The organism is Pseudooceanicola endophyticus, assembly GCF_018760365.1.
Classification (GTDB): domain Bacteria; phylum Pseudomonadota; class Alphaproteobacteria; order Rhodobacterales; family Rhodobacteraceae; genus Pseudooceanicola; species Pseudooceanicola endophyticus.
On sequence record NZ_JAHIAB010000002.1, the window covers coordinates 341,855 to 397,142 of the forward strand.

The window sequence follows — 55,288 nt, forward strand, 5'->3', positions numbered from 1 at the left end:
AAGCGGTTGAGCGTGATGGGCTGACCGGGTGCGGGGATTGGCGCCGGGCAGGCCCGGCGCCAGCCTCCGGCGGGCATATTTTCCGGAAAGATGAAGGGGATGGCGTGCCGGGGACGCGGTTCCGCCTGCCGGCGGCCGTATTTGGCGGAAAGATGAAGCGGCGGGGCGTCAGTGCCCGGAGGCCTTCGAGACCAGCTGGATCAGCAGGATGCCGGCGCCGATCAGGATCATGCCGAGGATCGCGGGCAGGTCGAGCTTCTGGCCGAAGACCAGGTAGCCGATCAGCGCGATGAAGACGATGCCCATGCCCGACCAGAGCGCGTAGACCACACCCACCGGCATGTGGCGCAAAGTCAGCGACAGCAGCCAGAAGGCCGCCGCATAGGCGGCGATCACGATCAGCGAGGGCACCAGCCGGGAGAACTGCTGGCTGGCCTGAAGGGCGGTGGTGCCGATGGTCTCGGCGGCGACGGCAAGGATCAGGGTCAGCCAGGCGGGCATGGGGGGCCTTTCAGGTCGCGACGTACCAGTCGCGGCGGTGGTTGATGGCGATGACGATATTGACCACCACGGCGCCGAGCAATGACCAGATGAAGCGATCGAAGGGCAGAAGGAAGGCCGCGACGAGGAACAGGCAGCCGTCGAAGACCAGCTGCGTCCAGCCGGCGCGGAACCCGGTGCGCTCCTGCAGGTAGAGCGCCAGGATGCCGATGCCGCCCAGCGAGGCGCCGTGACGGAACAGCGCCAGAAGCCCCGCTCCGGTGACGCAGCCGAAGAGGATCGCACCGGCCCAGGGGGTGAGGGTCGCAAAGGCGATCTGGCCGGGCAGGACCTTGGAGAGGAGCGAGAGCAGGGCGACCGCGATGAAGGTCTTCAGCACGAAGCGCAGGCCCATGCGGCGGTAGCCCAGCCAGTAGAAGGGCAGGTTCACCACGAAGAAGATCGGCCCGAAGCTCCAGCCGGTGAGGTAGGAGAGGATCACGGCAAGGCCTGCGGTCTGGCCGGTGACCAGGCCCAGATGGGTCAGGATGGTGATGCCGAAGGCCGCCATGGCGCTGCCGAAGAGCAGGCCCTGGGCATCGGCGACGGGGCCGTGGCCGGTGGCGGTCGGTTTCGGATCCTGCGGTGCGGCGGCGGGCTGGGTCATCTGGGTCCTCTCTGGGCGGCGGACCTGCCTCTAGGCGGGCGGGGCGGGGGCGTCAACAAGGCGCGGGGCGTCAATTGGCGCGGGCGGTCCGGCCGGGTCTTGCCACCGGGTGCGGGCGGTCAATCGGCGATGTAGCGGTCGCGGCGGTGGTTGAAGGCGATCACCCCGTTCAGGATCACCGCGCCGAAGAGCGAGAAGGCCACGGTTCGGGTGTCGAAGAGGAAGAAGGCCACGGTGAACAGGATCGCGTCGACGATGAGCTGCACGTAGCCGGCGCGAAAGCCCGTGCGGTCCTGGATCATCAGCGCGATCACCCCGAGCCCGCCGAGCGAGCCCTTGTGGCGGAAGATCCCCAGCAACCCGTAGCCGGTCAGCACGCCGAAGATCGCGGTGCCCAGGATCGGATCGAGGTGATCGAAGCTCATGCCGCGGGGGATGTAATCCACCGCGACCGAGACGACGGTGACGCAGAAGAAGGATTTCAGCGTGAATTCCGAGCCGAGGCGCTTCCAGGCGAGGGCGTAGAAGGGCAGGTTCACCAGGAAGAAGACCAGCCCGAAGCTCCAGCCCGAGAGATAGGCGATGATCAGCGCGAGGCCGGCGGTCTGGCCGGTGATGAAGCCCAGCGAGGAGATGAAGACCAGCCCGGTGGCAGAGGTCAGCAGCGCGATGGCGAGGCCCTGGATGTCCTCGAGCGGGGTGTGGTGCTGGCGGTATTCGGTGGGCAGGGGGATCGGGGCGGGCATGGGACCTCGCGGGACATTGGGAGGAATTATTGGGTCAGTAATGCTTCCATAAATATAGGGCGCAGGGGGCGGCGGGACCAGCGGGAATTCTGTCGCGGGCGGGGCGGCGGTGCGACGCGGTGCAGGGGCTGCCCGGTGGATGGGCAGGTGGGGGGCGGGGGATGCGCCTTCGGCGGGCATATTGGGGGAAAGATGAAAGGCGGCGCGGGGGACGCGGTTCCGCCTCCGGCGGCCGTATTGGGGGAAAGATGAACGGGGGATGCGCAAAGGGCCGCCCCGGATGGGACGGCCCTGGAGTGCCGGAAGGCGCCGGATCAGAGTTTCAGGGCCCTGTTCAGGTTCTGGTCGATCTTTTCCAGGAAGCCCATGGTGGTCAGCCAGCCCTGGTCGGGGCCGACCAGCAGCGCCAGGTCCTTGGTCATGTAGCCCGATTCCACCGTGTCCACGACGACCTTCTCCAGCGTGGTGGCGAAGGTCATCAGCGCGTCGTTGCCATCGAGCAGCGCGCGGTGCTTCAGGCCGCCGGTCCAGGCGTAGATCGAGGCGATCGAGTTGGTGGAGGTCTGCTTGCCCTCCTGGTGCTGGCGGAAGTGACGGGTCACGGTGCCATGGGCCGCCTCGGCCTCGACGATCTTGCCATCGGGGGTCATCAGCTGCGAGGTCATCAGACCCAGCGAGCCGTAGCCCTGGGCCACGGTGTCGGATTGCACGTCGCCGTCGTAGTTCTTGCAGGCCCAGACGTAGCCGCCGGACCATTTCAGCGCCGAGGCCACCATGTCGTCGATCAGGCGGTGTTCGTACCAGATCCCCGCCTTCTTGAACTCTTCCGCGAACTCTTCCTCGTAAACCTTTGCAAACAGGTCCTTGAAGCGACCGTCATAGGCCTTGAGGATGGTGTTCTTGGTGGACAGGAACACCGGCCATTTCAGCGACAGCCCGTAGTTGAACGAGGCCCGCGCGAAGTCGATGATCGACTGGTCGAGATTGTACATTCCCATGTAGACGCCGGCGGAGGGCGCGTCGTAGACCTCGCGCTCGATCTCGGTGCCGTCCTCGCCGACGAATTTCATCGTCAGCTTGCCCTTGGAGGGGAAGTGGAAATCGGTGGCCTTGTACTGATCGCCGAAGGCGTGACGGCCGACCACGATGGGCTTGGTCCAGCCGGGGACAAGACGGGGCACGTTCTTGCAGATGATCGGCTTGCGGAACACCACGCCGCCCAGGATGTTGCGGATCGTGCCGTTCGGGGACTTCCACATCTTCTTGAGGCCGAATTCCTCGACCCGGGCCTCGTCGGGGGTGATGGTGGCGCATTTCACCCCGACACCGACTTCCTTGATCTTGTTGGCCGCGTCGATGGTGATCTGGTCTTCGGTGCGATCACGCTCCTCGATGCCGAGGTCGTAGTAGAGCAGGTCGAGCTCAAGGTAGGGTTCGATCAGCTTCTTCTTGATGAACGACCAGATGATGCGGGTCATCTCGTCGCCGTCGATATCGACGATGGGGTTGTCTACCTTGATCCTGGACATGGGTGGCTCCTCGGGGGAATCGTAATGCGATGGGATTACTGTGCCTCCTTAGACTAACGATTGCTGAACGTCCACGGTCGTATACATTTGTATACGAGATTTTTGCCCCGGGCCGGTGCCTGAAAAGTCAAAACCCCGCGACCGGGATCGCGGGGTTTGTTATCGCTCACACCGGAGGCGCGTTCACTGGTCCTTGTGGCGCTCCAGGTGGTTGACCCGCAGCATCACCAGCAGCGCGAGGCCCGAGAGCACGAAGGAGGACAGCAGCTGCGGCAGGATCGTGCCGTTGAAGGTCTGGGCCACCAGGGTCGACAGGATCGCGCTGCTGATCGTCGAGACCGCGCCGATCACCGAGGCCGCGAGGCCTGCGATATGGCCCACCGGCTCCATCGCAAGGGCGTTGAGATTGCCCATCGTCATGCCGATCTGGTAGTAGACCGCCGCCTGCCAGACCAGGTAGGCGACGAAATAGGGCAGGCCGCGCGGTCCGAAGAGGTGGAACAGCAGCATCGCGGCGCTGAGCACCAGGAAGCAGGAGAGCACGAAGGTGATGATCTTGCGCATCCCGTAGCGCCCGACCAGCGTGGCGTTCACCAGCGACGACGTGCCGGCCAGCATGCCCAGAGCAAAGAACCAGTAGGGGAATTGCGTGGAACGGTCGAAGACCTGGGTGAAGGCCGGCTCGATCAGCGAGATGGTGATGAACATCGTCGACATGATCAGCACCTGAACCACCAGCGTCAGGCGCACCATCTGGATCCCCAGCATCTCGCGGGCGGCATGGACGATGGAGATCACGCGGAAGGGGCGGCGACGCTCTTTCGGCAGCGGTTCCTCGATGCGCAGGGTGAACCAGCTGCTGCCGATCAGCACGAAGATCATGAAGGCGATGAAGATGCCGTGCCAGCTGCTGAAACCGACGATCCAGGCGCCGACCAGCGGGGCGATGGCGGGGAAGATGGTGAAGACCATCATCACGAAGGACACCAGGCGCGCCATGTCGCGGCCCGAATGCAGGTCGCGGATGATGGCGATGGCGATGATCCGCGGTGCGGCGGCGCCCAGGCCCTGCAGCATCCGCGCGGCGACCAGCAGGTCCAGCGTCGGCGCGCGCCAGGCCAGAACGGTGCCCAGCAGGTAGATCGCCACGCCCAGCAGGATGATGGTCTTGCGCCCGAAACTGTCGGACAGCGGCCCGGTAAAGAAGGTGCCCAGCCCCATGCCGATCATGAACATCGACAGCACCAGCTGGATGTCGTTGGCATCCTCAAGCTGGAGATCCCGCGCCATGTCGGGAAGCGCGGGCAGCATGGAGTCGATCGAGAAGGCGACCGAGGCCATCATCATGGCCATGATCGCCACAAATTCGACCGGATGAATGCGTTGCGCCATGGAAAATCCCTTTTGAAGAGTTCACATGCCGCTAGCAGCTTTTTGATTCCCCGGCCAGATGCAGAACCGCCCGGGACTCGCGGAGCCGGTTGTGCGGCATTGCACTGCCGGGGCGCGGGCCCGTGCCGGATAGCGGATCAGTCCTCGGGCTGATCCTGCGTCGCCAGCTTGCCCGAGATCTCGTCGATGACCTTGAGCCAGAGATCGACCGGCTGGGCGCCGGGGACGGCGTGCTGCTGGGCGACGATGAAGGTCGGCACCGAGGTGATGCCCATCTGGCGCGAATGCGCGTCGCGGTCGCGGATCGCCTGTTCGTCGGCATCCGATTGCAGCAGGCGGCGCACGATGGCGGCGTCCATCTCGGCGCTGTCGGCGATGTCGCAGAGCACGTCCTGCTGGCCGATGTCGCGCCCCTCGACGAAATTGGCCCTGAACAGCGCATCGACCACCGGGCCCTGCACCTGTTCGAGGCCGGCCCAGTGGATCAGCCGGTGCGCATCCAGCGTGTTGGGGGCGCGGCGCACGGCGTCCAGATCGGCCTCGATCCCGAGGCTGTCGAACTGGGCGCGCAGATTGGCCTGGGCCTCTTCCGCACCTTCCTCGCCGAAGCGCGACAGCAGGAAGTCGCGCTGGTCCATGCCTTCGCGCGGCATCTCGGGGTTCAGCTGGAACGGATGCCATTCGATGTGGAAGGGATGCGCCGGACGCTCTGCAAGCGCCCGGTCGAGGAGCGTCTTGCCGATGTAGCACCAGGGGCAGATCGGATCGGAGAGGATGTCGAGCTTGATGGCCATGCGCCCTTGCTAGGGCGCGCGCGCGGCGCTTGCAAGCGGCTGTCGCATCGCGGTATCTTCTGCCGCATGCAAGAGACCAATCCGCGCAACCTGATCCGTATCGCCCGCGAGAGCGGCCGCCAGGAAGGCGGCGAGCCGCTGGACCTGGGCGAGCGCGTGCGCGAACTGCGCCGGGCCCGCGACTGGACGCTGGAATTCGCCGCCCACAAGGCGGGACTGGCGCGTTCGACCCTGTCGAAGATCGAGAACGGGCAGATGTCGCCCACCTACGACGCGCTGAAGAAGCTGGCGACGGGGCTGGGCATTCCGGTGCCGCAGCTGTTCACCGCGCCGAAGACCGGACAGGTCATGGGGCGGATGGTCTCGACCCGCGAGGGCGAGGGGCAGGCCCATGCCACCGCCACCTACGAGCACGAGCTGCTGGCCAGCGGGTTGACGCGCAAGCAGATGCTGCCCTACCGGGCGCGCATCCGGGCCCGCAAGCTGGAGGAATTCGACGGCTGGGTGCGCCATGACGGCGAGGAATTCCTTTACGTGCTGACCGGGGTGGTGCGGCTTTACACCGAATTCTACGAGCCGCTGGAGATGCGGCGCGGCGACAGCGCCTATTACGATGCCTCGATGGGGCACAACGTGGTCTCGGTCAGCGAGGATGATGCGACGATCCTCTGGGTGACCTCGCTGGGCTGAGCCTGGCGGGCGTGTCGACAGCCGTATTTTTGGAAAGATGAATGTGAAACGGCCCGCGCGATGGCGGGCCGTTTTGCATATTTATGGAAAGATGAAGGGCTACGGCGCCGACGGGGCCTGCCACCAGACGTCGGGCAGGAAGTAGACGCCGTCGCCGTAGAGCGGGATATGGGCGGGGTATTTCAGATCCGCCTTGTGGGCGATGCGGCCCTTGTCGAAGAGGAAGACCGGGATCACGTAGCGTCCTGCCGTCAGCACGCGGTCAAGGGCGCGGGTGGCGGCGGTGAAATCCTCCAGGCTGCGCGAGGAGAGCATGGCGTCGATCATCGCATCCGCGGCGGGGCTCTTGAGGCCCATGAGGTTGCGGGAGCCGGGCAGGTCGGCGCTTTGGCTGCCCCAGTAGAGGCGTTGCTCATTGCCGGGCGAGAGCGAGAGTTCGCGGCGGAAATCGGTCATGTCGAAGTCGAAATCCTGGGTGCGCATTGCGTATTGCGCATCGTCCACCAGGGTGATCGTGGTGGTGATGCCCAGACGTTTCAGCGCGTCCTGGTAGATGTCGATGATCGACTGGTCCTGGCGGTCGCCCTGGCGCAGCAGGATGTCGAAGCTGAGGGGGCGGCCTTCGCCGTTGCGGCGCACGCCGTCAGACCCCACGACCCAACCGGCCTGTTCCAGCTCCTGCGCGGCGCGGCGCAGGTTGGCGCGGTTGCGCGCGCTGCCGTCGCCCTCGGGCAGGGTGTAGCCGTCGAGGGCGCCGGGGGGCAGGCTGTCGGCGAAGGGGGCGAGCAGGTCCTTGACGCGGCCGGTCGCGGGGCCCGGTCGCATCCCCAGGGTGGAATGCGAGAAATAGGAGGTGATGCGGGGCTGGCGGCCACCGGTGATCGTGCCGTTGATATATTCGAAGTTGAAGGCCAGCATCATCGCGTCGCGCACGCGGATGTCGTTGAAAGGCGCGCGGCGGGTGTTCATCACGAATCCGGTCATGCCCGAGGGACGTTCGGTGGGGATCTCGGACTTGACGATGCGGCCATCCTGAACGGCGGGAAAATCGTAGTCGCGCTGCCATTTCTCGGCGTTGAATTCGCGCAGGAAGGACAGCTCTCCGGCCTTGAAGGCTTCGAAGAGGACGCCCTGATCGCCGTAGAACTCGATCCGGATGGTGTCGAAATTATCGGTGCCGCGGCGCACGGGCAGGTCCTTGCCCCAGTAGTCGGGATTGCGCTTCAGCACGACATTGCGCCCGGCGGTGTAGCTGGAGATCACGTAGGGCGCAGAGCCGATCGGAATGTCGTCAAGGCCGGCATTGGCGAAATCCTTGCCCTGCCATTGCGCCTTTTTCAGGATCGGCGTCAGCCCGGCGATCAGCGCCAGTTCGCGGTTGTCGCCCTTGAAGGTGATGCGGACCTTGCCGGGGCCGGTCTGCTCGATCTTGTCGATCTGGGACCACAGGCCGGCATAGCGGGCGTTCCCCTCGGTGCCGAGTTCGCGGTAACTCCAGATCACATCCTCGACAGTGACGGGTGATCCGTCGGAGAATTTCGCCTTCGGGTTCAGCGTGTATTCGACCCAATGCCGGTCCGGGTCGGTTTCCACCGAGGAGGCGAGCAGGCCGTAGAGGCTGAAGGGTTCGTCGTAATTGCGGATCATCAGGCTTTCATGGGTCAGAAAGCGCAGCTGCCAGGGCGGGGTTCCCTTCTGGACGAAGGGGTTGAGCGAATCGAAGGTGCCGGTGTCGCCGGTGACGAGCGTGCCACCCTGGGGGGCATCGGGATTGGCATAGGGCAGGGCGGTGAAGTCCGGCGGCAGGGCGGGCTTGCCGTACATGGCAATGCCGTAAGAGGGCTCTGCCAGCGCCGGGCCGGCCAGAATCAAGAGCCCGGAAAAGCTTGAAAGCAATGCGGCTTTCGCCGTTTTTCTGACACGTCTGAGAATGGTCATTCCGCCTGAGGCCCTGCTCTGCCTTGTTTTGTTGCCGGGCAGGCTAACTGCGGATTTACATGTTTTCAAACTTTTAGCTTCCATGACGGCGCGGGATTGCTTATAACATGGGTACTGCTCGATAGGTTTCTTGCCTGTATGAAACCTGCCTCAACGACTTAACGCCGGCCTTGTGCCGGCGTTTTTTTCTGCGTGATCAATGAATTCGGAGCGCCGCCCGGACGGGCGTGCGGGCGACTCGGGGCCGCGGTGCAATGGCGTTCGGCCTGTTCACGAAGGGCGTTCTGACGCGGCATACCGGCCATTGTCCCCCTCGCTTTTTGCCGCTGCGGCATTATCTTCGGCTGCGAACGGCCCGGACGTGCCGGGCCTGCGAAGCGAGGAGATTTGCCATGAGCCTGAGCGGGAAGACAGCCATCGTGACGGGGTCCAACTCCGGGATCGGTCTGGGGGTGGCGCGCGCCCTGGCAGGCGCCGGCGCGGATGTGGTGCTGAACTCATTCACCGACGACGAGAAGGACCACAAGCTGGCCGCCGACATGGCCGCGGAATTCGGCGTCACCGTGCGCTACATCCAGGCCGACATGTCCAAGGGCGACCAGTGCCGTGCCCTGATCGAGAAGGCCGGGGCCTGCGATATCCTGGTCAACAATGCCGGCATCCAGCACGTCGCCCCGATCGATGAGTTCCCGGTCGAGAAATGGGATGCGATCATCGCGATCAACCTTTGCTCGGCCTTCCACACCACCGCTGCCGCGCTGCCGAAGATGCGCGCCGCCGGCTGGGGGCGGATCATCAACATCGCCTCGGCGCATGGTCTGCGCGCCTCGCCCTTCAAATCGGCCTATATCAGCGCCAAGCACGGCATCGTCGGCATGACCAAGACCGTGGGTCTTGAGACCGCGAAGGAACCGATCACCGCCAATGCGATCTGCCCGGGCTACGTGCTGACGCCGCTGGTCGAGGCGCAGATCCCCGACACCGCCAAGGAATACAATATGTCCGAGGACGAGGTGGTCGAACAGGTGATCCTGGCCAAGCAGCCTTCGAAGGATTTCGTCACGGTCGAGCAGCTGGGCGGCATAGCCGTCTTCCTGTGCTCGGACGCGGCGGCGCAGGTCACCGGCACGACGATCTCTGCCGATGGCGGCTGGACCGCGCAATGAGCGGGCCCGAGAAATCGCCGGCCGCCCTGGCCCGGATCGACCTGTCGGAGGCCGAAGTCTCCGACAGCTCCCTCTCGGGGGCGCGGTTCAGCGGCATCGACGGGCGCGGGCTGCAGATCCGCGATGCCGACCTGACCGGGGCAGAGCTGACGAACCTGTCGCTGGTCGATGCGATCATCAGCCACGCCGACCTGTCGGGGCTGGTGATCCGCGAGGCCGGCATGGAGGGGATGACCATCGACGGCATCCTGGTGAGCGACCTGCTGCGCAAGTGGCACGAGGGCTGAGCCGCCCGGGAGGCAAGCGATGGTGAGACGGATCAACCTGGCCCTGCAGGGCGGGGGGGCGCATGGCGCCTATACCTGGGGCGTGCTGGACCGGCTGCTTGAGGAGGAGGACCTGGAGATCGCGGCGATCTCGGGCACCTCGGCGGGGGCGATGAACGGTGCCGCTCTGAAGGCGGGCTGGGTGCGCGGTGGCCGGGAAGGGGCCCGCGCGGCCCTGGATGATTTCTGGGCCGACATGGGCGGGATGCGCGACACCGGCCTGCTGGGCTGGGTGATGTCGGGCATTCCGGCCCCGGCGCTGCACCAGATCGGCCTGGCGGCGGAATATTCTCTGGTGGGGCCCGCGCTCGACATGCTGTCGCTTGTGTCGACGCCCTATGCCTCGGGGCCGTTCTACACCAATCCGCTGCGCGCCATCGTCGAGAAGCTGAACTTCGACGAGGTCTGCCATGCCCAGGGCCCGGCGCTTTACGTCAACGCCACAAAGGTGCGCAACGGCAAGATCCGCGTCTTCGAAGGGGCCGAGGTGACGCCAGACGCGCTGCTGGCCTCGGCCTGTTTGCCGACGGTGTTCCGCGCGGTGGAGTTCTTTGACGCTCAGACCGACCGGGTCGAGGCGTTCTGGGATGGCGGCTATTCCGGCAACCCGGCGCTGTTCCCGCTGTTCAGGCCCGACTACCCGGACGATATCGTCATCGTGGCGCTGAACCCGCTGGAACGCGACGAGGTGCCGATGCTGCCCGACCGGATCCAGAACCGGATGAACGAGATCAGCTTCAACACCTCGCTGCTGCGCGAGCTGCGCGCCATCGAATACGTCAAGCGGCTGATCGCGGCGGGGGTCGTTTCCTCGAACGAGAAGAAGGATGTGCTGATCCACCTGATCGCCGATGACGAGGTCATGCTGGACCTGTCGAGCGCCACCAAGATGTTTCCCTACTGCGGGTTGCTGGAGGGGCTGAAACAGGCCGGGCGCGCCTCCGCCGAGGCCTTCCTGTCGGCCCATGGGGACGATCTGGGCAAGCGCTCCAGCGTGGACATGGCGGCGATGTTCGGCTGAGCCTCAGCGCCCGATGGTGCCCTTGCCGGGCTTCGTCGGGTCCTTCGGGTTCGGATAGACCAGCCCGGCCGAGATCACCAGCTTGGCGGCATCCTCGATCGACATGTCGAGATAGGTCACGTCCTCTTCCGGCAGGTACAGCAGGAAGCCCGAGGTCGGGTTGGGCGTGGTCGGCACGAAGATCGACATCAGCTTCGAGCCGGTCTCGGCGCGCATCGCCAGCTCTCCCTTGGCTTCGGTCGAGACAAAGCCGATGGCCCAGATGCCCTTGCGGGGATACTGGATCAGGCAGGCGCGCTCGAAGCTGCGCTCGGACTGGGCAAAGACCGTTTCGGCGATCTGCTTGGCGCCGGAATAGACGGTGCGCACGATCGGCATCCGGTCCACCAGGCTTTCGCCGTAGCGGATCAGCGAGCGCCCGATCAGCCCCTTCGCGACCCAGCCGATGATCACCGTGAAGACGAGGAAGAAGATGATGCCGACACCGCGCAGGTTGATGCCGATGTAATGTTCCGGCTGGAAGCGTTCGGGCACCAGCGGCAGCACCACGCTGTCGATCCAGCCAAGGATCGACCACAGCACCCAGATCGTCAGCGCGACCGGCAGGATCACCACGATCCCGGTCAGGAACGAGGAGCGCACCCGGGCAAGGACGCCGGGGCGGGAATGGGATGGGGCGTCGTGCTGGGGTTCGGACATGTGCGAGAGAGCCAGAAAAAAAGGAGCGTATGCTCTGGAAGTTAAGAGCTGACCCTCGGCGCGGCAATGGGCCGGGCGCGGATTGTGCCCCCGGCGCGGCCTGACCTTGCGCCGGGGCGGGGGTTACAGGGGGTTCTGCCCCGAGACGTAGCGGGCGGCGGCGTTCAGCGCCCGTTGCAGGGCATCCTCGCGTCCGGCGCCTTCGGCTTCGGCGACGATATGGGCGGCCATGAAGGTGTCGCCGGCGCCGGTGACACGGGTCACCATGACCTTGGGCGGCGTCAGGGTGATCGGTCCGTCCTGGGTCGCATCGCAGGCCGACTTGCCGCCATCGGTCACCAGCGCCCGGCGCGCGCCCTTGGCCAGCAGCCCCAGGGCGGCGCTTTCGGCATCGGGGAAATCGGTGGCGCAGAGCAGCCCGGCCTCTTCGAGGTTCACGTAGAGCAGGGCGCCCGGATGGCGCAGGAAGGGCCGCAGGCGCAGCGCCTTGCCCGGCGAGGCCGGCGCGACCCGCAGGTCGGCATGGGCGAAAGCGGGAGACGAGGCGATCTCTTCCAGCAGGTGCAGCGTCAGGTTGCCGTCCAGCGCCACGCGGCCCTCGAAGGGCTGGCCCGGGGTGCCCAGCGGCCCCTCGGTCAGCGGCCGCAGGATCTTGGCGCCGGCGGCCTCAAGGGAATGGGCGTCGGCAATGGCCGCGATCAGGCCGTTGGCGCCCTCGACCGCCATGTAACGGTCGGTCGGCAGGTCCTCGGAGCGATAGACATGGCTGCACTCCATCCCGAGATCGGCGCAGGCCGAGATCAGCTCGTTGCCCTCGGGGTCGCGGCCGACGGCGGTCAGCAGCACCGGCTTCATGCCGAAACCCGCGAGGGTCATCGCGATGTTCATCGCCACGCCGCCGGGCAGGCGGGTGATGCGGCCCGGCACGTCGGCGCCGCGCTCCATGTGATTGGGCGAGCGTCCGATGATGTCCCACAGGACGGCGCCGATGCAGAGGATGGTGGAATCTTGGCTCATGCGCCATCTGTGCCGGGGGGCGGGGAAAAGGCAAGAGGGGCCTTTGCGTCTTTTCCGGCAGCGGGGTTGCCAAGTCGGCGGACCGGGTGTAAAGGGGCGCCACTTAATCCCGCAGGCGGGGTCGGGCCCATGGGGGAGACATCCCCATGCGTCCACCGGTTGACCATCAGGTTCACACCCCCGCCAAGGCGCAAACCGGAAAGGTAAAGACCATGGCTCTTCCCGAGTTCTCCATGCGTCAGCTGCTTGAAGCTGGCGTGCACTTCGGCCACCAGACGCAGCGCTGGAACCCCCGCATGGGCGAGTTCATCTACGGCGCCCGCAACGGCATCCACATCCTCGACCTGACCCAGACCGTCCCGATGCTGGACGCGGCTCTGAACGTCGTGCGCGAGACCGTTGCCAAGGGCGGTCGCGTGCTGTTCGTCGGCACCAAGCGTCAGGCGTCCGCTCCGGTCGCCGAAGCTGCTGAAAAGTGCGCTCAGTACTACATGAACCACCGCTGGCTCGGCGGCACGCTGACCAACTGGAAAACCGTTTCCCAGTCGATCAACCGTCTGAAGGAAATCGACGAGCGTCTCGAAGGCGGCGCCGAAGGCCTCACCAAGAAAGAGCGCCTGGGCATGGAACGCGAGCAGGGCAAACTGCAGGCGTCCCTCGGCGGCATCCGCGAAATGGGCGGCATCCCGGACCTTCTCTTCGTCATCGACGTCAAGAAAGAGGCCCTGGCCATCCTGGAGGCCAAGAAGCTGGGCATCCCGGTCGTCGCCGTCGTCGACACCAACTGCTCGCCCGAAGGCGTGGACTACATCATCCCGGGCAACGATGACGCCGCACGCGCCATCTCCCTCTACTGCGACCTGGTCTCGCGCGCAGCGCTCGACGGCATGACCGCACAGCTCGGCGCCGCAGGCGTCGACGTCGGCGAACTGGTCGAAGGCTACGAGGAAGAGCTCGCAGCTGCCGAGGCAGAGCAGGCGTAAGCCGTCCGTTCGTTACAGAAGTGTCACCGGCCGCGTGTTAGGCGCGGCCGGAACCCTATTCAGACGTAAGGAGATCCCCCATGGCGATCACTGCTGCACAGGTTAAAGAACTGCGCGAGATGACCGGCGCAGGCATGATGGATGCCAAGAAGGCCCTGACCGAGACCGATGGCGACATGGAAGCCGCCGTTGACTGGCTGCGCACCAAGGGCCTGGCGAAAGCCGCCAAGAAGGCCGGCCGCACCGCCGCCGAGGGCCTCGTCGCCCTGGCCGTGGACGGTGGCAAGGGTGTTGCCGTCGAGGTGAACTCGGAAACCGACTTCGTCGCCAAGAACAAAGACTTCCAGGACATGGTCTCGACCATCGTGACCGCCGCCCTGGGCGCGTCCGATCTGGAATCGCTGAAAGCGGCTGACGTGGGCGGCAAGACCGTCGACGCGCTGATCACCGACAAGGTTGCCACCATCGGTGAGCACATGACGCTGCGCCGCATGGCCGCCCTCGAAGGCGACCAGGTCGTGTCCTACGTGCACAACGCCGCTGCCCCGAACATGGGCAACATCGGTGTTCTGGTCGCCCTGAAAGGTTCGAACGAAGAGTTCGGCCGTCAGGTCGCCATGCACATCGCCGCTGCCAACCCCGCGTCCCTCGGCGAAGCCGATCTGGACCCGGCGCTGGTCGAGCGCGAGCGTTCGGTCCTGACCGAGCAGGCGCGTGAGTCCGGCAAGCCCGAGAACATCATCGAGAACATGATCAAGGGCCGCATGAAGAAGTTCCTCGGCGAAGTGACGCTGCTGGGCCAGGCCTTCGTGATCAACCCCGACCTGACGGTCGAGGCTGCCGCCAAGGAAGCCGGTGTCGAGGTCGTCGGTTTCGTCCGTCTCGAAGTCGGCGAAGGCATCGAGAAGAAGGAAGAGGATTTCGCCGCAGAAGTGGCCAAGGCCGCTCAGGTCTGATCCCCTTTCCAGGATTGAAGAAGGGTCGGAGGTTTCCTCCGGCCCTTTTTTCATGCGCGGGGTCCGGCGGGCGGGACGCATGGAGGCGGTGCCGGGGGGACGTCCGGCACCGCAAAGTCGTTCAGGGGGAGGTTTGGGGATGACGCCCCCGGACTGACGCCGGCGGGAAGATGATGAATTGGTCTTCCTGCCGGTCTTCCGGTTTCCCGGACCCGGTCGGAGAGCCTCGTAATCCTGAGGGTCCGGCCGGCTGTTCCCTGGCCCAAGGCCATCACTCACGGAACGGGGCAAGTATGGCGCCGCGGCGCAGAATTAAAAAGTAAGGGAAACCTTACCAAATCGTTAATGCCGGGTGTGGAGGCGGGTCAGGCGTCGACGATGAACATCTGGTTCAGGAAGGCGGCCTTCAGCACCGCCTGGGCGGTGGTCTCGACGTTCAGCGTACCGCGGGCAAGGCGCAGGTGCTTTTCGACGGTGGCGGTGGTCAGCCCCATCAGGACGGCGATGTCCTGCACGGTCTTGCCATCACCGACCCATTGCAGGGCCTCGCGCTGGCGCCGTGTCAGGCCGCGGGTCAGGCCCGGATAGGGCAGGGTCTGGATCTTCAGATGGGTGATGTTGTTCATAAGGGTGATGTCGCGGCCATGCTCGGCCCACATGGCATCGATGGCCTCCTGGGTCAGCCCCGGGGCGGCGGTCAGCGCGATCGCACCCTTGGTGCGCGGCGACGGCGACTTGAAGGAGATCGAGTAGCCGGCAGTAACCTCCATGGAGCGGTTGAACTCGATCACCTTGCGCTCGCTTTCGGTCAGCGTGCCGGTGGCCAGCATCTGGCCGATGATGTTCCAGGACGACACGCCTTCGTTCTGCAGGGCCCACCGCACCATCGGGGCGTGGAAATACAGCCCCTTGCCCAGGAAGGTATCCCGGTAGGCGGCGGTGTGGTTAGTCAGGATAACGAAATCCTGCGGATCCCCCAGCGAGGTCGCGGTGCGGTAGCGGGTGAAGCCGTAGAGCAGGCGGTCGAAACCGAACCCGGCCATCGCCTCGCAATGACAGGCCCAGAGATCCTCGATGGTCTGGGCATTGGTCAGCTGTTCGAGCACCTCGCGACGGTCCATGATTTCGGTCTCCCCTTGCGGTGACACGGCCCCTGCGCACCGCGTCTACAGTTGCGGATCCGGGCAGGGGGCTTGATCTTGCGAAAACGGCTAGGTCGGTTGTGGCAGGAAGTCGAGGTCGCACGCCGTCGCAGCCGACCTTCGGTGCGGCAGGTGCGACCCCCGCGTCACATTTGGACACCAAGTATGCCAGATGAGCGCGGAAGGCGCTGGTAAATGCCGGAAGAGAGGGCAGTTTTCGGCAACTCGGCAACTCGGCAACTCGGCAACTCGGCAACTCGGCAACTCGGCAACTCGGCAACTCGGCAACTCGGCAACTCGGCTATGTGGTCTTTCCGATTTGCCCTGTCCCCTGTCTTGGGCGACGCCCGCTCCGAAAGCCTGACCTCACCACAGATCCGGCGTGCCGGCATCATCTTCCTCTGCGGGCGGGTCAAGCCCCGGAGGCGGTTCGCCCAGGAGAACGGCGATACTGTCGCCCATGTCGACGCTGGCCTCCAGGCGGCTTCGGCTGATTTTGCTGTCCGGTTTCCAGGTGAAGCTCGGCCCGAATTCCGCCAGCATCCGTTCCATGTCGCGCAGGGACTGGCGCATGTAGTCGATCCGCTGAAACGAAAGGAAGGCATCCTCCGTCAGTGGCTTGCAGGAACAAAGGCTAGCGGAGAGCGCGTCTTCAAGCCCCGCTGTCAGCCCCCGAAGGCTCGACAACTGCCCGGCCAGGACCTCGGCCATGTCGGCGGCCGCGATGTCCAGCGCATCCGATGGCGTCGGGTCGGGGGAGGAAGGCTGGGAGGGCACCCGCATCACAAACGCCCGACCACCGCCTCGATGCAGGCCCGCAGGTCATTCGGCTCGAAGGGTTTCTTGAGGAAGTTGTTCATGCCGAGCGCGCGCCCCTTGTCGATGATCGCCTTGTCGGCCTTGCCGGTGATCAGGATGAAACCGACCCCCTTGGTCTTGGCTCCGGTGCGCAGGGCGTGCAGCAGCTGAAGCCCGTCCATACCGGGCATGTTGAAGTCCGAGATCACCAGATGAACGGGTTTTGTCTCCATCTCCTTCAGGGCCGAGGGCCCGTCCGAGGCGCTGGCGACATTGCGGATCCCGAAGGCGTCAAGCGCCTGAGTAATCAATCCGCGGCTGGTGGACATGTCGTCCACGACCATGATTCTGATCTGATCTCTCAGGGCCATACGTCAATCCTTCCGGGCGGTGGGGGGCACGGAACCGGCCACACGATAGGCCGTCATTCCAGTCGGTTCGAAGAGGGGCAGGGCAGCATCCGAAATGCGTTCGGAATGCCCGAGGAAAATCCAGCCGTCGCCGGTCAGGCGCTGGCGGAAACGCGGCCAGAGCGTGGCCTGGGTGTCGGAATCGAAATAGATCACGACGTTGCGGCAGAAGATGGCGTCGAACTGCCCCTTCATCGGCCAGTCGCGCAGCAGGTTCAGTTCCCGAAAGCGCACCAGCTTGCGCACAGCCGGGCCAACCCGGTACTGATCGCCGCCGGCCGGCTCCATGTAGGTCTTGCGCATCGCTTCGGGAATGCCGGTCACCTGCTGGCCGCTGTAGGTCGCGGCTTCGGCCTTTTCCAGGATGGCCGGGTCGATGTCTGTCCCCAGGATCAACAGGTCCTTGCTGGCCAGTTCCGGCGCCGCGCTCAGCAGGCACATACCGATCGAGTAGGGCTCCTGGCCGCTGGAACAGCCTGCAGACCAGATCCGGATCTTCTGCCCGGCTCGGGTCTTGCGCAGCAACTCCGGCACCACCTTGTCGCGCAGAATGTCGAAATGATGCGATTCCCGAAAGAAATGAGACACGTTGGTGGTCAGAGCCGAGATCATCTGCCGCCGTTCCTCCAGCCCCTCCGGGGAGGAGACCAGGCGACAATAGCTGGGGTAGTCGGGCTGCCCGCTGGCGATCAGCCGTTTTCTGAGCCGTGACTGCACCATGGTCATCTTGCCCACGGGCAGGACGAGGCCGGCCTCGGCCTTGGCCAGGGCCGACAGCGTGGCAAAGGACTTGTCGTCCATCACCATCGCCGAGGTGTCTTGCGAGGGAGGGCTCATGCGGCCTCGTCGCTGCGGCTGGGCACGACGGCGGCCAGGTCAAGGACGCGGATCATCCGGTCGTCGATCACCGTCAGTGCGCGGACAACGGACAGTTGCGGGTCCGAGGATATGTCCGGCGGAATCTGCAGATCGTCCTCGGTGATCGCCACGATGTCGGACACAGCATCGACCAGAAGGCCGGTCAGGGTTCCGTTCATCTTGACCACGATGATGACGTTTCGATCATTCGTCTCCTGCGAGGGCAGGTTCAGCCGGCGGGCCAGGTCCATCACGGGCAGCACCGTGCCGCGCAGGTTGATCACCCCGCGCATGTAGTCGGGAGCATGGGGCATCGGCGTCGTCCGGGTCCAACCGCGGATTTCGCGGACCGACATGATGTCCAGAGAATATTCCTGGTCGGCCACGCGAAATGTCAGCAGCTCCAGGTCACTGGTCTGGCCATGTTCACTCATTTGCTGTCATCCTTTCAGAGAACATGAAATCCGAGCCGCGGATATGGCCCATGCCGGCAATGATGTCCGCCGGGTCGAGGATCAGGGCGATCTGCCCATCCCCGAGGATTGTTGCCGCGGCGATGCCGGGCGCGCGGTAGAAACTGTCGTCGAGGCCCTTGATCACCACCTGTCGCTGGTCCTGGATGCCGTCGATCACCAGGGCGGCGCGGCTGCCGTCCTCGAGCGAGATCAGCAGGACGATGCTGCCCTCGCCGGTCTTTCGGCTGCTGCGATAGCCCAGCATGACGCCAAGGTCATATAGGGGCACGAAACCGCCCCGGACCCGAACCACATAGGCGCCTGGACGCAGCATCTGAACGTCGTCGGGGCCGAGGGAGAGCGTTTCCACCACCACGTTCAGTGGCAGGACCAGGGTTTCGCCGGCGACATTCACAACCATCCCGTCCAGGACGGCGAGCGTCAGAGGAAGGCTGATCGAGAAGGTGGTCCCCTTTCCGGGCTCGGAATTGATCGAGATCCGCCCGCCGAGGGACTGGATCGCGGTCTTCACCACATCCATGCCGACGCCCCGACCGGACAGGTTCGAGACCTTGCTTGCCGTGGAGAACCCGGGCAGGAACAGCAGGTTGTCGATCTCGCTGTCGCTCAGCTGCACATCCGGAGAGATCAGGCCCTTGTTGACCGCGATCTCCTGCACACGGGGACGGTTGATGCCCGCCCCGTCGTCGGCCACCTCGATGATGACGCGCCCGGAGCGGTGCGCGGCGGTGAGGGTCACTGTGCCGGCCTTGGATTTGCCGGCAGCCAGCCGCTTTTCGGCGGTCTCCAGGCCATGGTCGACGGCGTTGCGGATCATGTGGGTCAGAGGATCGGAGAGCCGCTCGATCACCGTCTTGTCGACCTCGGTCGCCTCGCCCTCGGTGACGAGGCGCACGTCCTTCTCGACCGCGGCGGAGGATTCGCGCACGATCCTCGACATGCGCTGGAACAGCGACTTGACCGGCTGGGCGCGGATCATCATCACCGAGTCCTGGATGTCCCGGGTCAGGCGCTGGAATTCCTCCAGCCCGTTCATGGCGTCGGAATGCGGCGAGAGCCCGGCTTCGTCCAGGCTTTGCGACAACATGGCCTGGTTGATCACCAGTTCCCCGACCAGGTTCACGAGCCGCTCGATGCGCTCCAGGTCGACGCGCACCACGGACTTGGCCGCCGTCGCGCCCTTGCGGCCATCCCCCTCGCCATCTTTGTCGGCCACGGCGGCGGCCGCGGGGGCCGCGGGCGGGCTGGCGACCGGCGCGGACCCGGTGGGGGCGGCGACCGGCGGGGACACCGCAGCAGGTTTCGGGACCTCCGGAGGCGGCGCCGGCGGCGGCGGAGCGGACTCAGCCAAAGGGGCGCTGTCCTCCTCGCCTCCGGAGATCTCGATCTCGCAGAGGCCGTCGACGAATTCGAAGATGTCGCGGATCTCGGGTTCGGAGGCCTCGGTCTCGAGCTCAACGATCCATTGCAGATAGGGGGTTTCCGGGGCGAGGTCCGGCAGCAGCGGCAGGTCGGACATGTCGCAGCGGATCTTTGCTTCGCCCAAGGCGGCGAGGTTGCGCAGCAGCATCTGCGGCTCGTTGCCGGTGGCGAAAAGCTCCTGCTCGGGTTTGAAGCGGACGGTGATGCGGTTCAGCGCCGGTCCGGCATCCAGATCGGGCAGGTCGAGCGACAGGCTCAGCCCCATGGGGGTGAAATCGGCCGGTTCGACCTCCTCGCTGCCTCCCTCATCGCCCAGCAGGGCATCGAGGCGGCCCAGCAGTTCCTCGCTGGTTTCCTCGGGAAGGGGGGTGTCGTCACGGCTGGCACGCACCAGATCCGAGAGCTGATCGGCGGCGAGGAAGAAGAGCTTCATCGCCTCGCTGTCGGGATGCAGCGAGCCGTTGCGAACCTCGTCCAGGACGGTTTCGTAGCGATGGGCGAAGCGGACCAGGGTTTCCAGCCCGAAGGCGCCGGCCCCGCCCTTGATCGAATGGACCGCGCGGAACACCACGTTGATCGTCTCCGGGTCCTCGGAGCCGTCGTCGAGCTCCTGCAGGCCATCCTGCAGGGCTTCCAGCAATTCCTCGCATTCGATGAAGAAGGATGCTCGGATTTCTGCCATCGGGTCATTCTGATCGGACATCTGCCCCTCCTCCTACCTAGCCGGCGACCATGTGCAGGGCCTTCACCAGCTTTGCGGGATCGAACGGCTTGACGATCCAGCCCGTGGCCCCGGCATTGCGGGCCCGCATCTTCAGTTCCGGGGCGCTTTCCGTGGTCAGCACCAGGATTGGCGTGGCCCGGTGGGCATCCTGATCGCGTACCGCATCGATGAAGCCGAAGCCGTCCATGCGCGGCATGTTGATGTCGGTGATGATCGCATCCGGAGAGATCCCCTCGAGCACCTCGATCCCGTGCACGCCATCCTCGGCCAGATGCACGGTGAAGCCCGCAGGGGCCAGGGCCATGCGGATCATGTCGCGCATGGTGCGGCTGTCATCGACTGCCAGAACTGTCAGGCCCATTCCCGACCCTCCGCCAAGGTTTCGGGGGTGAAGCCCATCTGGGACATCTGTTCCAGCAGGCGGTCGCTGGCATGGCGGATGGTCATCGCGTGACCGCCTGCCCGCAGCGATGTGGCCGCCGACAGCAGCACCTGAAGACAAAGGGCGCCCAGATGCGTGACCTCACCGGCATCGACCTCTAGATCCCCGTCGAGCCGGGCGCGCAGCGCCTCGGCCAGGGGGCCGGCAGCCGGAAGATCCAGCTTCGGGGGGAGGACCAGCGGCGCGGTCATGGGCACCAGCTCCGGGCAAGCGGGCGAAGCGAAAGCATGCCTGACTCCAATCGTTCCTATGCGTCGCAGAGGTGATAGGGCGCGGGCCGTTAAGACGAAGTTACGCGGAAAGGGCGTTTCGCTCGGTTTTGAGAGATTGCCGCCCGCCCCGCGGACAAGTTCCCTTGGCGCAACGAAAAACGCCGGTCGGAAACTCCGGCCGGCGTGGCTTTGCGCTGTGCCTTGGGGCGGTGGCGGGCGGAGGTCAGCTGCGGCGGCGCCGCCGCCCGCCGCGCCCACCGGCGGCTGCCCCGGCCGCGGCGGCGGCCTCGGCGAAACTTGCACCTTCCTTCATGGCGTCGGTGATACGCGAGAAGCGGATCCACTCTCCGCCGTTGGGATCGTGATTCATCAGCAGGTTGGCGGCCTTGATCGCCTCCATCTCGCCGTGGCGGGTGGGGTTCATGATCGCCGAGGTCATGCCCGCACCGATCGCCATCGGCAGGAAGGCGGCGCTGACGCCATGGCGCGCGGGCAGGCCGAAGCTGATGTTGGAGGCGCCGCAGGTGGTGTTCACGCCCAGTTCCTCGCGCAGCTTGCGCACCAGGGCAAAGACCTGCTGGCCGGCGCTGGCCATGGCGCCCACCGGCATCACCAGCGGATCGACCACAATGTCATGGGCGGGAATGCCGTAGTCGGCCGCGCGCTCCACGATCTTCCTGGCAACGGCGAAGCGGACCTCGGGATCCTCGGAAATGCCGGTGTCGTCGTTGGAGATCGCCACCACCGGCACGTTGTATTTCTTGACCAGGGGTAGAACCAGCTCCAGGCGCTCTTCCTCGCCGGTGACGGAATTGACCAGGGGACGACCGCTGGCAACCTCCAGCCCCGCTTCCAGCGCGCCGGGAACCGAGCTGTCGATGCAGAGCGGCACGTCGACAAGGGCCTGCACCAATTCGATCATCCTGCGCATCAGCGGCGGCTCGGTCTCGTTCGGGTTGGGGTTGGAGTTGTAGACCACGCCCGCGTTCACATCGAGCACGGCAGCCCCGCAGGCGACCTGCTGGAGGGCGTCCCTTTCGACGGTCGAGAAATCGCCCGCCTCCAGCTCTGCCGCCAGCTTCTTGCGCCCGGTGGGGTTGATGCGCTCGCCGATGACGCAGAAGGGCTCATCAAAGCCGATGGTCACGGTTCTGGAGCGGGATTCGAGAATGGTGCGGGTCATGTCTGGTCCCTTTCGAACAGTGGTTGGCGCCGGCTTGGCCCGTTCGGCCCTGCGGGGCGGTCGGTGGCGGCCAGGCCCGCAGGTCGGTCCCGGGACCTTGCTAGAGGCTTGTTGCCCCTGGGGTAAGCGGTGGTCTGGCTCAGCCGCGGGCGCGCAGCGGCTGGGTGTCGGCGCCACCGTGCCGGATCGCGTAGTCCGCCGCTGCCGGAATGCCGCCCAGCGGGAAGAGGTGGAGCTGGGCAAAGGGAAGATCCCCGGCCTCGGCCGCGCCAGCCAGATCCGAGAGGATCTCGGTCGGTTCATAGGGCAGCATCAACTTGGTGACGTCGAGGGCGCGCTTCTGCAGCACCTTCAGGGAAGGGCCGACGCCGCAGGTCACGGCGTAGCGGATCAGGGTCTGCAGCTTGGCGGGGGCGGCGATGCCCAGATGGATCGGCAGGTCGATCCCCTCGTCGCGCAGGCGGCGGGCCCAGGCCAGGACGGGCGCCGCCTCGAAGGCGAACTGGGTGACCATGGCCATGCGGGCATCGCTGCGCGCGGCGAAGTCCTGTTTCCAGCGCAGCGCCTGCATGACCGCGTGGTCGCCGCCGTCGGGGTCGATGTCGCGGTTGCCCTCGGGGTGGCCCGCGACATGCAGGCGATCAAAGCCCATGCGGTCGAACAGCCCGGTTTCCATCAGCTGCAGGGAGCTGTCGAAGGTCCCGCGCGGGCTGTCGATCCCGCCGCCCAGCAACAGCGCGCCGGTGACGCCGGCCTCGGTGCGGTAGCGATCCAGCCAAAGCGCCAGGGTGGCGGCATCGGGGACCAGCCGGGCGGGCAGGTGGGGCATCACCTCGAAGCCTTCGGAGGCCAGCCGCGCGGCGGTGGCGACCATGTCGTCAATGGGCGTGCCATCGATATGGGCGATGTAGACCCGGGTGCCGCCGGGCAGAAGGCTGCGGAAGTCGGCGATCTTCGCGGCGGTGCGCGGCATCACCTCGATCGAGTAGCCCGACAGCAGGGCGTCGATGGGGCGCCCGGCGGCAGGGGCAGAGGACTTGCGGCGGAAGGGAATGAGGGACATGGCCGTCTCCTGGTCGCTTTCGCCGCAAGCGTCGGGGTCAGTCCTGAGGGCCGTCCCAGCCGTCGTTGGCGATCAGTTCCTTGATCTTCTCCTGATCATATTCCCGATCCAGCCGGGCGATCTGGTCATTCGCGACCTCTTGGGGGTCACCTTCGACAGGAAAGGGCGCGGCCTTGCGCCATTCGGCCAGGTAGGCATCCGTGTCCGAGGCGCCAACCTTCATGGCGGCGCGGTCGATGGCCTGCTCGAACCGCTCTGGCAGCACGGCCTTGGCGGCGCGCCGACCCTTGCCGACGATGACCTGTGCGGGAATGTCGCGCCAGTAGACGATGGTGACATCGGGCATGGGGCCGGTCCTTCCGGAAAACTCGCTTGGCCCGTGAAGACCAGATCGAAGGGGGCGACGCAACCGTTCCGGACAGGTGCAGGGCGGGGTTGCGCCACAGGAAGGATCTTGCGGAGGATCGGGTGAATGATTACTCTGGTAATCAACACGATATGGAGGGCGCGACCATGGCGCCCAGGCGTCCCAAAGGTGCGGGCGCTTTCCCTAAACCGGTCGAGAGTCCCGCATCCAAACCGCCCGATCCGGCGGAGCTTTACGCTGCGCTGGATCTGGGTACGAATTCTTGCCGCATGCTGATTGCCCAGCCGAAGGGCAGCCAGTTCCATGTGGTCGACAGCTTCTCGAAATCGGTCCAGCTCGGCTCCGGGCTGGAACGCTCGGGGCGGCTGTCCCGTGTCTCGATGGCACGCACCATACAGGCCATGCGCATCTGCCAGCAGAAGCTGAAGCGGCACCGGGTCCGGCACATGCGGCTGGTCGCGACCGAGGCCTGCAGGCGTGCGACCAATGCCGCGGGTTTCATCCAGCAGGTGCGCCGGGAAACCGGCCTGAAGCTTGAGATCATCGAGCCAGAGGAGGAGGCCCGCCTGGCGGTGATCTCCTGCGCGCCGCTGGTCTCGACGCGGACCGAGCAGCTGCTGGTGGTCGATATCGGCGGAGGTTCGACCGAGCTGGTGTGGATCGACCTGACCTCGGTGCCGCAGCGCGAGCGGCCCCGGGCGATCATGCGGCTGCACGCGGGCTTCCATCCGCCGGAAAGCCCGTTCCCCGCCGCCAAGGTGGTCGACTGGATCTCGGTGCCGCTGGGGGTGGCGACGCTGCGCGACCAGTTCCGCGACGTGGAGGACGACGCGGCGCGTTTCGCGCTGATGTCCTGGTTCTTCGAGGAAGCGCTGGCCGATTTCGCCCCCTACAAGGACGAGCAGGCCCGCGCCGGGTTCCAGATTGTCGGCACCTCCGGCACGGTGACCACGGTGGCGGCCAGCCATCTGGGGCTGAAGCGTTATGACCGGACCAAGGTGGACGGGCTGCGGATGACCTCGGACCAGATCGACCGGGTGATCCGGGGCTATCTGGAGATGGGGCCGGAGGGGCGCCGCAAGGACCCCCGCATCGGCCAGGACCGTCATGCGCTGATCATGTCGGGCAGTGCCATCCTGCAGGCGCTGCTGCGCTGCTGGCCCACCGACCGGCTGAGCGTGGCGGACCGCGGCCTGCGCGAGGGGCTGCTCTATGCCCAGATGAGCGCCGATGGCGTGTTGGAGGATGCCCCGTACTGACGCGGGGTGGAGGCCGCTATGCGGTGTCTGGTTTTGACAACCGGCCCGTTCTGGTATTCTAGGGGCGCGAGAGCGGTGATCGTGGCCGGGGGCTCTGCCCCCGCGGCCTGCGGCCGCTCCCCGACATATTTTTGGAAAGGCGAAAGGGCAGGACGTGGCGAAGAAACCGACCGGCAAGAACTCTTCGGGGCGGGGCTACCGCGATCTGACCGTCAAGGTGAAGACGGCGCGGGGGCGCAAGCTCTCCTCGACCCGTTGGCTGCAGCGGCAGCTGAACGACCCCTATGTGGTGCGGGCCAAGGCCGAGGGCTATCGCGGTCGCGCGGCCTTCAAGATCATGGAGCTGGACGACAAGTTCCGCTTTCTGGTGCCGGGGGCCCGGGTGGTTGACCTGGGCTGCGCGCCGGGGGGCTGGATCCAGGTCGCGGTGCCGCGGATCAATGCGCTGGGCGAGAAGTCCGGCAAGGCGGTCGGGCGGATCGTCGGGGTCGACCTTCAGGAGGTGGAGCCGATCCCGGGCGCCGAGGTGCATCAGCTCGATTTCCTGGCCGACGGGGCCGATGATCTGGTGAAGGAATGGCTGGGCGGCGAAGCCGACGTGGTGATGAGCGACATGGCCGCAGCGTCCTCCGGGCACAAGCAGACCGACCACCTGCGCATCATCGCGCTGTGCGAGGCGGCGGCCTACCTGTCCTTCGACGTGCTGGCCGAGGGCGGAACCTTCGTGGCCAAGGTGCTGGCGGGCGGCGCCGAGGGCGAGCTGCAGAAGATCCTGAAGCAGAAGTTCACCAAGGTGGCGAATGTGAAGCCGCCGTCGTCGCGCTCGGATTCCTCCGAGAAGTTCGTCGTGGCGACCGGGTACCGGGGCCGCGGCGCGGAGCCGCTGGACGAGTGATTTGCAAACCGGCCTGAGCCGGTCTGCAAAGTTGGCAACGATGTTGCAAAGGGGCTGGGCTGCATTTGCAAACCCTGCTTCCGGGTTTGGAAGGAAAGACCATGGCGGGCGATCAGCTTGAAGATCTGGCAGGAGCACCCTCTCCGGCAGGCGGATCGGCGGGCGGGCTGGTGCCGCTGGGGGTGACCCTGGGCGATCCCTCGGGGATCGGGCCGGAAATTGCCCTGCGGGCCGTGATCGCCGAGGGTGCGCCGCAGAGCATCCTGCTGGGCCAGCGCGCCGTGGCCGAACGGGCGCGGGCCCTGGTGGCGCCGGAATGGACGATCCAGGTCGTTTCGGGCCCGGAAGAGGCGGCTCTGTCGCCCCGCCACCTGCGGCTGATCGAGACCGGCGTGCCGCTGGCTCAGGCGCCGGACTACGGGCAGGTCAGCGCGGCCTCGGGGGCGGCCGCCTTTGCGGCGATCCGCGCGGGGATCGCGCTGGCGATGGCGGGGCGGACCTCGGGCATCGTCACGGCGCCGATCCACAAGGAGGCGCTGTCTGCCGCCGGCGTGCCCTTCCCGGGCCATACCGAGATGCTGGCCCATTACGCCGGCGATGTGCCGGTGGCGATGATGCTGGCCAATGACGTGATCCGCACCGTTCTGGTGACCATCCATGTCTCGCTGCGCGATGCCATCGGGCTGGCGGATTTCGACGCCCAGATGCGGGCGATCCGCCTGGCGCACGAGGGCTGTCGCGCCTTCGGCATTGCCGCCCCCCGGGTCGCCGTGGCCGGGCTGAACCCCCATGCCGGCGAAGGCGGCCTGTTCGGGCGCGAGGAGATCGAGATCATCGCCCCCGCCATTGCCGCGGCAAGGGCGGAGGGGATCGATGCCTCCGGGCCCTGGCCGGGCGATACGGTCTTCATGCAGGCCCGCAAGGGGGCCTTCGACGTGGTGGTGGCGCAGTATCATGACCAGGGGCTGATCCCGGTGAAATACCTCGGGCTGGAGGAGGGGGTGAACATCACCCTCGGGCTGCCCTTCGTGCGCACCTCGCCCGATCATGGCACTGCCTTCGACATCGCCGGGCAGGGCATTGCCGATCCGCGCTCCATGAGCCTCGCGCTCAGCCAGGCGCGGGCGATGGTGCTGGCCCGCGGCGCCTGAGGCGCCTTTACCATTCGCTAAGAAAGTCCCGCCTAGAACGGAGTCGTTCCCCGGAGAACCGGGGGATGGCGGGGCCTGTCCGTCCCGTCGCATCCGTGAATCGGAGGAGGGGCGCCGGTGCAGGCCAGTCTTGATCGCATCCGCATGCAATTGCAGGGCATGGAGCGGATGATCCGCACCCTGCGGGCCGAGGTGGAAAGCCAGGTGTCCTCCTTCGCGCCGCCCGAACTGGCGCAGGCCAGCCTGCTGGCCTCGGGGCTGGGCACCCTTCTGGCCGAGGGCGCGCCCGCCGCCCCCTTTGCCGCCGATCCCTATCAGCATTTCGCCCCCGGCGTCTGGATCGGCATGGATCCGGAGGTCGGCGACAGCGGTGCCACGGTGGCCCTGGCTGCGCTGCCCACCGGGCCGGGCAATGCGCCGCGGGTGTCGCGGCTTTCCGTGAACCCGGTCTTCCCGCTGGCCGCCAAGCCGCGCTGGCTGACGCTGGAATGCGCCCTCGACCTTGAGGCGCTGCGGCGCGCGCGCTCCCTGCGGCTCGATATGATCAGCTTCTTCGAGATCGGCAGCCGAAACATTGCCCAAATTCCCCGCCAGTTGACCGTGACCCTGCGCCTCCAGCATCGTGACGGCACGCGCAGCGATCACCTGAACCGGCGCATCCCGGTCTCGACCATGCCGTTCGAACATAGCGTGCGGGTGGGCGAGGCTGCGCTGAAGGACATCGGCTTTGCCGCTGCCGCCGAGGCGATCCTGATCCTGGAGCTGCCGCTGGCCGGCGAATTCACCCTGCATCTGGATCATTTCGCCCTCCAGGTCGGGGAGAGCTGAGGTGCGCATCCTCTATGTCTCGCGCGAGACGCCTTTTACCCCCTCCGGCGGGATCGCCACCTATCTGGAGTACATGGTGCCCGCCATGCAGGCCGCCGGCCACGAGGTCTACCTGTTCACCTGGACCGAGGGGCCCCATGCGCTGCGCCTGCCCGATACGGCACCCTTCCGGCGCGATCATGTCCATGTCGAACATCTGGATCCCCGGCAGGTCTGGCGGCAATGCCCGGTGCCCTCGCACAACCTGTTCATGGCCAGCCATCTGGCCGATGCGCTGCACCGAGTGATCGCCGAATGGCGCATCGACGTGGTGGAGGGGACGGATTTCCTGGCGCCCTGCCTGACCGCCTATCAGGGGATCCAGACCCGTGCCGGGGCCGAGCGGCAGCTGCTTGTCACCTACAACCACGGCTTCATCGAGGATTTCTACGAGGCCGACCAGATCGACATGGATGCGGGCGCCCGGATGAACCACCTCTGCGAGCGCCAGCAATGCCGGGTCTCGGATCTGGTGATCGCGCCTTCGCGGACCGCGCAGGCACGGCTGGCGGGCTATGGCATCACCGAAAACGTTGCGGCGCTGCGCGAACCCTATGCCTTCGGGCCCGCGCCGGACTTTCCCGGGGCCCGGGCGGACTTCCAGTACATTGGCCGGATTGCCCTGTCGAAGGGGATCGACAAGCTGATCTACCTGGCCAATGCGATCGAGCCGGTGCTGCCGCTGCGCCAGATCCGTCTGATCGGGCGGATCGTCGACACCCCGTTCCGCCAGCGCGACATGCAGGGCTATGTGCGCGCCCGCCTGTCGCCCGGCCTGCGTGATCGCGTCTCCTTCTCGGGCTTCCTGCCCCGGGCAGAGGCGCGCGCCCTGCTGGAACCCGGGGCGCTCTGTCCCAGCCTCGGCTCGGCCGAGACCTTTTCCTATGCCTGCGTGGAAGCGATCGACGCGGGGCTGCTGCCGGTGGTGCGGGCGGGCACGCCGATGGCGGAATTCTTCCTCGAACACCAGGCGAGGCATGTGCTGGACGAGGGGATGGCCAGCGTCCGGGGCCTCCAGATGCAGATGGAGCGGATGATGGCGCAGGCCCCGGCGATTGCCGCCGATCTGCGCGCCCATTGCGTCGAAACCCTTGATCCCGCCCGCATTGCCGAGGCGACGGGACAGCTGTACGACGCCCGGCTGGCGGCCAAGCGGGGCCGCAGCCTGCATGCGGCGCCGCGCGCGCCGATGGGGCTGGCGGATCTGACGGTGCTGATCCCCGCCTATCAGCCCGGGGAAGAGTTCCACGAGACCATCGACAGCCTCGCCTGGCAGTCGCCCGCTCCGCCCCGGGTGCTGATCTGCGATGATGGATCGACCGCCGCCGCCGCTGCGCATTTCGACTATGCCCGGGCAATGTTGCCCGACGTGACGGTGATCGCCCAGCCCAACGGCGGGCTGCTGGCGGCGCGCAACACGCTGATCGCCGCCTGCGAAACGCCCCTGGCGCTGTTCCTCGATACCGACGACCTGCTGGCGCCGGATCTGCTGGCGCATCTGCTGGAGGCCTGGAACCAGTCCCCGCTGGCCCCTGACGCCGTGATCCCGCAGCGCCGCAACTTCGGCGAAAGCGCCGAGCCGGTGCTTCAGCATCTGCTGGGCGATCACCTGCACCTGCTGGAGAACGACTATCGCATGACCGCGCTGATCCGCACCGAGGTCCTGCGCGAGATCGGCTTTGACGCCACCCGCCGCAATGGCGAGGGCGACGACTGGGCCTTCTGGCTGCGCTTCACCGCGCGCGGGTATCGCGGCATTCTGCTGCCCGAGCAGGGCTTTCTTTACCGCTTCCGGAAAGGCTCGATGTCCTGGCCCTGGAGCCGGGGACAGAATGTCGGCAGCCGCACCATGCTGCGCGCCGCCATGGAGGAAATGTGCGCTTCGGACCCGGCGGCCTGCCGGCAGCTGGCAAGGGCGCTCTATGCACAGGCGGTGTCGCGCCAGGAGGCAGGATGACCGGATCGGACCTTATCTTCGTGATCGGACGCCAGCGCAGCGGCACCACGGTGTTCCGCACCCTGCTGACCCGTGCCGGGGCGCTGAATTGCGACGAGATCTTCCATGGCGATCTCTCGGCGCCGCACCGTTTCTACGGCTTCGTGCGCGACCGGGTGCAGGAACGCCCCGAACTGGTGCATCCGCAGCACCACCCCCGGTTGTTTCGCGATTACATCGCGGCGCTGCGCCGTCAGGCCGGCGGGCGGCGGCTGGTGATGGATGTGAAGTACTTCGGGCTGAACCTCATTCCGCAGCGCGAAGATGTCGATGGCCGCAAGCCCTTCGTCATCGGCTTCATGCAGGAAAGCGGCGCGGGCATCGTGCATATCCGGCGGCGCAACAAGCTTCGGGTGCATGTCTCCGAACAGATCTCGATCGCCACCGGCAAATGGTCGGCAGAGCGGGCCGAGCAGATGATCACCGACAAGCCCCGGCTGCACCTCGACATTGCCGTTGCGCTGGCCGCCATCGACCGGCTGGAACGTCAGGATGCGCGGGTGCAGACGCTGCTGGCCACGGTGCCCGGCGTGGTGCGGCTGGATTACGAGGACATGTTCACCGAGGCGGGTGATTTCACCCCCGAGGTCTGCGCGATTGGCGAACGGCTGCTGGGCGGCAGCGCGGTCGAGGCCCGGCCCGCCAATCTGCGGATGAACCCCGAACCGCTGGAGGCGCTGGTCGACAACCATGGCGACCTGGTGGCGGCCCTGGTGGGCACGCGCCACGCATGGATGCTGGAGGCGGCGGGGTGAGCGCGCGTGATCTTGCGCCGCCCGCCCGGGATGAACGCTTCAGCGACTGGGCGCTGCTGCGCCGGCGCGGCGCGCGGCGGCTGGTGATCGCCTTCTCGGGGATCGACTGCAAGAAGGGGCGCTTTGCCTATTACGATGTGCTGGCGCGGCAGGATTGCGACCAGCTGCTGCTGAACTGCCCGGACAACGGCTGGTTCTTCGACGGGGTGCCGCTGGAGCGCGGGGATGCCTCGCGCGGGCAGACGCTGGACTTCCTGCGCGAGCTTGCCGCGTGCTACGACGAGGTGCTGATGCTGGGCGGCTCCATGGGCGCCTACGGGGCGCTGCTCTACGGGGCCGGGCTGCCGGGCGCCAAGGTGCTGGCCATGTCGCCCGAGATCTACGGCGGCCTGCGGCGCGGCTTCTTCCTGCGCTGTGCGGGGGTGGCAGGCCCCCCGCCGGGCCTCTCGGCGCTGCTGGCACGCAGTCCGGATTTCCGCCCCTGGATCCTGGTCGGGGAAAAGGTGGCCAGCGATCTCTTCTGCCTGACCGAGGTGCCACCGGCGCGGGTGATCAGCCTGAAGAACTGCCCGCACACGATTCCCGCCTATCTTGAATCGCGTTTCGGTCTGGCGGCCCTGATCCCGGCGCTCTCCGAGGACCGGCTGGAGCCGATGCTGGCTCCCCTGCGCGGCGAGATGAGCCGCTATCCCGATCTGGCCGCGCTGCTTTACCTGCTGGATCTGGGCCGTCTGCCGGTGGCGCGCGCCATGGGCTACCTCGGGACGCTGCCGCCGGACCTTTATCTGCGCGGCTATCTGGCTCTGGCGATCGCCCGCGCGTTCGAGCGTCAGGACCGGCCCGACATGGCATTGCGGCTGGCGGCAGAGGCGCGCACGGTCAATCCCGGCGACATGGAGGCGCAGGCTTTGCATGACCGGCTTTGGACCGCGCTGGAGGGGCGCCCGCCGGCGCCGCGCTTCCGGGCCCATGTGGACGCCGATCTCTGCGCCGTGCGGGCCTATCGCGCCCAGCTCGATCAGCTGGAGGCGCTGCACGGACCGGCGGGCTGAGCCGTGCTTGCGGGGCTGCCGGGGCGCCTGTCCTGCGGCATCGGAGGGCCTTTAGAAGCCCGCCCGGGCCGCGCGTGGCGAGGTCCTGCCGGTCGCGCGCGCAGGTCTGCAAAGTCCCGCCTTCGGAGGCGCGCAGCGGCCCGCCGGACATGCAAAACGCCCGCGCAATGGCAGGCGGCTCACCCGGTTGGGTTCTGGCAGCGTCAGTCTAACTGTTTGATTTTGTTTCGACCCTTTCCCGTCCCGGCCGAAGCCGGGAGGGAAAGTGGCGGAGAGACAGGGATTCGAACCCTGGGAACCCGTAAAGGCTCAACGGTTTTCGAGACCGCCCCGTTCGACCACTCCGGCACCTCTCCGCGGGGGTCGTGAGGGGCGTTTACAGAGAGTTGTGAACGGGTTCAAGGGCCTTTTGCATTGCGGAGGCCAAGAATGTTCCTACCTTTGCGTCAGGGGGCCGTTGCGGTGCCCCGACGCCCCGTGGGCATGGCCCCGGCCGCCACGGGCACAGCATGAGAAGGAGTAAGCAGCAATGAGGCAAGCAGAGCGGAGAGGGGCCGCGGCCGCGGTCCGGGCAGGGGATGCCGGCGCCATCAGGCGCGCGGGGATCATCCTCCTGTCCTCGCTGATTCTGCTGGCGGCCTATGCGCTGCCGGGGAAGGCGGCCACCGATGAGCAGGTGAACGACTTTCTCAAGGTGACCGGATTCGACGTGGCGCTGGAAAGCATCCAGCTGAGCGCGGAGGCGGGGCCGCAGATGCTGAACCTGCAGCAGAGTGATTTCGCCACCACCTGGAAAGTGCTGACCGACGACATCTTCGCCCCCGCGACGCTGAAGTCGATGGGCGAGAAGATGATCCAGGCGAAGATCTCGGACGAGGAGCTGGCCTTTGCCTCGGATTTCTATTCCGGGGATCTGGGCAAGCGCCTGGTCGAGGCCGAGAACGCCTCGCACATGGATACGGACCAGGACCGCAGCGCCAAGTCCCAGGACGTGCTGGCGAAGCTGATCGATGACGGCAAGACCGACCGGGTGGCGCTGCTCGACCGGCTGAACGCCGCGGTCGATGCGGCGGATGATTCCGAGATCTCGATGGCCGATGTCCAGTTCCGCTTCCTGACGGCGGCGCGCGATGCCGGGATCATCGACTTCCAGGTCGACGACCAGACGCTGCACGATTCGCTGAAGGAGAACGCCAAGGCCAACAAGGATCAGAATCGCATGAACGCGCTGATCAACTCGGCCTATACCTATCGCGATTTCACCGATGCCGAGCTGGAGACCTATGCCAAGGCGCTGGAGGATCCGAAGATGCAGGCGGTCTACAAGCTGATGAACGACGTCCAGTACGAGGTCATGGCAGAGCGCTTCGAGGCCGCGGCGGCCAAGCTGAAGGGGGTGGAGCCCTCGACCGACCTCTGAGGCGGTCGGAAGGCATGATTGCCCCGGATTTTCCGGGGGTTTGATGGGGCAGGCGGTCCTTGCGGGGTTGACATCGTGTCGCTGCGGAAGGATAAGCCGCCCATCCCGGAAGGCATCCGCCTTGCCGGGCATTTCAATGTCGTCCCCAGAGGACGCGCTGTTTGATGGCGATGCGCTCTGCATCACGAACGCCCGGCAACGGGGGCCAAAGGACGCGAAAGAAAAAGGAATGAACGCATGTTCGCGGTTCTGAAAACCGGCGGCAAGCAGTACAAAGTCCAGTCGGGCGATGTCCTGCGTGTCGAGAAGCTCGCTGCTGATGCAGGCGAGAAGATCCAGTTCAACGACATCCTGATGCTCGGCGGTGACGACGTGACCGTTGGCGCGCCCTTCGTCGAAGGTGCCGCCGTCCAGGCCGAAGTGGTCGACCAGATCAAGGGCGAGAAGGTCATCCACTTCGTCAAGCGTCGTCGTAAGCACTCGTCGAAGCGCACCAAGGGTCACCGTCAGCAGCTGACGCTGGTCAAGGTCACCGAGATCCTGACCTCCGGCGCAGCCGACACCGGCGTCAAGGCCGCTGTGGGCGCAGGCTCCGTCGCTGCTGTCGCAGCCGAGTAACCCCAAGTAGGAGAGACCAGATATGGCACACAAAAAAGCTGGCGGTAGCTCCCGCAACGGCCGCGACTCCATTGGCCGCCGTCTTGGCGTCAAGAAGTACGGCGGCGAAGTCGTCATCCCCGGCAATATCATCGCGCGTCAGCGCGGCACGAAATGGTACCCGGGTGCCGGCGTCGGCATGGGCAAGGATCACACGATCTTCGCCACCGTCGAAGGCAACGTGAAGTTCCACAAGGGCCTGAAGGGTCGCACCTTCATCTCCGTTCTGCCAGTGGCAGAGGCCGCGGAGTAAGCCGACCTTCACCAGTGATGGTTCATTGAGGGGATCGGCCAACCCGCCGGTCCCCTCTGCCGTTTTGCCGGTGGAGCGAGGGACGCTTATCGCCCGAGGGAGGACCCCATGGCAGAAGACACCGCGTTCGCGCAGCCCGTCATCCGCGGCGAAGATGTCGATCTTCGTCCGCTCACCAAGGCCGACGCCGGCCTGATCGAGTTCTACGCCGCTGACCCACGCGTCGCGACGATGACCACCTCGATCCCGCATCCGCTGCCACCGGGAACGACGGAGGCGTTTCTGGCGCGCGCCATGGTCGCGGACCCGCGCGAGGTGATCTGGGCGCTCGACAGCTCCCGCGTTGGCGGGGCCGAGCTGAAGGGCATCATCAGCCTGAAGCGGATGGATTCCGGCCAGTCGGAAATCGGCTATTGGGTGGCGCCATCGTGGTGGGGCGGCAACATGGCCTCGGCGGCGGTGACGGCGCTGGTCGAAGCGAACCCGCTGGGCGACCGGTCGATCTTCGCTTCGGTCTTCCAGGACAATCCGGCTTCGGCACGGGTTCTCACCAAGAACGGCTTCGAATATGTCGGGGACGCGGAAAGTTTCTCGGTGGCGCGTGGCGCCTCCGTCGCGACCTGGACATATATCCGAAAACTAGATTGAGCCGCCGGGCACGCTGAGACAGCGACCTTTGCGGCAGGGACAGTGACATGAAATTCCTCGATCTCGCAAAGGTCTATCTGCGGTCCGGTGCCGGTGGCAACGGCGCCGTCTCGTTCCGGCGCGAGAAGTTCATCGAATACGGCGGGCCCGATGGCGGCAACGGTGGTGGCGGCGGCGATGTGATTGCCGAGGCGGTCGAGGGGCTGAACACGCTCATCGACTTCCGCTACCAACAGCACTTCTTCGCCCGCAACGGCCAGGGTGGCGCGGGGCGCCTGCGCACCGGCGCCGATGGCGAAGACATCATCCTGCGCGTGCCCGTCGGCACCGAAATCCTTGACGAAGACGAGGAAACGGTGATCGCCGACCTGACCGAACCCGGTCAGCGCGTCGTCCTGTGCAAGGGCGGCAACGGCGGCTTTGGCAACGCCTATTTCAAATCCTCGACCAACCAGGCCCCGCGCCGCGCCAACCCCGGTCAGCCGGCGGTGGAACGCACCGTCTGGCTGCGCCTGAAGCTGATCGCGGATGTCGGTCTGCTGGGGCTGCCCAACGCGGGCAAGTCGACCTTCCTGGCCGCGACCTCGAACGCGCGCCCGAAAGTGGCGGATTATCCCTTCACCACGCTGCACCCGAACCTGGGCGTCGTGGGCGTCGATGGCGTCGAATTTGTCGTCGCCGACATTCCCGGCCTGATCGAGGGCGCCTCCGAGGGCCGGGGCCTGGGCGATCTGTTCCTGGGGCACGTGGAGCGCTGCGCGGTGCTGCTGCACCTCGTGGATGGCACCGCCGACGAGGTGGCCGAGGATTACGAGACCATCATCGGCGAGCTTGAGGCCTATGGCGCGGGCCTGGCCGACAAGCCGCGGATCACCGTGCTGAACAAGGTCGACAGCCTGGATGAAGAGCTGCGCGAGATGCAGCGCGAATTCCTGGAAGAGGTCACCGGCGGGCCGGTGATGTTCATGTCCGGCGCCACCGGCGAGGGCGTGACCGAGGTGCTGCGGGCGCTGCGTTCGCAGATCGACGAGGATCGGCTGCGCCGCAACGGCCCCGATGTGGAAGAGGAAGAGACATGGCATCCCTGAGCAGCGCCAAGCGCGTCGTGGTCAAGATCGGCTCTGCGCTGCTGGTCAACAGCGCGACGGGGCGGCTGCGGGACGACTGGCTGACGGGGCTGGCCCAGGATGTGGCCTGGCTGCGCGGGCAGGGCACCGAGGTGGTGCTGGTGTCTTCGGGATCCATCGCGCTCGGGCGCGGCGTGCTGGGGCTTGGCCTTGGCACGCTGGCGCTGGAGCAGGCCCAGGCCGCCGCTGCCGTCGGGCAGATCGGTCTGGCCGCCGCCTATGACAAGGCGCTTGGCGCCCATGGCATCACGGTGGCCCAGGTGCTGGTGACGCTGGAAGACAGCGCCAACCGCCGTCGTTACATCAATTCGCGCAACACGCTGGAAACGCTGCTGTCCCTTGGCGCGATCCCGATCGTGAACGAGAACGACACCATCGCCACCGACGAGATCCGCTATGGCGACAATGACCGCCTTGCCGCGCAGGTCGCGGTGACGGTGGGCGCCGACCGGCTGGTGCTGCTGTCGGATGTCGACGGGCTTTATACCGCGAACCCCAACATCGACCCCGCCGCGCGCCGTTTCGACGTGGTCGAACGCATCACCCCGGATATCGAGGATATGGCGGGCGACGCGGGCTCGGGCCTCTCGAAAGGGGGCATGAAGACCAAGCTGATGGCCGCGAAGACCGCGACCTCGGCCGGGTGCGCCATGGCGATCACGCTGGGCTCGCGGGCGAACCCGCTGAAGGCGCTGGACGCGGGCGCGCCCTCCACCTGGTTCACCGCCGAGGGGGACCCGCAGACCGCCCGCAAGGGCTGGATCGTGGCGATGAAGCCGCGCGGTCGGGTCTGGCTGGATGCCGGGGCGGTTCGGGCGCTGGAACATGGCCGGTCGCTGCTGCCAGCCGGGGTGACCCGGGTCGAGGGCGGCTTCGGTCGCGGCGACGCGGTGGAACTTCTGGACCCGGAGGGCCACGTTCTGGGGCAGGGGCTGACCCGCTACACCGCCGAGGAGGCGACGCAGCTGGCCGGTCACCAGAGCCACGAGATCGAGGCCCTGCTGGGCTATCCGGGCCGCGCCGCGCTGGTGCACCGGGACGACATGACGCTGACCCTGCACGTCGGGGACTGAGACTTCGAGGAGGATGAGCCGATGAAGGACGCTCAGGACATTCACGAGATCATGGACGGCATCGGTCGCGCGGCGAAGGCCGCCGCCGCCGAGCTGGCCTTCGCCAGCGCCGAGGCCAAGCAGGCCGCGCTGACCGGGGCCGCCGATGCGGTCTGGGCCGCCCGTGCGACGATCATCGCGGAAAACGCCAAGGACCTGGCCTTTGGGGCCGAAAAGGGCCTGACCGGCGCCATGATGGACCGGCTGAAGCTGGACGAGGACCGCATTCGCGGCATCGTTGACAGCCTGCGCGCCATCGCCGGGCAGCAGGACCCGGTGGGAGAGGTCATGGCCGAATGGGATCGCCCGACCGGCCTGCACATCCGCCGCGTGCGCACGCCTCTGGGCGTCATCGGCGTGATCTACGAAAGCCGTCCGAACGTGACCGCCGATGCCGGGGCGCTCTGCCTGAAGGCGGGCAATGCGGTGATCCTGCGCGGCGGCTCGGAAAGCTTCCATTCCTCGCGCGCGATCCATGCCTGCCTGCTGGAGGGGCTGCGTGCCGCCGGCCTGCCCGAGGCCGCGATCCAGCTGGTGCCGACGCGCGACCGCGCCGCCGTCACCGAGATGCTGACGATGACCTCCTATATCGACGTGATCGTGCCGCGCGGCGGCAAGGGTCTGGTCGGGCTGGTGCAGCGCGAGGCCCGGGTGCCGGTCTTCGCCCACCTGGAAGGCATCGTGCACATCTTCGTCGACAAGGATGCCGATCCCGAGAAGGTGATGAAGGTCGTGCTGAACGCCAAGACCCGGCGCACCGGGATCTGCGGCGCCGCCGAATGCCTGCTGATCCACCGCGACATCGCCGAGACGCTGGGCGCCGACCTGGTGCGCGCGCTGGTCGAAAAGGGGGTCGAGGTGCGCGGCGACGAGACCGTGCAGAAGATGGCCTCCGTGGTCCCGGCAAGCGAGGATGACTGGGGCTGTGAATACCTCGACAGCATCATCGCGGCGAAGATCGTGGACGACGTGGACGGCGCCATCGCGCATATCCGCACCTATTCCTCGAACCACACCGACTGCGTACTGACCGAGAACGCCGCCGTCGCGCAGCGCTTCTTCGAACGCGTCGACAGCGCGATCCTGATGTGGAACGCCTCCACCCAGTTCGCCGATGGTGGTGAATTCGGCATGGGTGCGGAAATCGGCATCGCCACCGGCAAGATGCATGCCCGCGGCCCCGTGGGCGCCGAGCAGCTGACCAGCTTCAAGTACCTGGTGGTCGGCGACGGCACCACCCGCGCCTGAACCTGCACGCCGGTCTTCGGAGCCCCCGAACGGGCCTTCGGGGATCGGCGCCCGTGCGCCGATGTCGCAGTGCATGATGCATTCTTGGGCGCCCTGATGCTTTTCGGGGCGCCCGATGGACGCCCCGCTGCGGGATCTTCAGGCGCCGGATCCGGCGATCAGAAGGTGATCGTCAGGCTGTCGGCGGTCTCGTGCAGGGTGATCCTGCCGAAACGCTCCGCCACCAGGGCGGGCAGAAGGGCGAACTGCACATGGGCGGGCATCACGGTTTCGGCGCCTTCGTTGGTTTCCAGGATGGTCCAGAGCTTGCCATCGGGGCGCTGGCGCTGCGCCGGGCCCGACACTTCCCAGCCATCGTCATCGGAGCGCGTGACCGAGATCACGCCGCCATGGGGCATGGCGCTTTCGAAGCACAGCAGGGCCAGGAAGACCTCCTGGATGTCCTTGCGGTCGAAATCGCCGATCGGGGTCCAGTCATAGGTGACGCGGCCGCTCTGGCTCAGGTCATCAAGGATGGAGGCCACTTCGCGCTTGCCGATCTTCTGGCCGGCGCCGGCCATGCCGAAGGCGATGCGCAGGAAGCGGATCTTGGCGGAGGCGGCGCTGACGCTGTCGGAAATCAGCAGCATTTCCGGGCCGCGCACGGCCCCTTCCAGCGACAGAAGCTCGATCCCGTTCTGGATCGCGCCGACAGGAGAAATCAGGTCGTGGCAGATGCGCGACCCTATGAGCGACGCAAGGAGATGGCTATTCTGCATCATGTGTCGGCTTTCCCTTTCTAGACGTAGGAGCCCGAAGTGAGTTCATTGAACGATCTCCTCGAACCCGGAATGCTTGTGCGCCACCCCATGAAGCCGGATTGGGGGGTCGGGCAGGTTCAATCAAATATCGCGGGTCGTATCACAGTCAACTTTCCGGACGAGGGGAAGGTCGTGATCGACGGATCGCGGATCGACCTCATTCCAGTCTTTGACTGACCAAACGAAAATCTGGTTACCAAGTTATTAACACAACCCATACTTGTGGGTTAGCGAAAGCGTGATGCGGGGCGGCGGCGGCTGCTCTCTTGCGTGGGCTCTGGGCATTCCCTAGAAGGGCCGGACCCGATTGATCCGGTAAGTGAACGGAGTGGCATGACCCGGCCCCAGCCCCAATTCGAAGCCCGTCTTGCCAGAACCGAGGCCGAGCTGCTTGCCGCACAGCGCCTGCGCTACCGCGTCTTCGTCGAGGAACTGGGCGGCGGCGGGGCGCTGGTGGATCACGCGGCGCGTCTTGAACGCGACCGCTTCGATCCCTTCTTCGACCACCTGCTGCTGTTCGACCATGCGCGGCCCTCGGATCCGGTGGTGGGCGTCTATCGTCTGCTGACCGATGCCCGCGCCGCCGAGGCCGGGCAGTTCTACGGCGAGGATGAATACGACCTGACGGTGCTGCGCGCCTCGGGGCGCAAGCTGCTGGAGCTGGGGCGCTCCTGCCTGCATCCCGACTATCGCGGCGGCCCGGCGATGATGCTGATGTGGAACGCGGTCGCCGAGTATGTCAGCGAACGCGGCATCGAGGTGCTGTTCGGCACCGCCTCCTTCCATGGCACAGAGATCGCGCCGCTGGCGCCCTCGCTCTCGCTGCTGCATGCCCGTCACCTGGCGCCCGAGGCGCTGCGCGTGCGCGCCCGGCCCGAGGCCTTCCAGCCCATGGACCTGATGCCGGAGGCGCAGATCGACCGGCTGGCGGCGATGCGCGCCGTGCCGCCGCTGATCAAGGGCTATCTGAAACTGGGCGGTGTCGTGGGCGAGGGCGCCTACGTGGACCATGCCTTCAACACGGTGGACATCTGCCTGATCCTCGACAGCCAGACGCTGAACGAGAAGCAGAGCCGCCTTCTTCTGCGCGGCTGACATGAGCGACACCTGGTATTCCGAAGACACCCCCCCCGAACCGAAACCGACGGGGGCGGGCTGGCTGCTGTTTGCCCTGCGCGCCGTGCCCTTCCTGCTGATCTGCGGGATCGGCCTCGTGCTGCTGCTGCTGGTGCGGCTGGTCGAACGGCCACTCTGCGGCGAACGCCGCCCCGTCACGCCCTGGTTCCAGCGCACGGTCTGCCGGGCCTTCTTCGCGATCTCGGGGATCCGGCTGAAGGTCACCGGCCAGCCGATGCGCCAGCGTGGTGCCATGGTCGCCAACCACGTCTCCTGGAGCGACATCTTCACGCTGTCCGCCCCCCGCGCGGTCTTCTTCGTCTCGAAGTCCGAGGTCGCGGGCTGGCCGGGCATCGGCGTGCTGGCCAAGGCCACCGGCACCGTCTTCATCAACCGCAACCGCGCCGAGGCCAAGGTGCAGGAACAGATCTTCCGCGACCGCCTGCTGCTGGGCCAGACGCTGATGTTCTTCCCCGAGGGGACCTCGACCGACGGGCGCCGGGTGCTGCCCTTCAAATCCTCGCTCTTCGCGGCCTTCTTTGCCGAGGATCTGCGCGAGGTGCTGTGGATCCAGCCGGTGACCACGCTCTACCGCCCCCCCGAGGGGGCCGAGCCGCGCTTCTATGGCTGGTGGGGCGACATGGAATTCGGCGCGCATCTGGCCAAGGTGCTGGGCACCCGGCGGCAGGGCAGCGTGGAGGTGATCTATCACGCCCCCCTGAAGGTCTCCGATTTCCGGGGCCGGAAGGAGCTTGCCGCAGCCGCGGAGGCGGTGGTGCGTGGCGGCATGCCCTGGGATTTCCAGCAGGCCCGCTGAGGGGCCTGCCGGCAGATCGCCCTCAGAAGGCGGCGGTCAGCTTTGCCAGTGCGGCCACCGGATCCTCGGCGCGCCAGATTTCCTCGCCGATGCCGAAGAAATCGGTGACGGGAGAAAGTTTCGCGATGGTCTCGATGTCCAGCCCGCCCTCGGCGACCACCGGAACCTCGATCATCTGCGACCACCATTCGAACAGCTCGAACGGGGCGACGGTGCCGTCGACCAGCGCGGTCTCGCTGGAGGGGCCGAAGCAGACGTAATCGCTGCCCGCTTCGCCCGCGCTCATGCCGTCATGGCGCGAGGTGCCGCAGAAGGCGCCGACGATGGCATCGTTGCCAAGCGCCTTGCGGGCCTTGCGCACAGAGCGCGAGCCGTCCTCCAGATGCACCCCGTCCAGACCCAGCCGTTCGGCCAGCAGGATGTGGCGTTCGATCACCAGCGCCACGTCGCGCGGCTCGCTCACTTCGCGCAGCATGTCGGCGGCCCGGCACAGCCGGTCCTCGTCATGGGTGGCAAGCGCCAGCCGCACGCAGGCGATCTCCTGGGAATCCAGCACCCGGGCCAGCTGCTCGGGGAATTCCATCAGGTCGAATTCCGGCGGCGAGATCAGGTAGATCTGGGGCTTTTCGTCCTGAGACATGTCAGATCCTCTTGAAAGTTCGCGCCGCTATACCGCGCCCCCCGGACAGAGGCAAAGGGATTGCACCGAAACTCCCTTCATCTTTCCCCAAATATGCATGTCGCCAGCCCGCAACGCACGCCCACGCAGATATGATGCGACGTGGCTTGCCACACGCCCTCGACACCCCTTGCGCACCCGGCTAGACGAGGGCCAAGCAGAGAAAGGAACCCCATGTCGCAGCCCGTTTTCGTCCTCGTCCGTCCCCAGATGGGAGAGAATATCGGAGGCGCCGCCCGCGCGATGTGGAATTTCGGCCTCGACCGGATGCGCATCGTCGATCCCCGGGATGGCTGGCCGAACCCGCGCGCCGTGGCGCTGGCCTCGGGTGCCGGGCGCCTGCTGGACGAGGCGCAGCTGACCGAGACCACCGATGACGCGATCGGCGACTGCACCTATGTCTTCGCCACCACCGCGCGTGCCCGTGGCCTCACCAAGCCCGTGGTCACCCCCGAGCGCGCCATGGAAATCGCGCGCGAAAAGATCCAGGGCGGTGAAAAGGTTGCCGTGCTGTTCGGCCCCGAACGCGCGGGTCTTGAAAACGACGACATCGCGCGCGCCAATGCCATCATCAACGTGCCGGTGAACCCCGAGTTCGCCTCGCTCAACCTTGCGCAATGCGTGCTGCTGACGGCCTATGAATGGCGCCGCCAGGCCGGCGATGTCGAGGCCGAGCGCACCGAGCTTGCCGGCGCCGACTGGGCCTCCAACGTCGAGATCCAGAAGCTCTCGGAGCATTATGAATCCCGCCTCGACGAGGCCGGTTTCTTCTTCCCCGAGACCAAGGCCGAGGGCATGAAGATCGTGCTGCGCAACCTCTGGAGCCGGATGCCGCTGACGCGTTCGGACGTGCAGATGCTGCATGGCATCCTGCGCCAGATGGTGCGCTGGAAGGAACGCGGCGAGTAAGCCCGAATTCATCTCCGGGCAGCCCCCTGTCCGGGCCGAAGGAGACTGGTATGAGCCAGAAGAGAAGCATTTTCGAAGACGTCTCGGAGACGCAGAAGCCCGAGATCCGCACCGGCGCCATCGACGGCGCGCGGCGCGGTTCGCGGCGGGCGGTCCGGATCTGGATGGCGCTGCTGTTCCTCATGGTGGTGGCGATGATCGCGCTTGGCGGGCTGACGCGCCTGACCGACTCGGGGCTGTCGATCACCCAGTGGAAGCCGCTTTCCGGGGCGCTGCCGCCGATGGGCCAGGCGGCCTGGCAGCACGAATTCGACCTCTACAAGCAGATCCCGCAGTTCACCGAGCAGAACAGCTGGATGCAGCTGTCGGACTTCAAGCAGATCTACTGGTGGGAATGGAGCCACCGCAACCTTGGCCGCGCCATCGGGCTGGTCTGGGCGCTTGGCTTCTTCGGCTTCTGGGCGCTTGGCAAGATCCCGCAGGGCTGGAAGGGCCGCTGCTTCGGCATCGGCGTCCTGGGCGCCGTGCAGGGCGCCGTCGGCTGGTGGATGGTCTCCTCGGGACTGGGCGGCGACATGCTGCGGGTCGCCTCCTATCGCCTGGCGATCCACCTGGGCGTGGCCTTCACTATCCTCGGATTCATCGCCTGGTTCGTCTACGCTCTTGGCCGCGAGGAACGCGACCTGATGCAGGCCCGCCGCGCGCGCGAGAAAAAGCTGTTCGGCATGTCCACCGGCTGGATGCACATGCTGTTCCTGCAGGTGCTGCTGGGCGCGCTGACCGCCGGCATCGACGCGGGCCGCTCCTTCACCGACTGGCCGCTGATGGGCGGGCAATTCTTCCCGCCCTATGCCTTCGACATTCAGCCGATCTGGCACAACTTCCTGGAAAACCCCGGTCTTGTGCAGTTCATCCACCGCTGCTTCGGCTATCTGGTGTTCATCTACGGGACCGTCTGCTTCCTCAAGGGCAACCGTTCGCCCAATGCGGCGACGCGCCGGGCCTTCATGATTGCCTGGATTTCCATGCTGGTGCAGGTTCTGCTGGGCATCACCACGGTCATGACGGCGGCCATGGTGCATGTCGCCATCACGCACCAGCTCGTCGCGGTCCTGACCTTCGTGCTGATCATCCGGGCCCGCTTCATGGCGGCCTATCCCGTCGTCAGCGGCATCCGGGGGTAACACCATGCAGGCACTGAACGATCTTCTGGCCTTCCAGAAGGACACCGAGGCGCTGGCGCAGGTCTCCGGGCGCCTGAGCTGGGATCAGGAAACCATGATGCCGCGCGGCGCCGGGCACCAGCGTGGCGAGGAAACCGCGGCGCTGGAAAGCGTGCTGCACGCCCGGCGCACCGATCCGCGCCTGGGCGATTGGCTGGCCGCCTGCGAGGGTCAGGAGATGTCGCAGGCCGATGCCGCCAAGCTGCGGCTGATCCGGCGCAGCTACGAGCGGTCGGTCAAGATCCCCGAGCGGCTGGCGGTGGAACTGGCGCGCGTGACCTCGCTTGCGCAGGGCCAATGGGCCGAGGCGCGCGAAAAGGACGATTTCGCCGCCTTCGCCCCGGTGCTGTCGCGGGTCATCGCGCTGCGTCAGGAAGAGGGCGCGGCGCTGGCGGGCGAGGGCACGCCCTATGATGCGCTGATCGCCGATTACGAACCCGGCACCACCGCGGCCGAGCTGGGCGCGATCTTCGACGCGATGCGGCCCCGGCTGGTCGATCTGCGCGCCCGCGTGCTTGAGAAACCCGCGCCCAAGGGGGCCGAGGGCAGCTTCGACGAAGCCGCCCAGATGGCGCTCACGCGGGAGATCGCACTGGCCTTCGGCTATGACCTGAACCGGGGGCGGATCGACAAGGCGGTGCACCCGTTCTCGTCGGGGTCGGGCGATGATGTGCGCATCACCACCCGCACCAACCCCGAGGATCCGTTCAACAGCCTCTATTCGACGATCCACGAGACCGGCCATGCCTGCTACGAGCAGAACATCGACCGGTCCTATGCGCTCAGCCCGCTGGGTCAGGGCGTCTCGATGGGGGTGCATGAAAGCCAGAGCCGGATCTACGAGAACCAGCTGGGCCGTTCGCGCGCCTTCACCGGCTGGCTGTTCGACAGGTTCCGCAGGGCCTATGGCGATTTCGGCATCGACACGCCCGAGGCCTTCTACGCGGCGGTGAACCGCGTCCAGAAGGATTTCATCCGCACCGAGGCGGATGAGCTTCAGTACAACCTCCACATCATGTTGCGCTTTGATCTTGAGCAGCAACTGATTGGCGGAACGCTGCAAGTCGGCGATCTGGAAGAGGCCTGGAACACCCGGTTCGCGGCCGATTTCGGCTATGCGGTGCCCAAGCCCTCTCTGGGATGCCTGCAGGATGTGCACTGGTCGCTGGGGCTGTTCGGCTATTTCCCGACCTATGCCCTGGGCAATGTCTATGCCGGCTGCCTGCACGAAGCGCTGCGCGCGGATCTGCCGGATCTGGATGCCAGCCTGGCGCAGGGGATCACCACGCCGGCGACCGACTGGCTGCGCGACAACCTGCAACGCCACGGCGGGCTGCGCGAGCCGCGCGACACCATCACCCATGCCTGCGGCAAGGCCCCGGACGCGGAGCCGCTGCTGCGCTACATCGAGACCAAGTTCAGCGAGATCTACTACCTGTAAGGTCTTCACGCAGAACCTGAGCATGGCCCCGCAAGGGGCCATTTTCATTTGCGGATCTGGCAAAAAAATTGGGCCGGCTGTTCGGGCCGGCCCAAGTGAAGGGATTGACGGGGTAGAAGCGTCAAGCCTTGTTAGAAAGATCTCTACGGCTCAGAAGAACCGCTGCTGAACGGGCATCTATAGAGACCCTCCTAGGGACACGCTGACCTTCGCCTCTGCGAAGGAAATCCGGTCGCTGGAAACCTGGGTGCAACTTCAATTAGTCACAGGGATTAGTTTAACCATTCTGATCCCAGAAACAAACAGGAATTCTGCCGGCCCGACCGTCATAAGCCTGTCTGCACTTGCATATTTCGTTTCAGACAATGGCGCCTGTGCGAAAAAGGACATGCCGGATCGCACAGGCACGCGGCACCCTCGGCGGCTCAGAGCCCCTCGATGCCGTTGAACTGCTCGGCGATCCAGTCGGCGACCAGCTGCAGCAGCGGGTCCTTGCGACGGGTTTCGTGGAAGCAGAGGTAGAGAGGCGTCTGGAGCGGTTCCGATTCGGGATCGAAGGGCACCAGGCGCGGATCCTGGGTTGCCGCGATCGTGGGCATCAGGCCGGGCAGGCGGGTGCCCTGCACGGTCGAGAGCACCTCGGTCAGGCTTTCGACGCGGATCACCGGATCGCGGCCGCCCAGAATGTTGCGGGCGTGCTGGGCGGGCGGATAGCGGTCGTGCTTGTTGTGCAGACCGATCCAGCCGGCGTCGCGCGGACTGTCCTCGTAGCAGTAGACATTGGTGTGGTACTTGCCGATGTAGCGCACCACGAGGCGTCCCTGCTGGGGCCGCGCCGCCGAGACGAACAGGTCGTTGTCGCCAAGCGCATCCTGGTAGAACTGACCGGTGAAGGTAATTTCAAGCCCGGGGTTGCTGGCAAGGAACTGGCGCAGTCCCGGGAAAAGGACGAAACTGGCAATCGAGGGAGGGCAGCCGATATTGATGTGACCGGTGACGTGGTCGGGCGCCTGATCGCGCGCGTTCAGGTAGCTCTCGATTTCATTCTCGAAGGCGGTAATGCTTTCGATCAGATCGGTGATCGCCTCGTTGGCGGTCCATCCCTGGGGGGTCTTCAGAAAAAGATCAAATCCCAGGGTCTCTGACAGGCGCGCCAGACGCCGGGAGACGGTTGCCGGATTGGTATCCAGCAACCGCGCCGCCGCGCTCATCGAGCCTGTCTTGTGCACCGCAACGAGGTAGCGCAGGTCGTCCCAATTCTTCACGTCTATTCTTCCTCAAGTGCCCGCCGGATCAATCCTCGGCGGGGCCTGCATTTTCCTCATCATCGCCCTGGTCGACGATGCGGGCAACAGAAACAACGTGCTCATCCTTGCCGGTATTGAACACGCGCACACCGCCTGCGCTGCGCGAGCGGAACGAGATCCCGTCGACCGGCACCCGGATCGACTGACCGCGCGAGGTGGCCAGCATGATCTGGTCGTCCATCTCGACCGGGAAGGCGGTGATGATCGGGCCCGAACGCATGGATTTCTCCCATGCGGTCACGCCCTGACCACCACGGCCGCGCACCGGATAGTCGTGCGAAGAGCTGATATGGCCATGGCCGCCGTCGGTGATGGTCAGGATCAGCGTTTCCGCCGCAGACATCTCGGCATAGCGTTCCTGGCTCAGCGGCATGTCGGCATTGCCTTCTTCGTCCTCGGTCGCCTCGGTATCGCCGGCCATGGCACGACGCATCTTGAGGTAGGAGGCACGCTCGTCGCTTTCGGCGAGGAAGTGCGGCAGCACGAACATCGAGGCGACTTCATCGTTCTCGGCCAGCTTCACGCCGCGTACACCCGTCGAGTTGCGCGAGTTGAAGACGCGGACGTCCTCGGAGCGGAAGCGGATGGCCCGACCCGAGCGGGTGAACAGCATCACGTCGTCCTCGGGGCCGCAGATGCGGGCGTTGATCAGGCGCATCCCCTCGGCTTCGCCCTCGAACTTCATCGCGATCTTGCCGTTGCGCATGACGTTGGTGAAGTCCGACAGCGCGTTGCGGCGCACGGTGCCGGCGGAGGTCGCGAAGACGATCTGCAGATCGCCCCAGTCTTCCTCGGCCCGGTCGACCGGCATGATCGCGGCGATGGAGACCCCGGTCGGGATGGGCAGGATGTTGACGATCGCCTTGCCCTTCGAGGTCCGGCCACCGGCGGGAAGACGCCAGGTCTTCAGCTTGTAGACCATGCCCTCGGTGGTGAAGAACAGCAGCTGGGTATGGGTATTGGCGACGAAGAGGGTGGTGACGGCATCGTCATCCTTCATCGCACCGCCCGACAGGCCCTTGCCGCCGCGCTTCTGGGCGCGGAAATCGGCCAGCGGCGTGCGCTTGATGTAGCCGCCAGCAGTCACGGTGACGACCATGTCCTCGCGCTCGATCAGGTCCTCGTCTTCCATGTCGCCGGACCAGTCGGCGATCTCGGTGCGGCGCGGCACGGCGAACTGGTCGCGGATCTCGCGCAGCTCGTTCGAGATGATCTCCATGATGCGCTCGCGCGAGCCGAGAATTTCGAGGTATTCGCGGATCTTGCCGGCCAGTTCCTGCAGCTCGTCGGTGACTTCCTTGACGCCGATCTGGGTCAGGCGCTGGAGGCGCAGTTCGAGGATCGCGCGGGCCTGGGCCTCGGAGAGGTTGTAGGTGCCGTCCTCGTTGATCGTGTGGGTCGGATCGTCGATCAGCTTGATGTATTCCAGGATCGAGCTTGCCGGCCAGCGGCGCGTCATCAGCTTTTCACGGGCATCCGCCGCATCGGCCGAGGCGCGGATGGTCGCGACGATCTCGTCGACGTTCGAGACGGCAACCGCGAGGCCGCAGAGCAGGTGGGCCCGTTCGCGGGCCTTGCGCAGCAGGTAGGCGGTGCGGCGGGCAACGACATCCTCGCGGAAATCGACGAAGGCCGACAGGAAGCCGTACAGGGACAGGGTTTCCGGGCGTCCGCCGTTCAGCGCCAGCATGTTGCAGCCGAAGGTGGTCTGCATCGGCGTGAAGCGGAACAGCTGGTTCAGCACGACATCGGGGGTGGCGTCGCGCTTGAGCTCGATCACCACGCGCACGCCGTCGCGGTCGGATTCGTCCTGCACATGGGCGATGCCCTCAAGACGTTTCTCGCGGACCTGCTCGGCGATCTTCTCGATCATCGCGGCCTTGTTCACCTGGTAGGGGATCTCGTCGATGATGATCCCGTAGCGGTCCTTGCGCAGTTCCTCGATATGGGTCTTGGCGCGAAGGATGACGCTGCCGCGGCCTTCAAGATAGGCCTTGCGGGCGCCGGAACGGCCCAGGACGATGCCGCCGGTGGGGAAGTCGGGGCCGGGGATGTACTGGATCAGGTCCTCGGTCGAAAGGTCCGGGTTCTCGATCAGCGCCAGGGTGGCATCGCAGACCTCGCCCAGGTTGTGGGGCGGGATGTTGGTGGCCATGCCGACGGCGATGCCGCCGGCGCCGTTGACCAGCATGTTGGGGAACTTCGCGGGCAGAACCGTGGGTTCGCGGTCCTTGCCGTCGTAGTTGTCCTGGAAGTCCACCGTGTCCTTGTCGATGTCGTCGAGAAGGTAGTTGGCGACCTTGTCCATCCGGACTTCGGTGTAGCGGAAGGCCGCGGCCTTGTCGCCGTCCATCGAGCCGAAGTTGCCCTGACCATCCAGCAGCGGCAGCGACATGGAGAAGTCCTGCGCCATCCGCACCAGCGCGTCGTAGATCGCCGCATCGCCGTGGGGGTGGTACTTACCCATGGTGTCCGCGACGGGGCGCGAGGACTTCCGGTAGGGCTTGTCGTGGGTGTTGCCGACCTCGTTCATGGCGAAGAGGATCCGCCGGTGCACAGGTTTTAGGCCGTCGCGCAGGTCGGGAATGGCCCGGCTGACGATGACCGACATGGCATAGTCGAGGTAGGAGGTCTTCATCTCCTCGGCGATGGAGACGGAGGGCACGGAAGGACCCGGTGCCGCTTTTTCGTCTTCGTTTTCAGGGGTTTCCGGAGTATCGGTCACGAGGTTCGCCTGTCTGGTCGGATCTTCTACATCTTGTTGGGCAGACTATAGCACCGGGCTTATCTTGGGTGCAATCCTTGCGCCTGCCTGCCGTTGGCAGCCAGAGGGATTGGCTGCCAACATACTGTTTTCGTTGAAAAGTAATCCCTTCATGCCAAGCTTCGAAGAGTGTCCGGCAAATTCGGAGGGATCGAATGACGGAAACCGAGCTTCTGCTGAAGGGATACGGGCTGACGACGGCGGAGTTCTTCTACCGCATGCCCGACCATCGCCATGTCCTCAACAGCTTCCTGTGGCAGGATTACGACCTGGCGCCGGACCATCCGCGGCTGTTCCGCTTCATCGCCTTCTGGCAGAGCGAGATCGAGGGGCCGCTGCATTCCGTGCGCTTCGCCCATCGCCGCAAGCTGGCCAGCGGAGAGTGGCGCCAGGTCGTGGGAGAGTTTCGCTACCACTGAGGCCGCGCGCCCGGGGGCGGAAACCGGCCCTTGCGGGCCGGTGCCTCCGGCGGAGGTATTTTCGACAAGAAAATGCCAGGGCGCGCGCACCGGGCCCGGAGGTCAGGGCAGGATGCGGGAGTATTTCAGCCCCTCGACCGTGGCGCCGACCTTGAGGCCGGCCTGGCCGAAGATCACCGCGATCACCGGCGACAGCGAGGTCGTGGTGTCGGCGCGGATGGTCTGGCCCTGGTTCGAGAAGACCAGGGTGGCATCGGCGCTGGCGGCCCAGCCATCGGAGCGGCGGAACTCGGCCAGGGCGGCATCGGTCATGAAGAACAGCACATGGGCATATTGCTGGGCGCCGATCTGCAGGCCGATATTGGCCCGGGTGGCGGCATAGTAATCCACCGTGGCGCCGCCGACGCGCAGGGCGCCGCGCCCGTAACCGCCGCCGATGCCCAGGCCTGCCTCGGTGATCAGCGGCATGACCAGCATGCCGGCGGCCTTCTGCGACAGTTCGCGGGTGGCGGGATATTCCGAATACATCTGCTGGAGCGTGGCATCGACGCGGGCGTCGATCTCGGCGCCGCCATTGCTGCCGACGCCACCGGCGCAGGCCGCCAGCGCGGGAAGGCTGGCCAGCGCGGCCAAGGTGAAACCTCGGCGCGAGAGCCGGTTGGGGGATTGATCGCTCATCTCACTGCCTCTCTTGGGGGTCCCCGCGGGGACCGGGCGGGCCGTTGACCGGCCCTTGGCCCGAGGGATACCCGGAACCGGGCGCCCTGTCACCCTTTGCGGCGACAGGGCCGGGGTTCAGGCGGATCCGAACTTGCGGGCGAATTCGGGTGCGTAATAGGTCAGCACGCCGTCGCAGCCGGCGCGCTTGAAGGCCATCAGGCTTTCCACCATCACCTTGTCGCCGTCCAGCCAGCCGTTCTGCGCGGCCGCCTGCAGCATCGCGTATTCGCCCGAGACCTGGTAGGCGAAGGTCGGCACGCCGAACTGGTCCTTCACCCGGCGACAGATGTCGAGATAGGGCATGCCGGGCTTGATCATCACCATGTCCGCGCCTTCCGAAAGGTCGCGGGCCACGAGCCGCAGCGCCTCGTCGGTATTGGCGGGGTTCATCTGGTAGGTCTTCTTGTCGCCGCCCTTGAGGGAGGCAGCCGCGCCAACCGCATCGCGGAAGGGCCCGTAGAAGGCCGAGGCGTATTTCGCGGCATAGGACAGGATCATGACGTTTTGGAAGCCGTTCTTTTCCAGCGCGGCCCGCATCGCGCCGATGCGGTTGTCCATCATGTCGGAGGGGCCGATGATGTCGGCGCCGGCCTCGGCCTGGGACAGGGTCTGCTTGACCAGGGCCTCGACGGTTTCGTCGTTCACCACGTAGCCGTCCTTCACGTAGCCGTCATGGCCGGTGTCGGAATAGGGATCGAGCGCCACGTCGGTCATCACCAGCATCTCGGGGCAGGCGGCCTTGATGGCGCGGGTCGCGCGGTTCGACAGGTTCTCGGGGTTCCAGGCCTCGGAGGCATCGGCGCTGCGCTTGTCGCTCGGCGTGTAGGGGAAGATGTCGACCGCCGGAATGCCCAGGTCATAGGCCTCCGAGACCGCCTCGGCCAGCTTGTCGACGCTGCGGCGCATGACGCCGGGCATCGAGGGCACGGGCTCTTCGTGGTTTTCGCCCTCGCAGACGAAGACCGGCCAGATCAGGTCCCGGGTGTCGAGCTTGTTTTCCTGAACCAGGTCGCGGATGCCCGAAGAAACTCGGGTGCGGCGCAGGCGGGTGGCGGGGAAGGGCGCGTGAACGGGCTGCATGGGGGACCTCTCACAATATGCGGGGCAAGGCTTGGCACGGGGCGGCGGCAAGCTCAAGGGTGACCTGAAGGGGGTGGCGGGCCTCGGGGCTGGGAAAACGGTGCGGTCCGGGCTATATGGCTGCGGCGCAGCGAAGCCAGAGAAAAGGAACCCGGCCGGTGGATGCCCTCACCCTGATCCTCGCCCTTCTGGACCTCAGGTCCTTTTCAAATCTCTGGTTCTGGATCGTCCTGGCGGGGATCTGGACCTTCGCCGGCAGCCTGCTGGTGGGCGTGCCCCATGCCCTGGCGGCCGAGGCGCAGGCCGAGGGCAGCGCGGCCGAGCGCGACCTTCACGATCTCGTGCGGATCCGGGCGATCCGGGCCGAGACGCTGGTCGAGCGTCAGGGCGTCTGGTTCGCGGGGCTGGGCACCTTTCTTCTGACCGTGCTGGCGCTGCTGGGATTCCTTTATGACGTGGAATTCGGTCAGGCCGCCTTCCTGATCCTGTTTCCGCTGAGCCTGTGCTGGCTGATGAGCCTGCAAAGCTTTCGCCGCATGGGCCGCGAGCGTCCCGATACCGCGGGCCTGCTGCTGCGGCTGCGCCGGTTGCGGGTGTCGATCCAGGCGGTCGGCCTGATCGCGGTTCTGGCCACATCGGCCTGGGGCATGTATGTCAACGCCCTGCACGGCATTCTGGGACGGTAATCGGATGGCACAACCTGGACGGATCACGCTCGGCGGCGCGCCGGAGGGCTTTGACGCGGCATTGATCCTTGCCGAGGTCGAAAAGAGCGGCGGCCCGGTGCTGCATGTGGCGCGGGATGATCGCCGCCTGGCGGCTATGGCCGACGCGCTGCATTTCTTCGCCCCCGACATGCCGGTGGTGACCTTCCCCAGCTGGGACTGCCTGCCCTATGACCGCGTGTCGCCGAACCCCGACATCGCGGCGGCGCGGATGGCGACGCTGGCGGGGCTGGTGCATGGCATGCCCGCGCGCTACGTTCTGCTGACCACGCTGAATGCCGCGACCCAGCGGCTGCCCGAGCGCGCGATCCTGCGCGAGGCCGCCTTCAGTGCTGCCGTCGGTGCCCGCATTGATGAAAAGGCGCTGCGCAACTTCCTGGTCCGTATGGGCTTTTCCCAGGCCAACACGGTGACGGAGCCGGGTGATTACGCGATCCGCGGCGGTATAATCGACATCTTCCCGCCGGGCGAAAGCGGTCCGGTGCGCCTCGACATGTTCGGCGACGTGCTGGACGGGGCGCGCCGTTTCGACGTGGTGACGCAGCGCACCACGGAAACGCTGGACGTGGTGGAGCTGGCGCCGGTCTCGGAGGTGATCCTGGACGAGGCGGCGATCACCCGGTTCCGGCAGAACTACCGGATCGAGTTCGGCGCCGCCGGCACTGATGATCCGCTTTACGAAGCGGTCAGCGCCGGGCGCAAGCAGCAGGGGATGGAGCACTGGCTGCCGTTCTTCCACGACCGGCTGGAGACGCTGTTCGATTACCTGCCCGAAGCCTCGATCACGCTGGACGATCAGGTGACCCCGGCGCGGCTGTCGCGGTGGGAGACGATCGCCGACCAGTACGAGACCCGCCGCATCGCCATGGCCGACCGCAAGCGGATGGACAGCATCTACAAGCCGGTGCCGCCGAAGCTTCTTTATCTTGATGACACCGCCTGGGAGGCCGCGATTGCCGGCCGCCGGGTGATCGCGCTGTCGCCTCTGGCGCAGTCTCCGGGGCCGGGCGTACTGGATGCCGGGGGACGGATCGGGCGCAATTTCTCGCCAGAGCGGCAGTTGGAGAATGTAAGCCTTTTCAAATCTCTCGCAGACCATGTTAAAGTTAAACTTCAAGATGGTCCGGTGATTGTCGCCTCCTATTCGGAGGGCGCGCGGGAACGTCTGGAAGGGCTGATCGCCGATGAGGGCCTGAAGGAGGCCATCCCTGTCACCGATGCCCGGCGCATCGGCAAGACGGGTCTGCATCTGGCGGTCTGGCCGCTGGAGCACGGCTTCGAGGGCAAGTGGAACGGCCGTCCGCTGACGGTGATTTCGGAACAGGACGTGCTGGGCGACCGGCTGATCCGGGGCGCGCGCAAGAAGCGGCGGGCCGACAATTTCCTGACCGAGGCGCAAAGCCTCAGCGCCGGCGATCTGGTGGTCCATGTCGATCACGGCATCGGGCGCTATCACGGCATGGAGGTGATTACGGCGGCGGGGGCGGCGCATGAATGCCTGCTGCTGGAATATGCCGAGAACGGGCGCCTCTACCTGCCGGTCGAGAATATCGAGCTGCTGACCAAATATGGTCACGACGAGGGTCTGCTGGACAAGCTTGGCGGGGGCGCCTGGCAGGCCAAGAAGGCCCGCATGAAGGAGCGCATCCGCGAGATGGCGGACCGGCTGATCCGGGTCGCCGCCGAACGCGCCCTGCGCCGCGCGCCGCTGCTGGAGGTGCAGGGCCACGAATGGGACAGCTTCCTGTCGCGCTTCCCCTACATGGAGACCGACGACCAGCTCTCTGCGATCCAGGATGTGCTGACGGATATGGACTCGGGCCATCCGATGGACCGGCTGGTCTGCGGCGACGTGGGCTTTGGCAAGACCGAGGTGGCGCTGCGCGCGGCCTTCGTGGCGGCCATGTCGGGCGTACAGGTCGCCGTCATCGCACCCACGACGCTGCTGGCCCGCCAGCACTACCAGAACTTTGCCGAGCGCTTCCGGGGCTTCCCGCTTCAGGTCAGCCCGCTGTCGCGTTTCGTCAGCGCCAATGATGCCGCGCGCACCCGTTCGGGGATCGGCGACGGCACGGTCGATATCGCGGTCGGCACCCATGCGCTGCTGGCCAAGAACATCCGCTTCAAGAACCTCGGTCTGCTGATCATCGACGAGGAGCAGCGCTTTGGCGTCGGCCACAAGGAGCGGCTGAAGGAGATGCGCAGCGACATCCACGTGCTGACGCTGACCGCGACGCCGATCCCGCGTACCCTGCAACTGAGCCTTTCGGGGGTGCGGGACCTTTCGATCATCGGTACGCCGCCCGTCGACCGGCTTTCGATCCGGACCTATGTGAGCGAGTTCGACGGCGTCACCATCCGCGAGGCGCTGCTGCGCGAACATTACCGCGGCGGCCAGAGCTTCTTCGTGGTGCCCCGCGTCAGCGATCTGGACGAGATCGAGGCCTTCCTGAAGGAACAGGTGCCGGAGGTGAGCTTTGTCGTCGCCCATGGGCAGATGGCCGCCGGAGAGCTGGATCGCCGGATGAACGCCTTCTACGACGGCAAGTACGATGTGCTGGTGGCGACGACCATCGTGGAATCGGGTCTGGATATTCCGCGCGCCAACACGATGGTGGTGCACCGGGCCGACATGTTCGGCCTCTCGCAGCTGTACCAGATCCGGGGGCGCGTGGGCCGGTCCAAGACCCGTGCCTATGCCTATCTGACGACGAAGCCCCGCGCGCCGCTGACCGATGCCGCGCAGAAGCGCCTGAGGGTGCTGGGCAGCCTGGACACGCTGGGGGCCGGGTTCACGCTGGCGTCGCAGGATCTGGACATCCGCGGCGCCGGCAACCTGCTGGGAGAGGAGCAGTCGGGCAACATGCGCGATGTCGGCTACGAGCTGTACCAGTCGATGCTGGAGGAGGCGATCGCCAAGATCCGCTCGGGCCAGCTGGAGGGGCTGACCGAGGCCGACGAACACTGGGCGCCGCAGATCAGCCTGGGCGTGCCGGTGCTGATCCCGGAAGATTACGTGCCGGATCTGGACCTGCGGCTGGGGCTGTACCGGCGCCTGTCGGGCCTGTCGAAGAAGGTCGAGCTGGAGGGCTTTGCCGCCGAGCTGATCGACCGCTTCGGGAAGCTGCCCAAGGAGGTCAACACGCTGCTGCTGTTCGTGCGCATCAAGGCGATGTGCAAGCGGGCGGGGATTGCCAAGCTGGACGGGGGCCCAAAGGGTGCGACGATCCAGTTCCACAACGACCGCTTCGCCTCTCCGGAAGGGTTGGTGGCCTTCCTGAAGGACCAGAACGGGCTCGCGAAGGTCAAGGACAACAAGATCGTCGTGCGGCGGGACTGGGCGACGG

General features: G+C 66.2%; 55 protein-coding genes, 1 tRNA gene and 1 pseudogene (2 of these 57 cut by a window edge). 30 read left to right on the plus strand and 27 right to left on the minus strand.

All coding sequences use genetic code 11. The features are described 5' to 3' along the window. Positions 1–24 carry the final stretch of an NAD(P)-dependent oxidoreductase gene (locus KM176_RS05120; RefSeq protein WP_160890984.1) on the plus strand. The gene continues 849 nt to the left of window position 1, outside the view, so the window shows 24 of its 873 coding nt (coding positions 850–873); the start codon falls outside the window, past its left edge; its stop codon occupies positions 22–24. 144 nt (positions 25–168) lie between these two features. Here KM176_RS05120 and KM176_RS05125 read toward each other — a convergent pair whose 3' ends face one another. From KM176_RS05125 to KM176_RS05150, 6 genes are all read right to left on the minus strand, one after another. After that, positions 169–501, minus strand: a complete 333-nt coding sequence (locus tag KM176_RS05125; protein WP_160890983.1) for an SMR family transporter — start codon at positions 499–501, stop codon at positions 169–171. A 10-nt stretch (positions 502–511) separates the two neighbouring features. Continuing rightward, positions 512–1,147, minus strand: a complete 636-nt coding sequence (locus KM176_RS05130) for a YitT family protein (RefSeq protein WP_160890982.1) — start codon at positions 1,145–1,147, stop codon at positions 512–514. 119 nt (positions 1,148–1,266) lie between these two features. Continuing rightward, positions 1,267–1,893, minus strand: coding sequence for a YitT family protein (locus KM176_RS05135; protein ID WP_160890981.1), 627 nt, complete (start codon positions 1,891–1,893; stop codon positions 1,267–1,269). 314 nt (positions 1,894–2,207) lie between these two features. Continuing rightward, positions 2,208–3,422: an NADP-dependent isocitrate dehydrogenase gene (locus KM176_RS05140; RefSeq protein ID WP_160890980.1), complete on the minus strand. Its 1,215-nt coding sequence runs from the start codon at positions 3,420–3,422 to the stop codon at positions 2,208–2,210. A 183-nt stretch (positions 3,423–3,605) separates the two neighbouring features. Beyond that, positions 3,606–4,814, minus strand: coding sequence for a multidrug effflux MFS transporter (locus tag KM176_RS05145; protein WP_160890979.1), 1,209 nt, complete (start codon positions 4,812–4,814; stop codon positions 3,606–3,608). A gap of 137 nt (positions 4,815–4,951) precedes the next feature. Further along, positions 4,952–5,608, minus strand: a complete 657-nt coding sequence (locus tag KM176_RS05150) for a DsbA family oxidoreductase (RefSeq protein ID WP_160890978.1) — start codon at positions 5,606–5,608, stop codon at positions 4,952–4,954. A gap of 66 nt (positions 5,609–5,674) precedes the next feature. Here KM176_RS05150 and KM176_RS05155 point away from each other — a divergent pair, with 66 nt between their 5' ends. Then, on the plus strand, positions 5,675–6,298 hold the full coding sequence (locus tag KM176_RS05155) for a helix-turn-helix domain-containing protein (protein ID WP_160890977.1): 624 nt from the start codon (positions 5,675–5,677) through the stop codon (positions 6,296–6,298). 99 nt (positions 6,299–6,397) lie between these two features. Here the strand turns inward: KM176_RS05155 and KM176_RS05160 are convergent, their stop codons facing one another. Further along, positions 6,398–8,236 (minus strand): extracellular solute-binding protein, encoded by a 1,839-nt coding sequence (locus KM176_RS05160; protein ID WP_160890976.1) that lies wholly within the window; start codon positions 8,234–8,236, stop codon positions 6,398–6,400. A 392-nt stretch (positions 8,237–8,628) separates the two neighbouring features. On the opposite strand from KM176_RS05160, the gene KM176_RS05165 reads away from it, so the two are divergent. From KM176_RS05165 to KM176_RS05175, 3 genes are read left to right on the plus strand one after another with little or no spacing between them, the layout of a single operon-like run. Next, positions 8,629–9,402, plus strand: a complete 774-nt coding sequence (locus KM176_RS05165) for a 3-hydroxybutyrate dehydrogenase (protein ID WP_160890975.1) — start codon at positions 8,629–8,631, stop codon at positions 9,400–9,402. After that, positions 9,399–9,689, plus strand: coding sequence for a pentapeptide repeat-containing protein (locus KM176_RS05170; protein ID WP_160890974.1), 291 nt, complete (start codon positions 9,399–9,401; stop codon positions 9,687–9,689). Before KM176_RS05165 ends, KM176_RS05170 begins: the two co-directional genes overlap by 4 nt. A gap of 19 nt (positions 9,690–9,708) precedes the next feature. Continuing rightward, a complete protein-coding gene (locus tag KM176_RS05175) occupies positions 9,709–10,749 on the plus strand; it encodes a patatin-like phospholipase family protein (protein ID WP_160890973.1) in 1,041 nt (346 codons plus the stop codon). A 3-nt stretch (positions 10,750–10,752) separates the two neighbouring features. Here the strand turns inward: KM176_RS05175 and KM176_RS05180 are convergent, their stop codons facing one another. Both KM176_RS05180 and KM176_RS05185 read right to left on the minus strand, forming a co-directional pair. After that, complete coding sequence (locus KM176_RS05180) at positions 10,753–11,448, minus strand: DUF502 domain-containing protein (RefSeq protein ID WP_160890972.1); 696 nt, start codon at positions 11,446–11,448, stop codon at positions 10,753–10,755. A gap of 123 nt (positions 11,449–11,571) precedes the next feature. Then, positions 11,572–12,465 carry a PfkB family carbohydrate kinase gene (locus tag KM176_RS05185; protein ID WP_160890971.1) on the minus strand — a complete coding sequence of 298 codons (894 nt, stop codon included), beginning with the start codon at positions 12,463–12,465 and terminating at the stop codon, positions 11,572–11,574. 212 nt (positions 12,466–12,677) lie between these two features. On the opposite strand from KM176_RS05185, the gene rpsB reads away from it, so the two are divergent. Both rpsB and tsf read left to right on the plus strand, forming a co-directional pair. Beyond that, positions 12,678–13,448, plus strand: coding sequence for a 30S ribosomal protein S2 (rpsB, locus tag KM176_RS05190; RefSeq protein WP_160890970.1), 771 nt, complete (start codon positions 12,678–12,680; stop codon positions 13,446–13,448). An 80-nt stretch (positions 13,449–13,528) separates the two neighbouring features. Then, positions 13,529–14,404 (plus strand): translation elongation factor Ts, encoded by an 876-nt coding sequence (tsf, locus tag KM176_RS05195; RefSeq protein WP_160890969.1) that lies wholly within the window; start codon positions 13,529–13,531, stop codon positions 14,402–14,404. Between the two features lie 365 nt (positions 14,405–14,769). On the opposite strand, the gene KM176_RS05200 is transcribed toward tsf, so the two are convergent. The 11 genes from KM176_RS05200 to KM176_RS05250 all read right to left on the minus strand — a co-directional run bounded on the left by KM176_RS05200 (position 14,770) and on the right by KM176_RS05250 (position 23,480). After that, positions 14,770–15,525, minus strand: coding sequence for a LuxR family transcriptional regulator (locus KM176_RS05200; RefSeq protein ID WP_160890968.1), 756 nt, complete (start codon positions 15,523–15,525; stop codon positions 14,770–14,772). Between the two features lie 387 nt (positions 15,526–15,912). Continuing rightward, a complete protein-coding gene (locus tag KM176_RS05205) occupies positions 15,913–16,257 on the minus strand; it encodes a hypothetical protein (RefSeq protein ID WP_160890967.1) in 345 nt (114 codons plus the stop codon). 71 nt (positions 16,258–16,328) lie between these two features. Next, positions 16,329–16,715, minus strand: a complete 387-nt coding sequence (locus KM176_RS05210; RefSeq protein ID WP_160890966.1) for a response regulator — start codon at positions 16,713–16,715, stop codon at positions 16,329–16,331. 3 nt (positions 16,716–16,718) lie between these two features. Continuing rightward, the gene (locus KM176_RS05215) at positions 16,719–17,591 is read right to left on the minus strand and encodes a CheR family methyltransferase (protein ID WP_160890965.1); all 873 of its coding nucleotides are present in this window, start codon (positions 17,589–17,591) and stop codon (positions 16,719–16,721) included. Next, entirely contained in the window at positions 17,588–18,046 is a 459-nt protein-coding gene (locus KM176_RS05220) for a chemotaxis protein CheW (RefSeq protein ID WP_160890964.1), read from the minus strand. Before KM176_RS05220 ends, KM176_RS05215 begins: the two co-directional genes overlap by 4 nt. Then, entirely contained in the window at positions 18,039–20,213 is a 2,175-nt protein-coding gene (locus tag KM176_RS05225) for a chemotaxis protein CheA (protein ID WP_160890963.1), read from the minus strand. Before KM176_RS05225 ends, KM176_RS05220 begins: the two co-directional genes overlap by 8 nt. Before the next feature lie 16 nt (positions 20,214–20,229). Beyond that, on the minus strand, positions 20,230–20,595 hold the full coding sequence (locus KM176_RS05230) for a response regulator (RefSeq protein WP_160890962.1): 366 nt from the start codon (positions 20,593–20,595) through the stop codon (positions 20,230–20,232). Further along, positions 20,586–20,867, minus strand: a complete 282-nt coding sequence (locus tag KM176_RS05235) for an STAS domain-containing protein (protein WP_160890961.1) — start codon at positions 20,865–20,867, stop codon at positions 20,586–20,588. The genes KM176_RS05230 and KM176_RS05235 overlap by 10 nt, the downstream gene beginning before the upstream one ends. Positions 20,868–21,111: 244 nt before the next feature. Further along, positions 21,112–22,071 carry a methyltetrahydrofolate cobalamin methyltransferase gene (locus KM176_RS05240; RefSeq protein ID WP_160890960.1) on the minus strand — a complete coding sequence of 320 codons (960 nt, stop codon included), beginning with the start codon at positions 22,069–22,071 and terminating at the stop codon, positions 21,112–21,114. Positions 22,072–22,210: 139 nt separating this feature from the next. After that, positions 22,211–23,134, minus strand: coding sequence for a methylenetetrahydrofolate reductase (locus KM176_RS05245; RefSeq protein ID WP_160890959.1), 924 nt, complete (start codon positions 23,132–23,134; stop codon positions 22,211–22,213). 37 nt (positions 23,135–23,171) lie between these two features. Then, positions 23,172–23,480, minus strand: a complete 309-nt coding sequence (locus KM176_RS05250) for a virulence factor (RefSeq protein WP_160890958.1) — start codon at positions 23,478–23,480, stop codon at positions 23,172–23,174. A 167-nt stretch (positions 23,481–23,647) separates the two neighbouring features. On the opposite strand from KM176_RS05250, the gene KM176_RS05255 reads away from it, so the two are divergent. The 7 genes from KM176_RS05255 to KM176_RS05285 all read left to right on the plus strand — a co-directional run bounded on the left by KM176_RS05255 (position 23,648) and on the right by KM176_RS05285 (position 31,476). Further along, positions 23,648–24,760, plus strand: a complete 1,113-nt coding sequence (locus tag KM176_RS05255; RefSeq protein WP_160890957.1) for a Ppx/GppA phosphatase family protein — start codon at positions 23,648–23,650, stop codon at positions 24,758–24,760. Positions 24,761–24,914: 154 nt separating this feature from the next. Continuing rightward, on the plus strand, positions 24,915–25,655 hold the full coding sequence (locus KM176_RS05260) for an RlmE family RNA methyltransferase (RefSeq protein WP_160890956.1): 741 nt from the start codon (positions 24,915–24,917) through the stop codon (positions 25,653–25,655). Positions 25,656–25,756: 101 nt separating this feature from the next. Beyond that, positions 25,757–26,806 carry a 4-hydroxythreonine-4-phosphate dehydrogenase PdxA gene (pdxA, locus tag KM176_RS05265; protein ID WP_160890955.1) on the plus strand — a complete coding sequence of 350 codons (1,050 nt, stop codon included), beginning with the start codon at positions 25,757–25,759 and terminating at the stop codon, positions 26,804–26,806. A gap of 117 nt (positions 26,807–26,923) precedes the next feature. Further along, positions 26,924–27,634: a hypothetical protein gene (locus tag KM176_RS05270; protein ID WP_160890954.1), complete on the plus strand. Its 711-nt coding sequence runs from the start codon at positions 26,924–26,926 to the stop codon at positions 27,632–27,634. Between the two features lies 1 nt (position 27,635). After that, on the plus strand, positions 27,636–29,630 hold the full coding sequence (locus tag KM176_RS25260) for a glycosyltransferase (RefSeq protein ID WP_160890953.1): 1,995 nt from the start codon (positions 27,636–27,638) through the stop codon (positions 29,628–29,630). Beyond that, positions 29,627–30,424 (plus strand): sulfotransferase family protein, encoded by a 798-nt coding sequence (locus tag KM176_RS05280; RefSeq protein WP_160890952.1) that lies wholly within the window; start codon positions 29,627–29,629, stop codon positions 30,422–30,424. The genes KM176_RS25260 and KM176_RS05280 overlap by 4 nt, the downstream gene beginning before the upstream one ends. Then, the gene (locus KM176_RS05285) at positions 30,421–31,476 is read left to right on the plus strand and encodes a hypothetical protein (RefSeq protein WP_160890951.1); all 1,056 of its coding nucleotides are present in this window, start codon (positions 30,421–30,423) and stop codon (positions 31,474–31,476) included. Before KM176_RS05280 ends, KM176_RS05285 begins: the two co-directional genes overlap by 4 nt. 266 nt (positions 31,477–31,742) lie before the next feature. On the opposite strand, the gene KM176_RS05290 is transcribed toward KM176_RS05285, so the two are convergent. Further along, positions 31,743–31,832, minus strand: a tRNA-Ser gene (locus KM176_RS05290). A 173-nt stretch (positions 31,833–32,005) separates the two neighbouring features. On the opposite strand from KM176_RS05290, the gene KM176_RS05295 reads away from it, so the two are divergent. The 7 genes and pseudogenes from KM176_RS05295 to KM176_RS05325 all read left to right on the plus strand — a co-directional run bounded on the left by KM176_RS05295 (position 32,006) and on the right by KM176_RS05325 (position 37,941). Further along, on the plus strand, positions 32,006–32,896 hold the full coding sequence (locus KM176_RS05295) for a DUF2059 domain-containing protein (protein ID WP_160890950.1): 891 nt from the start codon (positions 32,006–32,008) through the stop codon (positions 32,894–32,896). Positions 32,897–33,133: 237 nt separating this feature from the next. Beyond that, positions 33,134–33,505: pseudogene (rplU, locus tag KM176_RS05300) on the plus strand (50S ribosomal protein L21); the annotation flags it as partial. A 31-nt stretch (positions 33,506–33,536) separates the two neighbouring features. After that, complete coding sequence (gene rpmA / locus KM176_RS05305) at positions 33,537–33,806, plus strand: 50S ribosomal protein L27 (protein WP_160890948.1); 270 nt, start codon at positions 33,537–33,539, stop codon at positions 33,804–33,806. 108 nt (positions 33,807–33,914) lie between these two features. Next, positions 33,915–34,454 carry a GNAT family N-acetyltransferase gene (locus KM176_RS05310; protein WP_160890947.1) on the plus strand — a complete coding sequence of 180 codons (540 nt, stop codon included), beginning with the start codon at positions 33,915–33,917 and terminating at the stop codon, positions 34,452–34,454. A 47-nt stretch (positions 34,455–34,501) separates the two neighbouring features. Continuing rightward, entirely contained in the window at positions 34,502–35,542 is a 1,041-nt protein-coding gene (gene obgE, locus KM176_RS05315) for a GTPase ObgE (protein WP_160890946.1), read from the plus strand. Next, positions 35,530–36,654, plus strand: coding sequence for a glutamate 5-kinase (gene proB, locus KM176_RS05320; protein WP_160890945.1), 1,125 nt, complete (start codon positions 35,530–35,532; stop codon positions 36,652–36,654). Before obgE ends, proB begins: the two co-directional genes overlap by 13 nt. 21 nt (positions 36,655–36,675) lie before the next feature. After that, on the plus strand, positions 36,676–37,941 hold the full coding sequence (locus tag KM176_RS05325; RefSeq protein WP_160890944.1) for a glutamate-5-semialdehyde dehydrogenase: 1,266 nt from the start codon (positions 36,676–36,678) through the stop codon (positions 37,939–37,941). Between the two features lie 158 nt (positions 37,942–38,099). Here the strand turns inward: KM176_RS05325 and KM176_RS05330 are convergent, their stop codons facing one another. Continuing rightward, the gene (locus tag KM176_RS05330; protein WP_236045173.1) at positions 38,100–38,702 is read right to left on the minus strand and encodes a histidine phosphotransferase family protein; all 603 of its coding nucleotides are present in this window, start codon (positions 38,700–38,702) and stop codon (positions 38,100–38,102) included. 69 nt (positions 38,703–38,771) lie between these two features. On the opposite strand from KM176_RS05330, the gene KM176_RS05335 reads away from it, so the two are divergent. The 3 genes from KM176_RS05335 (at position 38,772) to KM176_RS05345 (ending at position 40,674) form a co-directional block, all read left to right on the plus strand. Continuing rightward, entirely contained in the window at positions 38,772–38,918 is a 147-nt protein-coding gene (locus tag KM176_RS05335) for a DUF3553 domain-containing protein (RefSeq protein ID WP_202397684.1), read from the plus strand. A gap of 156 nt (positions 38,919–39,074) precedes the next feature. Continuing rightward, entirely contained in the window at positions 39,075–39,836 is a 762-nt protein-coding gene (locus KM176_RS05340; RefSeq protein ID WP_160890942.1) for a GNAT family N-acetyltransferase, read from the plus strand. Position 39,837: 1 nt separating this feature from the next. Then, on the plus strand, positions 39,838–40,674 hold the full coding sequence (locus KM176_RS05345) for a lysophospholipid acyltransferase family protein (RefSeq protein WP_160890941.1): 837 nt from the start codon (positions 39,838–39,840) through the stop codon (positions 40,672–40,674). Positions 40,675–40,696: 22 nt separating this feature from the next. Here the strand turns inward: KM176_RS05345 and KM176_RS05350 are convergent, their stop codons facing one another. Continuing rightward, complete coding sequence (locus tag KM176_RS05350; RefSeq protein WP_160890940.1) at positions 40,697–41,314, minus strand: thiamine phosphate synthase; 618 nt, start codon at positions 41,312–41,314, stop codon at positions 40,697–40,699. A gap of 213 nt (positions 41,315–41,527) precedes the next feature. On the opposite strand from KM176_RS05350, the gene KM176_RS05355 reads away from it, so the two are divergent. Genes KM176_RS05355 through KM176_RS05365 form a run of 3 tightly spaced genes read left to right on the plus strand, consistent with a single transcriptional unit; the run spans position 41,528 to position 44,926 of the window. Beyond that, complete coding sequence (locus KM176_RS05355; protein WP_160890939.1) at positions 41,528–42,262, plus strand: RNA methyltransferase; 735 nt, start codon at positions 41,528–41,530, stop codon at positions 42,260–42,262. Positions 42,263–42,312: 50 nt separating this feature from the next. Further along, on the plus strand, positions 42,313–43,446 hold the full coding sequence (gene ctaA / locus KM176_RS05360) for a heme A synthase (protein ID WP_160890938.1): 1,134 nt from the start codon (positions 42,313–42,315) through the stop codon (positions 43,444–43,446). A 4-nt stretch (positions 43,447–43,450) separates the two neighbouring features. Then, a complete protein-coding gene (locus KM176_RS05365) occupies positions 43,451–44,926 on the plus strand; it encodes a carboxypeptidase M32 (RefSeq protein WP_160890937.1) in 1,476 nt (491 codons plus the stop codon). Between the two features lie 425 nt (positions 44,927–45,351). Here KM176_RS05365 and KM176_RS05370 read toward each other — a convergent pair whose 3' ends face one another. Together KM176_RS05370 and gyrA are read right to left on the minus strand one after the other, a co-directional pair. After that, positions 45,352–46,191, minus strand: a complete 840-nt coding sequence (locus KM176_RS05370) for a LysR family transcriptional regulator (RefSeq protein WP_160890936.1) — start codon at positions 46,189–46,191, stop codon at positions 45,352–45,354. 28 nt (positions 46,192–46,219) lie between these two features. Then, positions 46,220–48,958, minus strand: a complete 2,739-nt coding sequence (gene gyrA / locus KM176_RS05375; RefSeq protein WP_160890935.1) for a DNA gyrase subunit A — start codon at positions 48,956–48,958, stop codon at positions 46,220–46,222. Between the two features lie 194 nt (positions 48,959–49,152). Between gyrA and KM176_RS05380 the strand changes: the two genes are divergently transcribed. Beyond that, positions 49,153–49,416: an usg protein gene (locus KM176_RS05380; protein ID WP_160890934.1), complete on the plus strand. Its 264-nt coding sequence runs from the start codon at positions 49,153–49,155 to the stop codon at positions 49,414–49,416. 102 nt (positions 49,417–49,518) lie between these two features. On the opposite strand, the gene KM176_RS05385 is transcribed toward KM176_RS05380, so the two are convergent. Then, positions 49,519–50,094, minus strand: a complete 576-nt coding sequence (locus tag KM176_RS05385; RefSeq protein WP_160890933.1) for a lipid-binding SYLF domain-containing protein — start codon at positions 50,092–50,094, stop codon at positions 49,519–49,521. 117 nt (positions 50,095–50,211) lie between these two features. Then, entirely contained in the window at positions 50,212–51,216 is a 1,005-nt protein-coding gene (gene hemB / locus KM176_RS05390; RefSeq protein WP_160890932.1) for a porphobilinogen synthase, read from the minus strand. 158 nt (positions 51,217–51,374) lie between these two features. Between hemB and KM176_RS05395 the strand changes: the two genes are divergently transcribed. Beyond that, positions 51,375–51,902: a component of SufBCD complex gene (locus KM176_RS05395; protein WP_311136119.1), complete on the plus strand. Its 528-nt coding sequence runs from the start codon at positions 51,375–51,377 to the stop codon at positions 51,900–51,902. Between the two features lie 4 nt (positions 51,903–51,906). Next, positions 51,907–55,288, plus strand: partial view of a transcription-repair coupling factor gene (mfd, locus tag KM176_RS05400; protein ID WP_160890931.1) — the 5' portion only. Its footprint extends 92 nt past the window's final position; 3,382 of the gene's 3,474 nt are visible here — the first part of the coding sequence; it begins with the start codon at positions 51,907–51,909; its stop codon lies beyond the right edge, outside the window.

What these genes read in the sequence shown, in the direction of transcription:
- KM176_RS05145 (WP_160890979.1), bottom strand. Translation starts at nt 4,814, where the DNA reads ATGGCGCAACGCATTCATCCGGTCGAATTTGTGGCGATCATGGCCATG.
- KM176_RS05200 (WP_160890968.1), bottom strand. Translation starts at nt 15,525, where the DNA reads ATGGACCGTCGCGAGGTGCTCGAACAGCTGACCAATGCCCAGACCATC.
- hemB (WP_160890932.1), bottom strand. Translation starts at nt 51,216, where the DNA reads ATGCAGCCCGTTCACGCGCCCTTCCCCGCCACCCGCCTGCGCCGCACC.
- KM176_RS05220 (WP_160890964.1), bottom strand. Translation starts at nt 18,046, where the DNA reads ATGAGTGAACATGGCCAGACCAGTGACCTGGAGCTGCTGACATTTCGC.
- KM176_RS05125 (WP_160890983.1), bottom strand. Translation starts at nt 501, where the DNA reads ATGCCCGCCTGGCTGACCCTGATCCTTGCCGTCGCCGCCGAGACCATC.
- KM176_RS05340 (WP_160890942.1), top strand. Translation starts at nt 39,075, where the DNA reads ATGACCCGGCCCCAGCCCCAATTCGAAGCCCGTCTTGCCAGAACCGAG.
- KM176_RS05135 (WP_160890981.1), bottom strand. Translation starts at nt 1,893, where the DNA reads ATGCCCGCCCCGATCCCCCTGCCCACCGAATACCGCCAGCACCACACC.
- KM176_RS05230 (WP_160890962.1), bottom strand. Translation starts at nt 20,595, where the DNA reads ATGGGCCTGACAGTTCTGGCAGTCGATGACAGCCGCACCATGCGCGAC.
- KM176_RS05345 (WP_160890941.1), top strand. Translation starts at nt 39,838, where the DNA reads ATGAGCGACACCTGGTATTCCGAAGACACCCCCCCCGAACCGAAACCG.
- KM176_RS05170 (WP_160890974.1), top strand. Translation starts at nt 9,399, where the DNA reads ATGAGCGGGCCCGAGAAATCGCCGGCCGCCCTGGCCCGGATCGACCTG.
- tsf (WP_160890969.1), top strand. Translation starts at nt 13,529, where the DNA reads ATGGCGATCACTGCTGCACAGGTTAAAGAACTGCGCGAGATGACCGGC.
- KM176_RS05295 (WP_160890950.1), top strand. Translation starts at nt 32,006, where the DNA reads ATGAGGCAAGCAGAGCGGAGAGGGGCCGCGGCCGCGGTCCGGGCAGGG.
- KM176_RS05130 (WP_160890982.1), bottom strand. Translation starts at nt 1,147, where the DNA reads ATGACCCAGCCCGCCGCCGCACCGCAGGATCCGAAACCGACCGCCACC.
- ctaA (WP_160890938.1), top strand. Translation starts at nt 42,313, where the DNA reads ATGAGCCAGAAGAGAAGCATTTTCGAAGACGTCTCGGAGACGCAGAAG.
- KM176_RS05335 (WP_202397684.1), top strand. Translation starts at nt 38,772, where the DNA reads ATGCTTGTGCGCCACCCCATGAAGCCGGATTGGGGGGTCGGGCAGGTT.
- KM176_RS05215 (WP_160890965.1), bottom strand. Translation starts at nt 17,591, where the DNA reads ATGAGCCCTCCCTCGCAAGACACCTCGGCGATGGTGATGGACGACAAG.
- KM176_RS05255 (WP_160890957.1), top strand. Translation starts at nt 23,648, where the DNA reads ATGGCGCCCAGGCGTCCCAAAGGTGCGGGCGCTTTCCCTAAACCGGTC.
- KM176_RS05310 (WP_160890947.1), top strand. Translation starts at nt 33,915, where the DNA reads ATGGCAGAAGACACCGCGTTCGCGCAGCCCGTCATCCGCGGCGAAGAT.
- KM176_RS05355 (WP_160890939.1), top strand. Translation starts at nt 41,528, where the DNA reads ATGTCGCAGCCCGTTTTCGTCCTCGTCCGTCCCCAGATGGGAGAGAAT.
- KM176_RS05385 (WP_160890933.1), bottom strand. Translation starts at nt 50,094, where the DNA reads ATGAGCGATCAATCCCCCAACCGGCTCTCGCGCCGAGGTTTCACCTTG.
- rpsB (WP_160890970.1), top strand. Translation starts at nt 12,678, where the DNA reads ATGGCTCTTCCCGAGTTCTCCATGCGTCAGCTGCTTGAAGCTGGCGTG.
- KM176_RS05155 (WP_160890977.1), top strand. Translation starts at nt 5,675, where the DNA reads ATGCAAGAGACCAATCCGCGCAACCTGATCCGTATCGCCCGCGAGAGC.
- KM176_RS05245 (WP_160890959.1), bottom strand. Translation starts at nt 23,134, where the DNA reads ATGTCCCTCATTCCCTTCCGCCGCAAGTCCTCTGCCCCTGCCGCCGGG.
- KM176_RS05350 (WP_160890940.1), bottom strand. Translation starts at nt 41,314, where the DNA reads ATGTCTCAGGACGAAAAGCCCCAGATCTACCTGATCTCGCCGCCGGAA.
- KM176_RS05165 (WP_160890975.1), top strand. Translation starts at nt 8,629, where the DNA reads ATGAGCCTGAGCGGGAAGACAGCCATCGTGACGGGGTCCAACTCCGGG.
- KM176_RS05365 (WP_160890937.1), top strand. Translation starts at nt 43,451, where the DNA reads ATGCAGGCACTGAACGATCTTCTGGCCTTCCAGAAGGACACCGAGGCG.
- KM176_RS05325 (WP_160890944.1), top strand. Translation starts at nt 36,676, where the DNA reads ATGAAGGACGCTCAGGACATTCACGAGATCATGGACGGCATCGGTCGC.
- KM176_RS05330 (WP_236045173.1), bottom strand. Translation starts at nt 38,702, where the DNA reads ATGATGCAGAATAGCCATCTCCTTGCGTCGCTCATAGGGTCGCGCATC.
- KM176_RS05240 (WP_160890960.1), bottom strand. Translation starts at nt 22,071, where the DNA reads ATGACCCGCACCATTCTCGAATCCCGCTCCAGAACCGTGACCATCGGC.
- rpmA (WP_160890948.1), top strand. Translation starts at nt 33,537, where the DNA reads ATGGCACACAAAAAAGCTGGCGGTAGCTCCCGCAACGGCCGCGACTCC.
- KM176_RS05185 (WP_160890971.1), bottom strand. Translation starts at nt 12,465, where the DNA reads ATGAGCCAAGATTCCACCATCCTCTGCATCGGCGCCGTCCTGTGGGAC.
- obgE (WP_160890946.1), top strand. Translation starts at nt 34,502, where the DNA reads ATGAAATTCCTCGATCTCGCAAAGGTCTATCTGCGGTCCGGTGCCGGT.
- KM176_RS05140 (WP_160890980.1), bottom strand. Translation starts at nt 3,422, where the DNA reads ATGTCCAGGATCAAGGTAGACAACCCCATCGTCGATATCGACGGCGAC.
- KM176_RS05250 (WP_160890958.1), bottom strand. Translation starts at nt 23,480, where the DNA reads ATGCCCGATGTCACCATCGTCTACTGGCGCGACATTCCCGCACAGGTC.
- KM176_RS05160 (WP_160890976.1), bottom strand. Translation starts at nt 8,236, where the DNA reads ATGACCATTCTCAGACGTGTCAGAAAAACGGCGAAAGCCGCATTGCTT.
- KM176_RS05380 (WP_160890934.1), top strand. Translation starts at nt 49,153, where the DNA reads ATGACGGAAACCGAGCTTCTGCTGAAGGGATACGGGCTGACGACGGCG.
- KM176_RS05150 (WP_160890978.1), bottom strand. Translation starts at nt 5,608, where the DNA reads ATGGCCATCAAGCTCGACATCCTCTCCGATCCGATCTGCCCCTGGTGC.
- KM176_RS05235 (WP_160890961.1), bottom strand. Translation starts at nt 20,867, where the DNA reads ATGACCGCGCCGCTGGTCCTCCCCCCGAAGCTGGATCTTCCGGCTGCC.
- KM176_RS05225 (WP_160890963.1), bottom strand. Translation starts at nt 20,213, where the DNA reads ATGTCCGATCAGAATGACCCGATGGCAGAAATCCGAGCATCCTTCTTC.
- KM176_RS05280 (WP_160890952.1), top strand. Translation starts at nt 29,627, where the DNA reads ATGACCGGATCGGACCTTATCTTCGTGATCGGACGCCAGCGCAGCGGC.
- KM176_RS05175 (WP_160890973.1), top strand. Translation starts at nt 9,709, where the DNA reads ATGGTGAGACGGATCAACCTGGCCCTGCAGGGCGGGGGGGCGCATGGC.
- proB (WP_160890945.1), top strand. Translation starts at nt 35,530, where the DNA reads ATGGCATCCCTGAGCAGCGCCAAGCGCGTCGTGGTCAAGATCGGCTCT.
- KM176_RS05205 (WP_160890967.1), bottom strand. Translation starts at nt 16,257, where the DNA reads ATGGCCGAGGTCCTGGCCGGGCAGTTGTCGAGCCTTCGGGGGCTGACA.
- KM176_RS05210 (WP_160890966.1), bottom strand. Translation starts at nt 16,715, where the DNA reads ATGGCCCTGAGAGATCAGATCAGAATCATGGTCGTGGACGACATGTCC.
- pdxA (WP_160890955.1), top strand. Translation starts at nt 25,757, where the DNA reads ATGGCGGGCGATCAGCTTGAAGATCTGGCAGGAGCACCCTCTCCGGCA.
- KM176_RS05180 (WP_160890972.1), bottom strand. Translation starts at nt 11,448, where the DNA reads ATGTCCGAACCCCAGCACGACGCCCCATCCCATTCCCGCCCCGGCGTC.